The organism is Enterococcus sp. 22-H-5-01 (genome assembly GCF_050310005.1).
In the GTDB taxonomy this organism is placed as follows: domain Bacteria; phylum Bacillota; class Bacilli; order Lactobacillales; family Enterococcaceae; genus Enterococcus_A; species Enterococcus_A hailinensis.
Genome location: NZ_CP189993.1, coordinates 57672 through 115342, shown reverse-complemented (window position 1 = coordinate 115342; position 57671 = coordinate 57672). Strand labels below are relative to the sequence as shown.

The 57671-nt window shown below is 38.9% G+C and carries 59 protein-coding genes, 2 tRNA genes and 1 other annotated feature (2 of these 62 cut by a window edge); of the genes, 14 read left to right on the top strand and 47 right to left on the bottom strand.

The genetic code is table 11. From position 1 onward, the window contains the following. The 10 genes from sufC to ACQKTA_RS00540 form a co-directional block, all read right to left on the bottom strand. A protein-coding gene (gene sufC / locus ACQKTA_RS00585; protein WP_427813818.1) for a Fe-S cluster assembly ATPase SufC crosses the window boundary here: on the bottom strand, nt 1-561 show its 5' portion. 210 nt of this gene lie to the left of the window's left edge; 561 of the gene's 771 nt are visible here — the first part of the coding sequence; its start codon is at nt 559-561; the stop codon falls past the left edge of the window. A 244-nt stretch (nt 562-805) separates the two neighbouring features. Beyond that, nucleotides 806-1648: a MetQ/NlpA family ABC transporter substrate-binding protein gene (locus ACQKTA_RS00580; protein WP_332580782.1), complete on the bottom strand. Its 843-nt coding sequence runs from the start codon at nt 1646-1648 to the stop codon at nt 806-808. Nucleotides 1649-1722: 74 nt separating this feature from the next. Beyond that, nucleotides 1723-2409 (bottom strand): methionine ABC transporter permease, encoded by a 687-nt coding sequence (locus ACQKTA_RS00575; protein ID WP_332580781.1) that lies wholly within the window; start codon nt 2407-2409, stop codon nt 1723-1725. Then, nucleotides 2402-3436: a methionine ABC transporter ATP-binding protein gene (locus ACQKTA_RS00570; protein ID WP_427813817.1), complete on the bottom strand. Its 1035-nt coding sequence runs from the start codon at nt 3434-3436 to the stop codon at nt 2402-2404. The genes ACQKTA_RS00575 and ACQKTA_RS00570 overlap by 8 nt, the downstream gene beginning before the upstream one ends. A 169-nt stretch (nt 3437-3605) precedes the next feature. Then, nucleotides 3606-3858 (bottom strand) — a binding site (T-box leader). Between the two features lie 63 nt (nt 3859-3921). Further along, on the bottom strand, nt 3922-4254 hold the full coding sequence (locus tag ACQKTA_RS00565) for a glycine cleavage system protein H (protein ID WP_332580779.1): 333 nt from the start codon (nt 4252-4254) through the stop codon (nt 3922-3924). Beyond that, entirely contained in the window at nt 4255-4611 is a 357-nt protein-coding gene (locus ACQKTA_RS00560) for an arsenate reductase family protein (RefSeq protein ID WP_332580778.1), read from the bottom strand. It abuts the gene before it with no gap. Next, the gene (locus ACQKTA_RS00555) at nt 4604-5797 is read right to left on the bottom strand and encodes an FtsW/RodA/SpoVE family cell cycle protein (RefSeq protein ID WP_427813816.1); all 1194 of its coding nucleotides are present in this window, start codon (nt 5795-5797) and stop codon (nt 4604-4606) included. Before ACQKTA_RS00555 ends, ACQKTA_RS00560 begins: the two co-directional genes overlap by 8 nt. Before the next feature lie 88 nt (nt 5798-5885). Beyond that, on the bottom strand, nt 5886-6506 hold the full coding sequence (locus tag ACQKTA_RS00550; protein WP_427813815.1) for a DUF1361 domain-containing protein: 621 nt from the start codon (nt 6504-6506) through the stop codon (nt 5886-5888). A gap of 116 nt (nt 6507-6622) precedes the next feature. Next, on the bottom strand, nt 6623-7309 hold the full coding sequence (locus ACQKTA_RS00545; protein ID WP_427813814.1) for a DNA-directed RNA polymerase subunit omega: 687 nt from the start codon (nt 7307-7309) through the stop codon (nt 6623-6625). 346 nt (nt 7310-7655) lie between these two features. After that, nucleotides 7656-7728 (bottom strand) — tRNA-Thr (locus ACQKTA_RS00540). A 135-nt stretch (nt 7729-7863) separates the two neighbouring features. On the opposite strand from ACQKTA_RS00540, the gene ACQKTA_RS00535 reads away from it, so the two are divergent. Further along, complete coding sequence (locus tag ACQKTA_RS00535; RefSeq protein WP_332580774.1) at nt 7864-8100, top strand: hypothetical protein; 237 nt, start codon at nt 7864-7866, stop codon at nt 8098-8100. A gap of 44 nt (nt 8101-8144) precedes the next feature. Here ACQKTA_RS00535 and upp read toward each other — a convergent pair whose 3' ends face one another. From upp to ACQKTA_RS00505, 6 genes are all read right to left on the bottom strand, one after another. Next, nucleotides 8145-8774, bottom strand: a complete 630-nt coding sequence (gene upp / locus ACQKTA_RS00530; protein WP_332580773.1) for a uracil phosphoribosyltransferase — start codon at nt 8772-8774, stop codon at nt 8145-8147. A 127-nt stretch (nt 8775-8901) separates the two neighbouring features. After that, nucleotides 8902-10140: a serine hydroxymethyltransferase gene (gene glyA / locus ACQKTA_RS00525; RefSeq protein WP_427813813.1), complete on the bottom strand. Its 1239-nt coding sequence runs from the start codon at nt 10138-10140 to the stop codon at nt 8902-8904. 98 nt (nt 10141-10238) lie between these two features. Then, nucleotides 10239-11249, bottom strand: coding sequence for an L-threonylcarbamoyladenylate synthase (locus ACQKTA_RS00520; RefSeq protein ID WP_427813812.1), 1011 nt, complete (start codon nt 11247-11249; stop codon nt 10239-10241). Nucleotides 11250-11426: 177 nt separating this feature from the next. Continuing rightward, entirely contained in the window at nt 11427-12257 is an 831-nt protein-coding gene (gene prmC / locus ACQKTA_RS00515; RefSeq protein WP_427813811.1) for a peptide chain release factor N(5)-glutamine methyltransferase, read from the bottom strand. After that, nucleotides 12250-13323, bottom strand: a complete 1074-nt coding sequence (gene prfA, locus ACQKTA_RS00510) for a peptide chain release factor 1 (RefSeq protein ID WP_427813810.1) — start codon at nt 13321-13323, stop codon at nt 12250-12252. Before prfA ends, prmC begins: the two co-directional genes overlap by 8 nt. A 97-nt stretch (nt 13324-13420) precedes the next feature. Then, nucleotides 13421-13996, bottom strand: coding sequence for a thymidine kinase (locus ACQKTA_RS00505; protein ID WP_332580768.1), 576 nt, complete (start codon nt 13994-13996; stop codon nt 13421-13423). A gap of 298 nt (nt 13997-14294) precedes the next feature. Between ACQKTA_RS00505 and ACQKTA_RS00500 the strand changes: the two genes are divergently transcribed. Further along, nucleotides 14295-15827 carry a YfcC family protein gene (locus tag ACQKTA_RS00500; RefSeq protein ID WP_427813809.1) on the top strand — a complete coding sequence of 511 codons (1533 nt, stop codon included), beginning with the start codon at nt 14295-14297 and terminating at the stop codon, nt 15825-15827. A gap of 51 nt (nt 15828-15878) precedes the next feature. Here ACQKTA_RS00500 and ACQKTA_RS00495 read toward each other — a convergent pair whose 3' ends face one another. Next, a complete protein-coding gene (locus ACQKTA_RS00495) occupies nt 15879-16319 on the bottom strand; it encodes a MerR family transcriptional regulator (protein WP_427813808.1) in 441 nt (146 codons plus the stop codon). A gap of 83 nt (nt 16320-16402) precedes the next feature. On the opposite strand from ACQKTA_RS00495, the gene ACQKTA_RS00490 reads away from it, so the two are divergent. The 4 genes from ACQKTA_RS00490 to ACQKTA_RS00475 all read left to right on the top strand — a co-directional run bounded on the left by ACQKTA_RS00490 (nt 16403) and on the right by ACQKTA_RS00475 (nt 20871). After that, the gene (locus ACQKTA_RS00490; RefSeq protein ID WP_427813807.1) at nt 16403-17134 is read left to right on the top strand and encodes an SDR family oxidoreductase; all 732 of its coding nucleotides are present in this window, start codon (nt 16403-16405) and stop codon (nt 17132-17134) included. A 129-nt stretch (nt 17135-17263) separates the two neighbouring features. Continuing rightward, nucleotides 17264-18661 carry a TrkH family potassium uptake protein gene (locus ACQKTA_RS00485; RefSeq protein ID WP_427813806.1) on the top strand — a complete coding sequence of 466 codons (1398 nt, stop codon included), beginning with the start codon at nt 17264-17266 and terminating at the stop codon, nt 18659-18661. Nucleotides 18662-18839: 178 nt separating this feature from the next. Further along, nucleotides 18840-20192, top strand: a complete 1353-nt coding sequence (locus tag ACQKTA_RS00480; protein WP_407854831.1) for a MurT ligase domain-containing protein — start codon at nt 18840-18842, stop codon at nt 20190-20192. Then, nucleotides 20185-20871 carry a type 1 glutamine amidotransferase gene (locus ACQKTA_RS00475; RefSeq protein ID WP_407854832.1) on the top strand — a complete coding sequence of 229 codons (687 nt, stop codon included), beginning with the start codon at nt 20185-20187 and terminating at the stop codon, nt 20869-20871. Before ACQKTA_RS00480 ends, ACQKTA_RS00475 begins: the two co-directional genes overlap by 8 nt. A 49-nt stretch (nt 20872-20920) precedes the next feature. On the opposite strand, the gene manA is transcribed toward ACQKTA_RS00475, so the two are convergent. The 3 genes from manA to ACQKTA_RS00460 form a co-directional block, all read right to left on the bottom strand. Further along, nucleotides 20921-21871 carry a mannose-6-phosphate isomerase, class I gene (manA, locus tag ACQKTA_RS00470; protein ID WP_427813805.1) on the bottom strand — a complete coding sequence of 317 codons (951 nt, stop codon included), beginning with the start codon at nt 21869-21871 and terminating at the stop codon, nt 20921-20923. A gap of 15 nt (nt 21872-21886) precedes the next feature. Then, nucleotides 21887-22918 (bottom strand): serine hydrolase domain-containing protein, encoded by a 1032-nt coding sequence (locus tag ACQKTA_RS00465; protein WP_427814552.1) that lies wholly within the window; start codon nt 22916-22918, stop codon nt 21887-21889. Between the two features lie 150 nt (nt 22919-23068). Continuing rightward, the gene (locus ACQKTA_RS00460) at nt 23069-23890 is read right to left on the bottom strand and encodes a VOC family protein (protein ID WP_427813804.1); all 822 of its coding nucleotides are present in this window, start codon (nt 23888-23890) and stop codon (nt 23069-23071) included. 325 nt (nt 23891-24215) lie between these two features. Between ACQKTA_RS00460 and ACQKTA_RS00455 the strand changes: the two genes are divergently transcribed. Beyond that, nucleotides 24216-24524: a rhodanese-like domain-containing protein gene (locus tag ACQKTA_RS00455; RefSeq protein ID WP_407854834.1), complete on the top strand. Its 309-nt coding sequence runs from the start codon at nt 24216-24218 to the stop codon at nt 24522-24524. A gap of 89 nt (nt 24525-24613) precedes the next feature. Next, nucleotides 24614-25234 (top strand): NAD(P)H-dependent oxidoreductase, encoded by a 621-nt coding sequence (locus ACQKTA_RS00450; protein WP_427813803.1) that lies wholly within the window; start codon nt 24614-24616, stop codon nt 25232-25234. 19 nt (nt 25235-25253) lie between these two features. On the opposite strand, the gene ACQKTA_RS00445 is transcribed toward ACQKTA_RS00450, so the two are convergent. Together ACQKTA_RS00445 and ACQKTA_RS00440 are read right to left on the bottom strand one after the other, a co-directional pair. Next, nucleotides 25254-26417: an AI-2E family transporter gene (locus tag ACQKTA_RS00445; protein ID WP_427813802.1), complete on the bottom strand. Its 1164-nt coding sequence runs from the start codon at nt 26415-26417 to the stop codon at nt 25254-25256. Between the two features lie 11 nt (nt 26418-26428). Next, nucleotides 26429-26773 (bottom strand): PTS glucitol/sorbitol transporter subunit IIA, encoded by a 345-nt coding sequence (locus tag ACQKTA_RS00440; protein ID WP_332580756.1) that lies wholly within the window; start codon nt 26771-26773, stop codon nt 26429-26431. A 106-nt stretch (nt 26774-26879) separates the two neighbouring features. Here ACQKTA_RS00440 and ACQKTA_RS00435 point away from each other — a divergent pair, with 106 nt between their 5' ends. After that, a complete protein-coding gene (locus ACQKTA_RS00435; protein WP_427813801.1) occupies nt 26880-27899 on the top strand; it encodes a lactonase family protein in 1020 nt (339 codons plus the stop codon). 18 nt (nt 27900-27917) lie between these two features. After that, a complete protein-coding gene (locus ACQKTA_RS00430; protein WP_427813800.1) occupies nt 27918-28079 on the top strand; it encodes a hypothetical protein in 162 nt (53 codons plus the stop codon). A gap of 236 nt (nt 28080-28315) precedes the next feature. Here the strand turns inward: ACQKTA_RS00430 and ACQKTA_RS00425 are convergent, their stop codons facing one another. From ACQKTA_RS00425 to groES, 9 genes are all read right to left on the bottom strand, one after another. Continuing rightward, a complete protein-coding gene (locus tag ACQKTA_RS00425) occupies nt 28316-28741 on the bottom strand; it encodes a hypothetical protein (RefSeq protein ID WP_332580753.1) in 426 nt (141 codons plus the stop codon). A gap of 150 nt (nt 28742-28891) precedes the next feature. After that, nucleotides 28892-31573: a calcium-translocating P-type ATPase, SERCA-type gene (locus ACQKTA_RS00420; protein ID WP_427813799.1), complete on the bottom strand. Its 2682-nt coding sequence runs from the start codon at nt 31571-31573 to the stop codon at nt 28892-28894. 238 nt (nt 31574-31811) lie between these two features. Beyond that, the gene (locus tag ACQKTA_RS00415; protein WP_427813798.1) at nt 31812-32558 is read right to left on the bottom strand and encodes a tRNA 2-thiocytidine biosynthesis TtcA family protein; all 747 of its coding nucleotides are present in this window, start codon (nt 32556-32558) and stop codon (nt 31812-31814) included. Nucleotides 32559-32578: 20 nt separating this feature from the next. Next, nucleotides 32579-34384, bottom strand: coding sequence for an LTA synthase family protein (locus ACQKTA_RS00410; protein WP_427813797.1), 1806 nt, complete (start codon nt 34382-34384; stop codon nt 32579-32581). Nucleotides 34385-34496: 112 nt separating this feature from the next. Continuing rightward, complete coding sequence (nadE, locus tag ACQKTA_RS00405; protein ID WP_427813796.1) at nt 34497-35321, bottom strand: ammonia-dependent NAD(+) synthetase; 825 nt, start codon at nt 35319-35321, stop codon at nt 34497-34499. Nucleotides 35322-35335: 14 nt separating this feature from the next. Further along, nucleotides 35336-36808, bottom strand: a complete 1473-nt coding sequence (locus ACQKTA_RS00400; protein ID WP_427813795.1) for a nicotinate phosphoribosyltransferase — start codon at nt 36806-36808, stop codon at nt 35336-35338. A gap of 177 nt (nt 36809-36985) precedes the next feature. Further along, nucleotides 36986-37345, bottom strand: coding sequence for a DUF1827 family protein (locus tag ACQKTA_RS00395; protein WP_332580747.1), 360 nt, complete (start codon nt 37343-37345; stop codon nt 36986-36988). A 156-nt stretch (nt 37346-37501) separates the two neighbouring features. Beyond that, nucleotides 37502-39127 carry a chaperonin GroEL gene (groL, locus tag ACQKTA_RS00390; RefSeq protein ID WP_332580746.1) on the bottom strand — a complete coding sequence of 542 codons (1626 nt, stop codon included), beginning with the start codon at nt 39125-39127 and terminating at the stop codon, nt 37502-37504. Nucleotides 39128-39150: 23 nt separating this feature from the next. Continuing rightward, a complete protein-coding gene (gene groES / locus ACQKTA_RS00385; protein WP_071856556.1) occupies nt 39151-39435 on the bottom strand; it encodes a co-chaperone GroES in 285 nt (94 codons plus the stop codon). A gap of 196 nt (nt 39436-39631) precedes the next feature. On the opposite strand from groES, the gene ACQKTA_RS00380 reads away from it, so the two are divergent. Together ACQKTA_RS00380 and ACQKTA_RS00375 are read left to right on the top strand one after the other, a co-directional pair. Continuing rightward, entirely contained in the window at nt 39632-40276 is a 645-nt protein-coding gene (locus ACQKTA_RS00380) for a CPBP family intramembrane glutamic endopeptidase (RefSeq protein ID WP_407854842.1), read from the top strand. A 79-nt stretch (nt 40277-40355) separates the two neighbouring features. Further along, nucleotides 40356-40976 carry an NAD(P)-dependent oxidoreductase gene (locus ACQKTA_RS00375; protein WP_427813794.1) on the top strand — a complete coding sequence of 207 codons (621 nt, stop codon included), beginning with the start codon at nt 40356-40358 and terminating at the stop codon, nt 40974-40976. Nucleotides 40977-41018: 42 nt separating this feature from the next. Here the strand turns inward: ACQKTA_RS00375 and ACQKTA_RS00370 are convergent, their stop codons facing one another. The 7 genes from ACQKTA_RS00370 to ACQKTA_RS00340 form a co-directional block, all read right to left on the bottom strand. Further along, nucleotides 41019-41828 (bottom strand): MBL fold metallo-hydrolase, encoded by an 810-nt coding sequence (locus tag ACQKTA_RS00370; protein WP_332580743.1) that lies wholly within the window; start codon nt 41826-41828, stop codon nt 41019-41021. Nucleotides 41829-41876: 48 nt separating this feature from the next. Beyond that, on the bottom strand, nt 41877-42722 hold the full coding sequence (locus ACQKTA_RS00365) for a two-component system regulatory protein YycI (protein ID WP_427813793.1): 846 nt from the start codon (nt 42720-42722) through the stop codon (nt 41877-41879). Beyond that, nucleotides 42723-44036: a YycH family regulatory protein gene (locus ACQKTA_RS00360; RefSeq protein ID WP_427813792.1), complete on the bottom strand. Its 1314-nt coding sequence runs from the start codon at nt 44034-44036 to the stop codon at nt 42723-42725. Beyond that, a complete protein-coding gene (walK, locus tag ACQKTA_RS00355; protein WP_407854846.1) occupies nt 44033-45853 on the bottom strand; it encodes a cell wall metabolism sensor histidine kinase WalK in 1821 nt (606 codons plus the stop codon). The genes ACQKTA_RS00360 and walK overlap by 4 nt, the downstream gene beginning before the upstream one ends. Nucleotides 45854-45864: 11 nt before the next feature. Beyond that, nucleotides 45865-46569, bottom strand: a complete 705-nt coding sequence (gene yycF / locus ACQKTA_RS00350; RefSeq protein WP_332580739.1) for a response regulator YycF — start codon at nt 46567-46569, stop codon at nt 45865-45867. A gap of 215 nt (nt 46570-46784) precedes the next feature. Continuing rightward, nucleotides 46785-47639, bottom strand: a complete 855-nt coding sequence (locus ACQKTA_RS00345) for a DegV family protein (protein WP_427813791.1) — start codon at nt 47637-47639, stop codon at nt 46785-46787. After that, on the bottom strand, nt 47632-48180 hold the full coding sequence (locus ACQKTA_RS00340; protein ID WP_332580737.1) for a DUF1836 domain-containing protein: 549 nt from the start codon (nt 48178-48180) through the stop codon (nt 47632-47634). Before ACQKTA_RS00340 ends, ACQKTA_RS00345 begins: the two co-directional genes overlap by 8 nt. Nucleotides 48181-48478: 298 nt before the next feature. Here ACQKTA_RS00340 and ACQKTA_RS00335 point away from each other — a divergent pair. Then, nucleotides 48479-48551: transfer RNA gene (locus ACQKTA_RS00335), tRNA-Lys, on the top strand. 141 nt (nt 48552-48692) lie between these two features. On the opposite strand, the gene ACQKTA_RS00330 is transcribed toward ACQKTA_RS00335, so the two are convergent. The 8 genes from ACQKTA_RS00330 to opp3b all read right to left on the bottom strand — a co-directional run bounded on the left by ACQKTA_RS00330 (nt 48693) and on the right by opp3b (nt 56532). After that, complete coding sequence (locus tag ACQKTA_RS00330; RefSeq protein WP_427813790.1) at nt 48693-49892, bottom strand: ABC transporter permease; 1200 nt, start codon at nt 49890-49892, stop codon at nt 48693-48695. After that, nucleotides 49889-50575 (bottom strand): ABC transporter ATP-binding protein, encoded by a 687-nt coding sequence (locus tag ACQKTA_RS00325; RefSeq protein ID WP_332580735.1) that lies wholly within the window; start codon nt 50573-50575, stop codon nt 49889-49891. Before ACQKTA_RS00325 ends, ACQKTA_RS00330 begins: the two co-directional genes overlap by 4 nt. Continuing rightward, nucleotides 50576-51778: an efflux RND transporter periplasmic adaptor subunit gene (locus ACQKTA_RS00320; protein ID WP_427813789.1), complete on the bottom strand. Its 1203-nt coding sequence runs from the start codon at nt 51776-51778 to the stop codon at nt 50576-50578. Further along, nucleotides 51779-52258: a hypothetical protein gene (locus ACQKTA_RS00315; RefSeq protein WP_427813788.1), complete on the bottom strand. Its 480-nt coding sequence runs from the start codon at nt 52256-52258 to the stop codon at nt 51779-51781. It lies immediately after the preceding gene. A gap of 257 nt (nt 52259-52515) precedes the next feature. Beyond that, nucleotides 52516-53472 (bottom strand): ABC transporter ATP-binding protein, encoded by a 957-nt coding sequence (locus ACQKTA_RS00310; protein ID WP_427813787.1) that lies wholly within the window; start codon nt 53470-53472, stop codon nt 52516-52518. 30 nt (nt 53473-53502) lie between these two features. After that, nucleotides 53503-54549: an ABC transporter ATP-binding protein gene (locus ACQKTA_RS00305; protein WP_332580731.1), complete on the bottom strand. Its 1047-nt coding sequence runs from the start codon at nt 54547-54549 to the stop codon at nt 53503-53505. A gap of 7 nt (nt 54550-54556) precedes the next feature. Next, nucleotides 54557-55591, bottom strand: coding sequence for an oligopeptide ABC transporter permease (gene opp3C, locus ACQKTA_RS00300; RefSeq protein WP_332580730.1), 1035 nt, complete (start codon nt 55589-55591; stop codon nt 54557-54559). Then, on the bottom strand, nt 55591-56532 hold the full coding sequence (gene opp3b / locus ACQKTA_RS00295) for an oligopeptide ABC transporter permease (RefSeq protein ID WP_427813786.1): 942 nt from the start codon (nt 56530-56532) through the stop codon (nt 55591-55593). The genes opp3C and opp3b overlap by 1 nt, the downstream gene beginning before the upstream one ends. A gap of 161 nt (nt 56533-56693) precedes the next feature. Here opp3b and ACQKTA_RS00290 point away from each other — a divergent pair, with 161 nt between their 5' ends. Further along, complete coding sequence (locus ACQKTA_RS00290; protein ID WP_407854853.1) at nt 56694-57038, top strand: DUF3899 domain-containing protein; 345 nt, start codon at nt 56694-56696, stop codon at nt 57036-57038. 84 nt (nt 57039-57122) lie between these two features. Here ACQKTA_RS00290 and ACQKTA_RS00285 read toward each other — a convergent pair whose 3' ends face one another. After that, nucleotides 57123-57671, bottom strand: the end of a protein-coding gene (locus ACQKTA_RS00285) for a peptide ABC transporter substrate-binding protein (protein ID WP_427813785.1). It continues 1116 nt past the right edge of the window; only the last 549 of its 1665 coding nucleotides appear in the window; its start codon lies beyond the right edge, outside the window; it ends in the stop codon at nt 57123-57125.

Below are 57671 nucleotides of genomic sequence, written 5' to 3'. Positions count from 1 at the left end.
ACCGCGAGAAACAACTTTCAACGCATCGATATCTAGGCCTGAATCGATTTCATCTAAGATCGCAAATGTTGGTTCGACCATCAATAATTGTAAGATCTCATTACGTTTCTTTTCTCCACCTGAGAAGCCTTCATTTAAATAGCGTTCAGCCATTTCTTCTGGCATATTCAATAATTCCATTTTTTTATCTAATTTTTTCAAGAATTGCATCACTGAGATTTTATCGTCTTCATCGCGACGTGCATTCATTGCCGCACGCATGAATTCAGCATTACTGATTCCTGGGATTTCACTTGGGTATTGCATCGCTAAGAACAAGCCTAGACGCGCGCGTTCATCAACTTCTAAGTCTAAAATATTTTTACCGTCAAACAAGATTTCGCCTTGTGTGACTTCATAATTTGGGTTGCCCATGATAGCAGCAGATAATGTTGATTTCCCTGTACCGTTTGGTCCCATGATGGCGTGGATTTCGCCAGTCTTCATTACTAGGTTAACGCCTTTTAAAATTTCTTTATCGTCAATGGCTACGTGTAAGTCTTTGATTTCTAAAACTGACATGAAAGTACCTCCAAATATTTTTTCTCGTTCTCAAACATTTTAATCTAAATGAGAATGGAATACAAATTGATTCGCATAATTTCTTTTCAAAAACGACTATTTATTTAGAATTATTATAATTATGTTCGCTTGCAATTTAAAGCTTCTGTAAGCAGTAAATTCCTTCATTAGTATAACGCTTATTTATGAACCAATTGTGACAAAAAAACACCGAAAGGAAGTTTCCCTTCGGTGTCAGCGATTCTTATTGTTCCACTGGTTTTACAGAACCGTCCCATTTTTTCAAGATCCAGTCTTGAACGTCTTTTTCACGTAAAACTTTGATCAATTTTTTGATGCGTGCATCATTTTTGTCTTCGGTACGAACAGCGATGATGTTCGCATATGGTGAGTTATCTTTTTCAAGTAACAAAGCGTCGTTGACTGGATTTAGACCTGCACCGTAAGCAAAGTTAGCGTTGATAGCGACTAAGTCACCTTCGTCATTGTTGTAAGTCGTAGCAAGCAACGCTGGGTCGATTGAATGTTCAAATTTCAAGTTTTTAGGGTTTTCAGCAATGTCATCGAAAGTGGCTGTTTCTAGATCAACACCATCTTTAACTTTAACTAAATCAGCATCTTGTAAGATCGTGATGATACGGCCCCAGTCAGATTCAGAATTTGAAGTGATGATCGTTGCACCATCTTTCAAGTCTTTGATGTCTTTGATTTTTTTAGAATATAAGCCCATTGGTTCGATATGGATTGCACCAGCATCCGTAAATTTGTAGTCATTTTCTTTTACGGCTTTATCAAAGAATGGTTTGTGTTGGAAGTAGTTCGCATCGATGTCGCCATCAGCTAATGCTTTGTTTGGTAAAACATAGTCATCAAATTTTTTGATTTCTAGTTTTACGCCTTCTTTTTCAAGTAAAGGTTTGATGTGTTCCAAGATTTCAGCATGCGGTGTTGGTGAAGCGCCTACGACTAGAGTGTCGCTTTCTTTACTGCTGCTGCTATCAGAAGAGCTTGAGCTGCTGTTCCCACAAGCGGCTAAGCCGACTGTTAATAATGCTACTGCTGCAAAACCTAAAAATTTCTTTTTCATTGCTGGTTCCCCCTAAATTGACTGTTTTTTATTTTTAATAAGAAATAATTCTTACTGTTACCCCACGGTTAAAATTAACGTTTGTCGGTTCTCTTCGTTAAGAAGTCCCCGATCCCTTGAACGATGAATACGATCAATAGAATGATCACGGTAGCCACTAATGTTACCGTATAGTTTCCGCGTTGATAGCCTTCTTGCCAAGCCAACGCTCCTAGACCACCAGCACCGATCGCACCGGCCATAGCTGTGAATCCGATCATCGAAACCGATGTGACTGTCAACCCAGAAATCAATGCCGGCAGACTTTCAGGAATCAAGACTTTCCAAATCGTTTGGAAATAGCTAGCACCCATCGCATCTGCGGCTTCTAAAACACCCGAGTCGACTTCACGAAAGGCGATCTCAACTAAACGCGCATAAAATGGTGCTGCTGACAGAACTAATGCTGGGATCGCGGCTTTCGCGCCTAACATCGTACCGACCAGACTTTTGGTGAAAGGAATGATCAATACCATCAAAATCATAAATGGTGTTGATCGGAAAATATTACTGATGATTGAAACCAATCCGTATAATATGCTGCGGGCACTTGAATGTTTACGCCCTAATGAGTAAAGCAGCAAGCCTAATAGTAAGCCTAATACGAAAACAATGATCATTGAAATGATCGTCATGAACAACGTATCATTGATCGCTTCTTTTAATGTATCCCACGATACTTGTTGAAAATTTAAATATGTCTCTGTAAAACTTTTATCCACGGTGAAGCACCTCCACGCCAACTTGTTGACTTTCTATAAAGCGAATCGCTTGATCGACTTCTTTGGGTTCGCCCGTCAATTGGACGGTCAATGTGCCAAAAGAACTTCCGGTTGCTCGCTCGATATTCCCGTAAACGATGCTGATGTTGATTGGGAATTGACGGATTGCTTGTGAAACGACGGGTTCGTTCGCATTATTTTCCAAGAAATTCAAGGTAGCTAAGGTTCCCGTTGGATTTTCTTTGATAAATTCTTCTAATAACGCGGATGGATCTACTTTTGGTTCCAAATCTTGCTGAACAAAAATCTTTGTCACTTCCTGTTGTGGATGACGGAAGACTTCGCGAACCGAACCTTCTTCAACGATTTTTCCAAGTTCCATCACAGCGACTTTGTTACAGATTTTACGGATCACGTTCATTTCATGAGTGATCAATACGATTGTTAAACCTAATTTTTTATTGATGTTGGCTAATAATTCCAAAACTTCTTCCGTTGTTTGTGGATCCAACGCACTCGTCGCTTCGTCACAAAGCAGAATATCTGGATCATTGGCTAATGCTCGCGCAATCCCGACCCGTTGTTTTTGTCCCCCGGATAATTGGGAAGGGTAAGCATCTCCTCGTCCATCAAGTCCAACTAGACTCAATAGTTCTTCCGCTTTTTTCTGACGTTGATCTTTAGGTACACCTGCTAATTCTAAAGGTAGCTGGATGTTTTCGATCACTGTCCGTGACCATAAAAGATTGAAATGTTGGAAGATCATCCCAACTTTTTTACGAAAGCTTCTTAATGAAGCCCCTTGTAATTTTGCGACATCTTCACCATTGACGATCACTTGACCGTCTGTTGGTGTTTCTAGTCCATTCAATAAGCGAACCAATGTACTTTTTCCTGCTCCGGAATAACCGACGATGCCATAAACATCTTTTTCCTCGATTGTTAAATTGATTCCATTGACTGCGTGGATCGTTCCTTTTTTTCCGGCGAAACTTTTCCCCACTTGATTTAATTCAATCAATGCCATGTTTCTGACTTCCCTTCTAGATAAGCAGATAGCTTACAGCTAACTCTTAATTATGTAACTATTTTACCAAGTTGTCGGAAAATAGTCCGTTCATTTGCATAAACCGTTTGATACTTGTCTGCCTAAGGCGAACAAAAAAAGCCCTCGTCCACCCATGTACAGCTTGTACACTTAGGACGAAAGCTTTTGACTTCCGTGTTACCACCTAAAATTTATCCTGACCTTGAGATCATGACCTCTGCCAGTACTTGCAACTTGCGCATACTGAGGTGCTATAACGGGCACTCCCGTGATAGACTTAACAGTGTCTCGTCTATCCCGCTCAAAGACCATTTTCCATCTCATTTCCATAACTCCCTCTCAGCATACAGGAGCTCTCTTTGTACTTTAATCAGATGTACTTTTCTTTTCATCGCTTTCTCATGTGTATGAAAGGATTATATCAGGCAATTTTTAGCATGTCAAACACGAATTGAAAATTTTCTTTACAAATTTTCAAACTCTGATTCGTCTACTTCACGCAATGATACGATCCACGCATCTAGCTCTTCTTTCACATTCAATGCGGCAGGATCCGCTTGAACTTTTTCACTGACAGAAGATACGACGCCCGTTAATGGGCTTTTGAATTCTTGAACTGCTTTTTCTGCTTCGATTTCAATAAAAGGTTCGCCTGCTTTAACAGTTTGGCCGATTTTTGGCAAAGAGATGAACGTTACTTCACCTAATGTTTCTGACATTTCAGCTGTTAACCCCATGCAATAGTCTTTATCGTTATGTAAAATCCATAGTCCTTCTTGTTTCTTTAAGTAACTCATTTATTTAAACGCTCCTTCGTAAGTGTCTTCTTTGAATCCATTCATTAAAAATTGATCATTTTTAATCAGTAATGGACGCTTAACCAGCATCCCGTCACTTGCTAATAACTCACTTGCTTCGGCTATTGAAAGATCAGCGATTTTATCTTTCAGACCTAATTCACGGTACTTCATACCGCTAGTATTAAAGAAACGACGGATCGGCAACTCACTTTGACTGATCCATCGTTCAAAATCCGCTTTTGACGGCGTCGCCTCGATCAAATCGATGGTTTCATATGCGACTTCTTGTTGATCCAGCCATGTTTTGGCTTTACGACAAGTCGAACATTTTGGGTACCAATAAAATTTAAGCACGTCGTGTCCTCCTGATAGGTTGTTTGTCAGCGCTTTGGTAACGCATTGAAAGGATCAATCCGATTCCGATCATGTTTCCTAAAATCGAAGAACCCCCTTGACTGATAAATGGCAATGGAATCCCAGTCAATGGCAATAGACCGATGTTTGCCCCGATATTTTCAAATACGTGGAACAACATCATCATAACGATCCCAGATGCAATATAGGCATAAAACTCATTGTTCATATCAAAACATAAGCGAATCATACGATAAATCAAAATAAAATAAAGCAAAATCACAAATGCCCCACCGACAAATCCAAAGTTTTCACCGATTACGGTAAAAATCATATCTGATTCACGGACAGGAACATAGACATGGCTGACATTATAGCCTGTTCCCAACATTCCACCAGAACCAATCGCCATCAAAGAATGCGCCAATTGGAAACTTTTTCCTTGAGGATCGTGGAAGGGATCGATCCACGAATCGATTCGGGCAAATTGATAATTTTTAAAACCGACATGTGTCAACAATTCACGTCCAGCATCTGTTGTTACTAAGAAGATCACCGAACCTCCAAGAACCGCTGCTGCAACAATCACTGGAACAACGATCACCCATGAAATACCTGACATCAAAAACATTCCAGCAAAAATTGCGAGAAAGACTAACATTGTCCCAAAGTCTTTTTGTGCCAAAACTAAGCCAAAGACGGGAATCGATACCAAGATCATTTTTAAAATCAACCCAAAATCAGTTTTCAATGTCCGTAATTTATGAGCGACACTATGCTTGGTAATGATCAACGCCATCATCAAAATATAAGCGATCTTCATAAGTTCAGCTGGTTGAAAGGTCAATGAACCAACTTTGAACCAGTTTTTCGAACCGGTTGAAGCGGCTAATGTCGGATCATAATATTTCAATAACGCTAACATGACGGCTAAGCCAATCACATACAAAAAGGGCGTTATCCGCCATAAAAGCTTTGCATCAAAACGAATAATAATAACAACTGCTAAAGCTCCGACTACATACCATACACCTTGCATGACCATATTCCGAAAAATATTTGGATCTCTTGGGTCGTGGGACAACGCCACGTATAGGGAAAGCATCCCTATCAAACATAATATGAACACAGGTAAAATAACACCGTAATCAATACGGCTATCATTGTTTTTTCTTAAGCTATCCATTTGTCATCTCTTTTCCACAGTATACTCGCTTTATTATAGACACTTTTTCCAATAAAGAAAAGTCAGCATCGCTGACTTTGCAAAATCTTTATGCTTCTTTTGACATTTTTTGTAAAAAATAAATCAATCCCCAAATACTCACTTGAAGAAAGCTGTACATAAGCACAAATTGGATTTTCGCCTCGCTCCAATTTCCAACCAATAAAGACAGTATTTTTACAGGATGAATGAGTAATTCAATCGAATGGATCCGCTCGAAGCGTCCGATATAGATCGCCATTGCGGATAATACCGCGATAATCATCAAACTAATTACTTGTTTCTTAAAATCTTTGGTCACTGCTTTCAATAATAGGAAGACTTGACTCATCCCGATCAAGACCATGATCAAAATCGGCAACACTAATAATAGAAAAGACCACCAATCTGGAAAAGCCGTCGTGAACAAACCTTTCGGACGATAGATAGACAAACTAGTTAAATGAAAAAGATCGGTCAACAAATATGGGATATTCGGAAAAAATAATAGCCATAATAATCCGATTCCCCAACACCGCTTACCAGTCACGTAAATAAATAATTGACCGAAAACAATCGGCAACCAAGCTAAGAACACATTCAATCCCATAAAAGAAAACGTCACCTGAAAGAAAGTCATTCCTAGGATATAAAGGATGACTCCTAAATGAAATCCATAATTCTTTTGCATAACTCTCCTTCGCTCTATTTCTTTTTCTATCTAATACGATAGCATACATTATAAAATTAGGCGCTAAAAATCACTAACAAAAAAACTCCCTACTATTAAAGCAGAGAGTTGCTTGACTATTTATGCTGATCGACAATTTGTTGTGATTTATCAGCTGTAGTTTTAACGTCCGCTTTTGCTTTTTCAAGTTTTCCGATATAACTTCTTAAATCCGTATTTTCTTGAGTCGCTGTAGCTAATTGTTGTTGGGTTGTTTTTAATTCAGCTTCTACAGTATTTTTGTCACTTACTGCTTGATTCAATTGCGCAGTCAATGAATCATATTTTGCTTGCAGATCATTTACTTTTTGGTTTGCTTCCGCTACTTTTGCATTCATATCAGTATTCAAACGTTGGATTTCTTGATTTTTTTGATCAATCTCATTTAGTTTAGTTTGAATTTCACTTTGTTTAGCTATAATTTCTGAATCTTTCCCACTCAATTGAGCCGTCAAGCTAGTTTTGTCGCTGGCTAATTGATCCCGTTCACCTTTTAACGTATCTAATTGTTGTTTATATGTGTCGCGATCTTTGATAGCCTGATCCAATTGCGTTTGATTATTTGTTGTTCTAGTCGTCAATTGTGTAATTTGTTGTTCTTTTGTCGACAATGTCGTGCTTAGTTTATCTAAGTTTTCATTGATCTTCGTGATATTGTCTTCGCCGCCCCAGATGATTATGTTATCTGCATAATTTTTTCCAGCCATACCAATCAATACCATCAACATTACAGTAGCAATCAAGACATAATATTTCTTTTTCATTATTCAGTTTTCTCCTTACAAATATCAAAATATTTAATAGCAGAGATTATATTATAGATATAGTTAGGAATAGTCAACAAAAAATATAATTTTTTAAATTTTTAATCACTATAAAACATTGGGATAAGATTACTTTATGTTAATTTATACATAAATAAAACTAGACCATTTAAAAAAAGAGATTATTTATTAATTTATGAAAGTGATTTTTACTGCTAGTTTTCAAGAAAAGCTTTCTCATCTTAAATAAACAGCGTTTTTTATTCCTGGACACTTTCGATTCCATTATTAAATAAAAAAAATCGTTCGAATCAATAATTTATTGATTCGAGCGATTTTAAAAAGATGCCAGCTGCAGGATTTGAACCTGTGACCTACGCGTTACGAGTGCGTTGCTCTACCAACTGAGCTAAGCTGGCCTTACGTACAAGAAAATTATAAAAAACTTTTGCTCAAAAGTAAAGTGATTTTAATATCAAAAAGCGATTACATGAAAAATTCTTGAAAATATGCTAAAATATATTATGTGATACAAAAGGAGGCGGTTTAGACAGATGGCTACATTTGGCAAAATTGAAACACACGTTGATCCTTCCGAAGCTGGAAAAGATTTTCCAGTCAAGACACACGTCATGTTCACTTTACGTGGCAAATCCCAAACTGGGATCGTCACGAAGCAATTGAAAAACGCAGCAATCGTTGAGATTGATGAAAAACAAGACAATGAAGACTTGATTGTTCATTCCAATGGTGTTGTGGTGGTCAATTACAAACAAATGGAAAAGATTTAATTTTTAAATAAAAAGCGAACCGCTTAGCGGCTCGCTTTTTTTTATTATTTTGTTCCGAATAAACGGTCGCCAGCATCGCCCAAACCAGGAACGATATATCCTTGTTCATTCAAACGTTCGTCTAATGAAGCTGTATAGATATCTACATCTGGATGTGCTTCTTGTAAAGCTTTGACACCTTCTGGCGCGGCAACTAAACAAACAAATTTCATGTTTGAAGCACCACGTTTTTTCAATGAATCGATGGCCATAATTGCTGAACCACCAGTAGCTAACATTGGATCAACGATAAATAATTGACGACTGTCAATGTCTTCCGGCATTTTGAAGAAGTATTCATGCGGTTCAAACGTTTCTTCATCACGGAACATCCCGATGTGTCCTACTTTTGCAGCTGGGATCAATTCTAAGATGCCATCTACCATACCGATACCGGCACGTAAAATCGGCACGATCGCCACTTTTTTACCTGATAATGTTTTTTGTGTTGATGGTGTAATCGGTGTTTCGATCTCGATATCTTCTAATGGCATATCACGTGATACTTCATAAGCCATCAACATCGCGATTTCATCAACGACTTCACGGAAAACTTTTGTTCCACAATTTTTATCACGAATAATCGTTAATTTGTGTTGGATCAGTGGATGATCAATTACTTGAAACTTGCCCATAATTAATTGCTCCTTATTCATTTGATTAGTCAATTTTCTGAGCAGAACAAGCCACTCAGAAAGCTAACGTCCTTTATTCTGCATTTCTCCTATTATAAGACAATTATAGCAAGAAAACCAGTCTCTTTTATCCTTGAATTGGATGAGATTCTGTTAATGCTAAAACAGCTTGACGAATTTCCGCTAATTTTTCCTCGTCACCTTTTGAACGTAAAGTTTCGACGATCAATTCCGCCACTTGTTTCGCATCGGCTTCTTTAAACCCACGACTGGTAATAGCTGGTGTTCCGACACGGATCCCGCTTGTTTCTTTAAAACTCTTTGTTTCAAAAGGAATCGAATTTTTATTGACTGTGATATGAACCGTATCTAACAATTCTTCTGCCTCACGACCAGTGATATCAAACCCGCTGACTTCAACTAAGATCAAGTGGTTGTCACTAGCTCCTGAAATCACGCGTGTCTCTGGTGTTTGGTTAAATACTTTGACCATTGTTTGAGCATTTTTCAGCACTTGCTGACTATACTCTTTAAATGATGGTGTCAGAGCTTCTTTGAAAGCTACAGCTTTTGCGGCGATGACATGTTCTAATGGACCGCCTTGTAAACCAGGGAAAACAGCACTATTAATTTTTTTGGCTAACTCTGGATCATTTGTCAAAATCAATCCGCCTCGCGGACCACGTAATGTTTTATGAGTAGTTGATGTCACAATATCTGCATAAGGAACAGGATTTGGATGGAGACCCGTCGCAACTAAACCAGCAATATGCGCCATGTCGACCATCAATTTTGCCCCGATTTCGTCCGCGATTTCACGGAAACGTACAAAATCGATCGTCCGACTATAAGCACTAGCTCCAGCTACAATCAATTTTGGTTGATGTTTGCGCGCTAAAATACGCACGACTTCATAGTCGATCGTTTCTGTATGCGGGTCTACCCCATAACTAACAAAGTTATATAATTTTCCGCTGACATTGACTGGTGAACCGTGGGTCAAGTGACCGCCCGCAGAAAGATCCATCCCTAAAACTGTATCGCCTGGTTGGATCAATGCAAAGTAAGCCGCTTGATTGGCTTGAGAACCTGAATGTGCTTGAACATTGACATAATCAGCATCAAACAAATCTTTTGCTCGATCGATCGCTAGATTTTCTACCACATCCACAAACTCACATCCGCCGTAGTAGCGACGGCCAGGATAACCTTCTGCGTATTTATTTGTTAGCACACTGCCTTGTGCTGCTCGAACTGCTTCTGATACGATATTTTCTGAAGCAATCAACTCAATATTTTGCTCTTGCCGCTCTGCTTCTTTTTCAATTGCTCCCCATAGTTCGGGATCTAATGTTTTATAATCCATCCAAACGCCACCTTTTTCCTTTTTATGCTTTAAGTATACGAAAGATTGTTTTGATAATCGAATCTTTTGTCTGACTTTTGAACAAAATACTTGCCGATCTATTTTGTGAAATATTTTTGCCCTGCCGCTTTTTTCAAACGATTCATATAAGCCAAGCCTAAATGATCTTCAGGAAAAACTTGCGCAAAAATCAAATCGATTTTATCGGCCTCATCCAAAGCGCGTAGACCGCTGAATAGACCGCGTGTCGCAGCTTCGATCGTATCATCTTCAAAAACAAAACGATCTATTGAAGAATATTTATCCGCGATTTTTGGTGAAACCAACAAGCCAACTTTTTGATTATTTTCTTTTGCCCAGGCTATCGCTGCATCCCAATCCTTCGGTTGAACCATCAAAACATCGGTATCTGGAGAATAATGTTTATATTTCATCCCAGGTGCTTTGGGCGTTTCACTTTCTGATACTAAATGTTTATCCAGAGGGACTTCGATCCCTAAAACTTCTGATAATTTTTCTTGCGTCACCGCTCCTGGCCGCAAAATCGTCGGCAAATCGCCGCTTAGATCTAACACGGTCGATTCGACACCAATTGCCGTAGCACCATCATCTAAAATACCCGCAATTTTTCCTTTTAAGTCATGAAAGACGTGTAAAGCGGTGGTTGGACTTGGCTTGCCCGAGGTATTTGCACTCGGACCAACTAAAGGCGCTTGTGTTTTTTCAATTAACGCCAATGTTTTTTTATTATCTGGCATTCGAAAGGCAGCTGTGGATAACCCGCCTGTTACAATCGGGCTTAGACTGTCTTTTTTGATTTTAAAAATCAATGTCAACGGGCCTGGCCAAAAGTTTTTAATGATTGTTTCAGTTAATGGATGATAGCTTTCAACAAATTCTTGGGTCATTGCAAAATCTGAGACATGGACGATCAATGGATTGTCGCTCGGCCGTCCTTTGACCGCAAAAACTTGTTTTACCGCGGTTGGCAAAAGCGCGTTGGCTCCTAATCCATAGACGGTTTCCGTTGGAAAAGCCACCAATTCTCCTTGGTGTAATAATTCTGCCGCTTTATCTAGTTGATCTGATTGAAAAATTTTCGTTTCCACAGTTTCTCCACAGCTCCTTTTTTTATTTTGATTGGTTTAAAAACATCCGTCTTTTACTTACCCCCACATTGTGGATAGAACAAAAGTCAAGTGTGCATAACCGTATTGATAACTTTTTAGACTTTGTAAGCCTTTTAAATCAATGTTCTTTTATCATTTATTCTGCTAAAAATAATTTTAGCGAACAACGACCATCCGATCATTGCCCATCATATCAGGATATACGTTGACACTTTTTTCAGGAAATGCTTGTTGGAATAATTTTTTGACCGCTTTGCCTTGTTGAAAACCGATTTCGAGAAAAATCATGCCCTCAGGCTGTAACAATGCCTGACTTTCTTGCGCAATTTTTTGATAGATCGCTAAACCATCATTTTCAGCGAATAACGCGGTCTTGGGTTCGTAAGTCCGAACACTCTCATCCATCAAATGCCATTCTGTTTGACTGATATAGGGGGGATTACTAATAATGATATCTTGTTTTTCAACGATTGCTGATAGAACATCACTGGATTTAAATCTGACCTCTACACCTATCGTGTCAGCATTTTCTTTGGCGACAGCCAGAGCAGATTCTGAAATATCGACTGCTGTGACTTGCCACTCTGGTCGTGCGGCTTTCAAACTGATAGCGATCGCTCCAGTTCCAGTCCCGATATCAACGACTTTTTTAAAGTCATTGGGATTGCTTTTTAGGCATAGATCCACTAATTCTTCGGTTTCAGGACGGGGAATCAATGTTGCTTCAGTCACTTTAAATCGATGATCAAAAAAATATTCGTACCCTAATAAATATTGCGGCGGAATATTTTTCATCAATGCGGCCACATCCGCCTCGATCTGCTGTTCATCGGCTGAAGAGATTTCTTCTCGCATATGAATCAGCCATTGCGTTTTGTCCCAATGTTTACGTGCCAAAAATAAATATTCGATCGCGTAGCCTTCTTTACCCGCAGCTTCTAAAAAAGAAGAAGCCCATGACAGGACTTCTACATAAGTTTTAGCCATTTTGCATATCTTCCAATTTTTTGGTTTGATCATACATAATCAAGGCATCAATAATCTCATCTAGCTTACCTGCTAGGATTTGATCTAATTTTTGAATCGTTAAACCGATACGGTGATCAGTCACACGATTTTGCGGGAAGTTATACGTACGGATACGTTCAGAACGATCGCCAGTACCTACCGCTGATTTACGATTAGCATCGTATTCGCTTTGTGCTTCTTGTTGGATCTTATCATAAACCCGTGCACGCAAAATTTTCATTGCTTTCTCACGGTTTTTGATTTGTGAACGTTCATCTTGCATAGCTACAGCGATCCCAGTTGGCAAGTGAGTCAAACGAACAGCAGAAGCTGTTTTATTGACGTGCTGTCCGCCGGCACCAGATGCATGGTAGATATCTGTACGAATATCTTTGTCAGCCATTTCGATTTCGACTTCTTCAGCTTCCGGCATGATAACGACGGTCGCAGTAGATGTATGGATACGGCCTTGTGATTCTGTTGAAGGAACGCGTTGGACACGATGCGCGCCACTTTCGTATTTTAATTTTGAATAAACATTATCGCCAGAGATCATCATAATGACTTCTTTGTAGCCACCAATTCCTGTGACGTTGGCTTCCATCACTTCCGTTTTCCAACCTTGGTTTTCAGCATAACGTTGGTACATGTTGAATAGGTCACCCGCAAATAATGCAGCCTCGTCTCCGCCGGCAGCTCCACGGATTTCCATGATGATATTTTTATCATCGTTAGGATCTTTCGGTAATAAAAGAATTTTGATTTCTTCTTCTAAGACTTCTTTTTCTTTTTTCAAATCAGACAATTCTTCTTTGGCCATTTCAGCCATGTCTGCATCTAGATTTTCCCCTAACAATTCTTCAGTGTCGCTGATACCTTCGACAACTTTTTTATAACGACGATACGTTGCGACCGTATCACGCGTATTCGCTTCTTCTTTTGACAACTGCATGAAGCGTTTTGTATATGAGATGACTTCCGGGTCGCTTAACAATTCGCCAAGCTCTTCGTAGCGATCTTCGATTGATTGTAATTGATCATACATGGATAAATTTCCTCCTAATTCATTTTCATTTCGATTAAAGACTCTCTAAAAAACAAATGGACTTTCGCCATCAGTATCCTTCACGATCGATTATACGTTAATCAGTGATTTCAGGATGTGAATAATGTTTCCGACAAACAGGGTAATAGGCTTCATTACCACCGATTTGAACTTGGTCGCCTTCATAGACGGGACGGCCATCGATATAGTGAAGATTCATCGTTGCCTTCTTGTGGCAGAACCAACAAATCGTTTTTAATTCTTCTAATTTATCAGCATACAAGATTAGATACTTTGAACCTTCGAACATTTCATTACGAAAGTCATTTTTCAAACCAAATGCCATTACAGGGATATCTAACTCATCCACTACTTTAGCCAATTGTACGACATGTTCTTTCGATAAAAATTGCGATTCATCGATCAAAATACAATAAGGTTTGTAATCTAGACTTTTGATAAATGTAAAAATATCTGTTTCAGTAAAAATCGGGACAGCTGGACGGCTTAATCCGATTCGACTAGAAATCGTTCCTACACCATCGCGCGTATCTAAACCACTAGTCATTAGTACTACCGGTTTATTTTGTTCTTCATAGTTATGGGCGACTTTTAAGATCTCGATCGTCTTACCACTATTCATCGCACCGTATTTAAAAAAAAGCTGGGCCATTTCTTGTCACCTTTCCCTTTTGTTCCTATCGTATTATAGCGGAAAAGACCAATTATTTACAGTAATAATTTTCATAGAATCCATACTACTCAGAAAATTTCTAACAATTTAAATAGAAGCATCAGTTATCTTTTAAGTTAATAATCCATCAATGATATAATTTAATCGTAATTATTTTTTATTTGATCCCTATTTTTAGGAACTATTTTCATTTTTATCTTCCAAGACGCTGAAGATAAAGTTTTTAGTCTTTTTAATAAAAAATAATTGCCACAAACTAACTTAGGAGGTTTTTTTCATGGAACAAACGGCTAAAAAGAAACGCCGCAGTTTCCCTTCCGCGTATACGGTCATCATCATCGTACTGATTTTGGTCCAAGCACTTACATTTTTTATTCCATCCGGCAAGTACAGTACCCTGACTTATGATAGCGGAAAAGATCAGTTTGCGATTACGGATGCTCATGACAAAACAACTATGAAGCCCGCGACGCAACAAACACTAGACGATTACAAAATTCGGATCGACATCAGTAAATTTAGAGATGGTACGATTTATCGTCCAGCAGCGATCCCAAATTCTTATGAACAAATCAATAAACCAAAGCGTGGTGTGACAGGCACGATCGCTCAATTTTTACGTTCACAGGTTGAAGGGATCACCGAAAGTGTCGACATCATGATCTTCATCTTGATCCTAGGTGGTGTCATCGGGATCGTCAACGCTACCGGCGCAATGGATGCCGGAATGATGCGTTTATCTGAAAAGTTAAAAGGCAAGCAAAAATGGCTGATCGTGATCGTGACGACCTTGATCGCGATCGGTGGTACAACTTTTGGTTTAGCCGAAGAAACGATCGCTTTTTACCCGATCTTGATTCCGATTTTCTTACTGGCCGGCTATGATACCTTGACCGCCGTCGCCTCGATTTATTTAGGAACAGCGATTGGAACCATGAGTTCCACGATCAACCCCTTCTCTACGGTGATCGCCTCCAATGCTGCTGGGATCAATTTCACCGATGGTATGCCTTTACGTATCATTATGTGGGTCGCAGCAGTAGGTATCTCGATCATCTATACGATTCGTTATGCAGAAAAAGTGCGTTTGAATCCAGAAGCTTCATTAGTAGCGGACCAAGCTGAAAGTGATCGCAAGCATTTCTTAGGCGATCAAACAAAATTAGCTAAAGTAGATTTCACCGGCAGACAAAAATTCTCATTGCTTGTTTTTGCTTTAGGTTTTGTCGTTATGATCTATGGTGTACAACAATTGGGTTGGTACTTCACCGAGATCGCCGTTGTCTTCTTAGCAGTGACGTATATTTTAGCCTTTGTTTCTGGTCTTGGTGAAAAGAAATTCATCGATAGTTTTGTGACTGGGGCAGCGGATCTTCTAGGCGTTGCACTGATCGTTGGTCTCGCTCGTTCCGTTGGTATCGTCATGGAAAACAGCTTTATCAGTGACACGATCATGAACTTCTTCAGTAATGCGATCAGCGGGATGAATAACGTGATCTTTATCTGGTTCATGTTCTTAGTCTATATCGTATTAGGTTTCTTTATCCAATCTTCTTCTGGTTTAGCCGTTCTTTCGATGCCGATCATGGCACCATTGGCGGATGTCGTAGGAATCGATCGTGCTTTGATCGTCAATGCCTATAACTGGGGACAAGGATTGATTGGCTTAGTCGCTCCTACTGGTTTGATTTTAGTTTCATTATCCGTTGTGAATATCGGATTTGATAAATGGATCAAATTTGTCAGCAAACTGCTAGGAATCATCATCGTCTTGATTTTGGTTCTATTAGCGGTCGGCGTATTGATTTAAATGAAAGAAGCTGAGGCAAAAGTAAAAATTACTTTTGTTTCAGCTTCTTTTTTAGCGATTCAAATATTTTTCATGCCACTTGTCATCGACTTGATGTGTCCCTGGTTTGAAAAAGATACTTTCTGTCCCGGCTTCATTGGCTGTTTGGTAATACCATTTTTTCCAACGTAAAAAATCAAGCTGTGCTTGAAGTTCTTGGATTTTTTTCTCTAAGACTGCTTCTTGTTCGATCATAAAGGTATAACGTTGTGGTAAGGTTTGATCCCCTTCTACACACCAATCCATGAATTTAGCGATTTCCTTGACCGGAATACCTGAGCGTTTCAAACAATCGATCACCTCGATATAGCCTAGATCATCTTCTGTAAATTCTCTGCGCCCGGCAGCATTTTTTTTTACAAAGGGCAGTAATCCAGCTTTATCGTAATAGCGTAATGTATCTTGAGAGATACCATATTTCGCTGCAATTTCACCAATCAAATATTTTTTCATTTTTTTCGCTCTTCCTTCTTGACTTGGAGTCAACTCCAAGTAGTACAGTAAGTCTATCATAAATTTGAAAGAAGGCAATCTCTATGGAAAAATCATTAGTCGTAATCACAGGAGCAAGTTCTGGTTTTGGTGCCGAAATCGCCAAACTTTTTAATCAAGCAGGATTTCCGCTATTACTTTTAGGTCGTCGAGTGGAAAAAATTCAAGCATTACCATTAAACTTTGACAATGTGATGGTAGCAGCAGTCGACGTTACCGACTATCAAGCATTTGAAGCAAGTATTAAAAAAGCAGAAGCTGTTTACGGACCCGTTGATCTCTTAGTCAACAACGCTGGAGTGATGCTATTAGGAAACGTCTTGAACCAAGATCCAAAAGAATGGCAAACAATGATGAATACCAATGTTATGGGTGTGTTAAATGGGATGCAGATCGTTCTTCCTAGCATGAAAGATCGTAAACATGGTACAGTCATCAATATGTCTTCATTAGCTGGTAAGAAAACATTTACCAATCATGCTGCTTACGTTGCTTCAAAATTTGGTGTCCATGGTTTGAGTGAAACAATCCGTGAAGAAGTTTCAAAAGACAATGTCCGCATTTCTTTAGTTGCTCCGGGTGCTGCTGAAACAGAATTACTAACACATGTAACGGATCAAGGAGCGTTAACTGATTATGAAGCATGGAAACAAAGCATGGGCGGGATTACATTAAATCCTGTTCACGTCGCTGAAACAGTCAAATTCATCTATGATATGCCGCAAGAAGTAAACATTCGTGAAATCGATATTGCGGCCACTGCTCAAGATGCCTAAACGTTCAATCTTCTTTTCTACTCCTGCCGAAGCGGCGGGAGTTTTTTTTATGGAAGCGTGCTATACTGATTTTATCGATAAAAATCACCTGCAGCTTTGCAGATTTTCTAGATTGCATAAGGAGACGCTATGAATTTTGAACGACGTATCAGTTTTCTAAGAAAAAGTTGGCGCAAGCTCAACAACCGCTTTTCTTCCATTCAAATCATCGTGTTTTATTATTTTGCGATGACAGTCCTAGCAATGATTCTATTCAGTTTACCGGTCTTTCGTGAACCAGGATACCATGTATCTTTTTTAGATATGCTGTTTATGGCTATCTCTACGATCTCAGTGACCGGACTGACAACCTTTGATATCAATTCGGTGTTTAATGATGCCGGGGTCGTCATGCTCGAAGTCTTATTTCATATCGGTGGGCTCGGCATCATGATGATCACGACGTTTTTCTTTATTTTATCTAAGCGACGGATCACATTAAAACAGCGCCAACTAATCATGACCGATATGAACCAGCCTCGCTTGAGCGGGATCGTCAATTTGATCAAAATCACTTTTACGATGATTTTAGTAGTTGAAGTCTTATTCGGGACGATTTTTGCTTTTTACTTTTATCTGATGGGGTATTACCATAAACTCTCGCAAGCCTTTTTTTACGGTTTTTATCAGTCGATTTCAGCGGTCACCAACTCTGGTTTTGATGTGACCGGAGACTCGATCATCCCTTTTTCTCACGATGCCTTTTTTATTTTGACGATCATGCTATTGATCTTTATCGGCGGAATCGGCTTTCCAGTCTTGATGGATTTCCATGGCTGGCTATTGCATAAACGCTCTAAGGCGAAAATCCCTTTTCGTTTTAGTCTGTTCTCAAAGATCGCTCTTTTAGCATTCGTGATTCTATTTGTCGGCGGAACGATCATTATTTGGTTATTGGAAAAAGACCACAGCTTTATTGACATGAGCTTCTTTGATCAATGGTTAAACTCCGCTTTCTATTCGATGACGACCCGAAATGCCGGATTACAGATCCATGATTTGAATAATTTTCAAAATACGACTCTGATTATTTTCTCATTGCTGATGTTCATCGGGGCTTCCCCAAGTTCTGTCGGTGGCGGGATTCGAACGACAACGATCGCAATCATCGGCTTATACCTTTACTCTTTCTTGAAAAATGAGAATGACATCAATATCTTTGGCCGAAAAATCGCTCCCGAAGATGTCCGTAAATCGGTTGTCGTCTTCATGCTTTCAGCGGGCATGTGTTTATTCAGTATTTTGTTTTTGACTACGACCGAGGATCATTCCTTGATCTCGATCATTGTCGAAGTCACCTCCGCGTTTGGGACGACTGGTTTGTCCCTCGGAATCACTCCAGATCTTTCAAATACGGGAAAAATCATGATCGCTATCTTGATGTTCATCGGACGAGTCGGCATGTTGTATACATTGATGCTGTTCGTTCCTAAAGAAACCCGTGACTTAGGCTATGAATTCCCAGAAGAAAAGATTATTATTGGCTAGGAGCTTTTGCTCCAGCCTTTTTTTGTTGGTTCATTGATATCCTTCAATGAATTTTGGTATCATTAGAGAGTTCCCACTGAAATACAGTTGAAACATTAAGAAAAAGGAAAGCTATTTAAACTTTTTTTTCAAATATGATAAGATAAATTAAATTTGTAACAGACATGGAGGATGTGTAATGGGGTTAAGAAGTCAACTGGCGATATCCGCCGGCAAGACCGCCCAATGGGTATTAAAAACTTTCTTTAAAGGTGGTTCTAGCTACCCAGGACAACTGGCGTTGAAATTAGATCCAAATATTTTAGATACTTTAGTCAAAGACTATCAAGTCGTCGTCGTCACCGGAACCAACGGCAAGACCTTAACGACTGCTTTGACTGTAAATATTTTAAAACAAGAATACGATTACGTGTTGACCAACCCGACTGGGGCCAATATGGCTCAAGGGATCGTCTCAACGTTTCTAAATGCTAAAGCTAAAAAAGGCGACAAAAAAATCGCCGTTTTAGAAATCGACGAAGCTAGTTTAAGCAAAGTCACGGAATATGTGAAACCAGAACTCTTTTTATTCACCAACATTTTCCGCGATCAAATGGATCGTTACGGCGAAATCTATACGACCTATAAATTGATCGTTGATGGAGCTGCCAAATCACCGAATGCGCCGATTCTTTGCAATGGAGATTCTCCGATCTTTAACTCATTAGAAACCGTCAATCCAAGAAAATATTATGGTTTTGACCACCTACCCGATCAAGAACAAGATGCTCATTACAATACGGACGGATTACTGTGCCCTAATTGTCAGCACATCTTAAAATACAAAATGATTACCTATGCAAACTTAGGGAAATATTATTGTCCAAACTGCGGCTTCCATCGTCCAGCGTTGGATTACAAATTAACTGAGATGAAAGCAATGGATAATAAGTCTTCTGAATTTGTGATCGACGGCCAAGACTACAAGATCGAAGTCGGTGGGATGTACAATGTTTACAATGCCTTAGCTGCAACAGCGGTAGCCGAGTATTACGGCATTTCAAAAGAAAATATCAAACGCGGTCTTGGTTACGATGAAAAAGTTTTTGGTCGCCAAGAAGAATTCGAGATTGATGGAAAAAAATGTACATTAGTCTTAGTCAAAAATCCGGTTGGTTTGAATCAAGTCATCGATATGATCGGTCTTGCTCCTTATCCCTTCTCTCTTGTTTCATTATTGAATGCCAACTATGCCGATGGGATTGATATCAGCTGGATCTGGGATGGTAATCATGAAGCCTTTGCTGAAATGGATGTCCCTGCAGTGATTGCTGGCGGCGATCGTCACACGGATATGGCTTTGCGTTTGCGTGTAGCAGGTATTCCTGATGAAAAACTAACTGAAGTTGAAGGTTTAACTGGCGTAATCGATGAAATCAAAAAATTACCGACCGAACATGTCTATATTTTAGCAACCTACACGGCAGTCTTACAATTACGAAAAGAATTAGCTCAAAAAGGCTATATCAATGGAGGGATGGATCGTGGCTAAATATGAATTGAACTTGGCACATTTATACGGAAATCTACTAAACACTTACGGTGATAACGGAAATTTGCTGACATTGAATTATTATGCCAAGCAAATGGGCATTGAGATCCATTCAGAAATCGTCAGCATCTATCAAGAATTTGATCCTGACAAATATGACTTTGTCTTTATCGGCGGTGGTCAAGATTATGAACAAGTGATCGTTTCAAAAGATATCCAAGACAAAAAAGAAGCGTTGACACAATACATTGAGAACGATGGTGTGATTTTGTCGATCTGCGGCGGCTATCAATTACTTGGCCACTATTATATCGGTGCAAATGGCGAAAAAATCGAAGGCATCGGTGCCTTGGATCACTACACATTAAGCCAAGATAATAATCGCTTTATTGGCGATATCGAAATCTACAATGAAGAATTCAACGAAACTTATTATGGATTTGAAAATCATAATGGCCGGACATTTCTAGGTAAGGGTGAACGTCCGTTAGGGACTTTAGTAAAAGGCAATGGGAACAACGGTGAGGACCAAGGTGAAGGTGTGATCTACAAAAACACTTACGGTTCGTATTTTCATGGACCGATCTTAGCTCGTAACAAAAGCTTGGCTGTTCGCTTGCTACATACAGCTTTGCAAAACAAATATGGTAAAGAGATCGAATTACCACAATTACCTTAAATAAAAAAGCGCTCAGCCTGACAACAGACTGAGCGCTTTTTCTTTCACTTTATTTTGTGCCTGGTGTTGAGGCAATGATTTTCATTTCGCCTTCAACTTTCCAATCATTGATTTGGGCTGGCAAGATACAACTTGTCCCAGGTTTCATTTCATAACTTTGACCATCAACGATCAAATGACCATAACCTTCTACAACCGTTACTAAGGTGTAATCCCCATCTTTTTTCAATGATAATTCACCAACAACGTCCCATTCATACACATTGAAGAAATCCGTTTTCAAGTACGTGATCACTGATGACGAACCTTTTTTCGTTTCAGTCATTTCAAGTGCTGGACTGATAGCTGGAACAGTCGTCACATCGATTGATTGTTGGATATGCAATTCACGGGTATTGCCTTGATCATCTTTACGATCATAATCATACACTCGGTAAGTCGTATCCGAACTTTGTTGAGTTTCTAAAATCATGATTCCTTTTCCGATCGCATGGATCGTACCACTTGGCACATAGAAGAAGTCCCCTTTTTTTACTGGCACACGACGTAATAAATCATCCCAACGTTCATCTTTGATCATTTCAGCTAACTCTTCACGTGAATTAGCATTGTGACCGTAGACGATTTCTGAACCTGGTTTTGCATTGATGATATACCAGCATTCTGTTTTTCCTAATTCACCCTCGTGTTTTAAACCATAACTGTCATCTGGATGGACTTGAACTGACAAATCATCTTCTGCATCCAAAATTTTTGTTAGCAATGGGAAAACATCTCCCTGAGAATCACCAAACAATTCACGGTGTTCACTCCAAAGGTCGCTGACTTTCCAACCTTTGTATGGTCCGTTTTCAACGGTACTGACACCGTGGGGATGACCGCTGATCGCCCAATCTTCTCCGATTTTATCGTTAGGGATATCAAAACCAAAAACCGTATGTAATTGGTTGCCTCCCCAAATTTTTTCTTGAAAAACTGGTTTTAGAAATAGTGGTTCCATAAAAGTATTGCTCCTTTATTTTTGATAGATTTTTGTTCGCTCATTCAAATAACATGCTAAAATCTCATCGCGCTGTTTTACATAGCTTGCTCGATGATCATTTGGATGGACACGATTCGACAGAAAAATGAAGGCCGATTTTTTTTCGACATCCAATAAAAGAAAGGTTCCAGTGTAGCCAGTATGAAAAAGGAGTGGACTTTGATCTAACGGACTATGCTTTAAATCCCAGCCGATAGACCGCTTTCCTTTTTTAGTCGGCGTTTGATCATGGAGCAATTCTTTGATCGTCTTGTCATGCAAGTAAATCATATCGCTAACGCTTCCAAGATTCAAATACATTTTTACAAATTTACTCAAATCATTCAAATTTGTAAACAGTCCAGCATTGCCGGCATGGCTTGCTAAAACACGAGCTTTCGGATCATGAGTGATCCCCTTTAAGATCGTTCCATCTGCCTGCTTTTCAGTCGGAACAATCTGATCATAGGGTGGTTGCGGTAAAAATTGACTATCCGTCATGCCGAGCGGTATTAAGATTTCGGTTTGAAAAATTTCTACTGCTGGTTTTTGATAGATTTTTTCAAGTAAAAAAGCTAATAAGATCGTGCCTGCATCCGTATATTTAACAACTTTCCCCAAGTCATCACCCGGTTGTAATTTCAGATAAGCTGCTCGCAAGGCTTGCGCATCTAATTGATCACGATTCGGGAGATACGTTTGGATATCAGACGTATGAGTCAATAAATGCCGTAGCGTGATCGTCTCATTTTCAAACTCTGGCAACAACTCATGTAAAGATTGATCCCAATCTAATTTTCCCGCTTCAGACAATTTCAATAAAACGCTCGTCGTACAAACGACTTTTGTCAATGAAGCGACATCGAATAAATAGTTTTCTTGCATTGATACCGTAAACGGATCTACTTGTGCTTGACCAAATGTATAGGTCTGCTCTTGGGGCCCTTCGACCAATTGGAAAACGACTCCGGGAAAGACACCTGCTTGCATTTTTGTTTGGATCAATTGGACGGTTTCAGGATACATCCGCTCACCCTTTCTCTCAATCATGGATTGATTTTCATCAAAAAGTATAGCATAGATTCGACTGCCGCTTCACGCCTTTTCTATTCGATCAACGACACAAAAAAAGCTGAAACAAAAGTCATTTCAACTTTCATCTCAGCCTCTTTTCATTTATTTTACGACAAACCACCATTCGATCCCGGCAGCATCGTAGATCGTGATCAAACTTTGTTTTTTATCACAGAAAAACTCACTCTTTTCTGCTTGCAGATGTTCCGATAACTCCAATAAGTTTTCTTTGGATACGCTGAATTGTAAAAAGTCTAATCCTAAAACCTTATCGGTTGGCAAATCGATCGTGCCACCCGTTGCAGTAGTCAAACCAACATTGAACTCGCCACGATTCAGTAATAATTCTTCGTCATTTTCGTTATGGACTTGTAGACCTAAGATATCTGCTAAAAATGCTTCTTGTTTCTTCAGATCACTAACATTCAAATGGATCTTATCGAAAAATGCACCATGGATTTTTTCTTCTTCAGTCGCTAATTCACTAAGTTTTTTGGCATCCAAATCAAAAGGTGTCGATGTTGAACGTTGTTTACTTGGTCCATAGAAAATCTCGATCTCGTTTCCTTCCGGATCTTCAAAAAGCAGTCCTTTTTCTTCTTCTGCTGAGAGCGCAGACTTTACAGGATAGTTTTCTTTTTCTGCCCGATAATAAACATTCGCTAATTCCTTCTCATTTGGAACAACCAATGAAAAACGCTGCATTTTTTTGATTTCACCTCGGTGTTCATCTGCCCGAGGACTCTCTTCCAACCATAATAGTTCACTGGCTGGATCTTTATACCCTAGAATCGCTAGTTCATTTTCTTCGCGCAATAAATGCAATCCGATGATATCCCTATAAAAATGGATCATTCCGTCTCGATCACGTACTCGAATGGCGATCGTTTTTAAATCAAGTTTCCCTAAATGAAAATTTCCCATTGTCCTCTTCCCTTCTTCTTCTTCATTCTAACGATGGCGACCCTTTCACGCAAGCAATATCCTTTGATTGGGCGAAAAAATGTGAATTTTCTGACAAATAACGGTGCTCTTTAGCCGTTTTGGATGTGGATTTTTTATCATTTCGATTCATTATAGCGAATAAAGAAGAGGTTACCTATGACATTCCTGATCAATCTTTTTCTTTTTTGAAAACATTTTAGTAATTTTCAATGAATTAATTAAAAAATTCTCAAGAGCGGTTGTAATTCCAAAACAAATAGATTAAATTGGAGTCAATCTTAATAAAGAAGAGGTCATAAGAAAGATGAATAACTCGTTAACTGCAAAAGAATTTGTTGCCCTTGCTGCCAAAGAAAATGTGAATGTATTGGATTTAAGAGATGCTGAAGTTTTTGACACTAGCGACACGATCGAACATGCGAATGTTTTGCACCTGTCTTTGACTCAACTGCCGAACTGTTTGCATAAGTTAGATAAAGATAAAACCTATTATCTATTCACGCAATTTGGCCAACGAGCAAAAACGATGGCACAACATTTAAGAAATGAAGGTTTTGACGTCATTCGTGTCACAGGCGGTACTTCAGCCTATCAACAATACCTTGCAAGCTAAATTTCTTTAGCTCTTATGAGCAAATAAATTGTTTGTTGCAACTATTTTATGTACGATTCGATAGTATGAAAAAATAAGGAGGACTAACAGTGGCAAATGTCTTAGTAGTAAACGCACACCCACTCGCTGCAGAAGATTCGCAAACAGTAACTGTTTTAGAAGCTTTTTTAAATGAACACGAAGCAACTCATCCGGAAGATGTTATTACGATGTTGGATTTGTATTATACCGATATCCCTGAGATTGACGGAGAATTATTATCCGCTTGGAAATCATTGCAAAAAGGAACAGAATTTACTGCATTAAGTAACTCACAACAAGAAAAAGTTCGTTTATTCAATGAATTTACGGATCAATTTCTAGCAGCTGAAAAAATCGTTATCGCGAATGCTTTATGGAACTTGAATATTCCAACAAAATTAAAAGCATGGTTCGATACAATCAATGTTGCCGGTAAAACTTTCCGTTACACAGCTGAAGGGCCCGTTGGATTGATCACAGATAAAAAAGCGATCCACATCCAATCTAGCGGCGGTACTTACAATGGTCAAGATTTCGCTTCACAATATGTTAAAGGCATCATGAACTTTATCGGTATTACTGATTTTGATGCAGTTTACATTGAAGGCGCTGATTATGATCCAAGTAAAGCACCTGAAATCATTGATGCAGCCAAAGAAAAAGCAAAAAAATTAGCGGCACAATTTTAATTAAAAAAAGACCGAGCGACTATTCGTCGACCGGTCTTTTTTCTTCGTCTTCATAGAGATTAGAAACACCTTTATACCATTCGAAAACGTGGATGATAATCACTTTAGCTACCGCATAGAATGGAATCCCTAAAATCACACCGACGATCCCAAAGATTTTTCCAGCAGTCAATAAGACAAACATGATCGTGACTGGATGAATCTCCAGCTGATTACCTAAAACTAATGGTGAAACGATCCGTCCTTCGATCGTTTGCTCAATCGCAAAGACAATAATCACCTTGACTAGCATGATCGGTCCAGTCACTGCAGCGATAAAAATCACTGGTACCATCGCTAAGAAGGAACCCAAATACGGAACTAAATTCAACACACCGGCTAAGATTCCCAAAGTGATCGCATAGTTCATCCCGACGATTGAAAAACCGATGATAAACATTACCGCGACCGCGAAAGCGACCGTCAGCTGGCCTCTAATATAAGAAGCTAACTGTGAATTCATCTCTGTCATCACCCGCAGCGTCGGTTTACGAGTCTTTGTTGGTAAAAATTGTAAAATATAAGGCGCTAACTTATCGCCATCTTTTAGTAAGAAAAACAAAATAATCGGTGCTGTGATCAAAGCAATCAATACTGTAGCCAAAGTTGATACCACATTTCCTAATCCTTGAATCGTCACTCGTGAAATATTTTGTGCGGTCTCAGTCAATGACTCTAATAACTTTTGTAAGCTATTGTCCAAATGCTGCTGCACCGGTTTAAACGATGGATCTTTAAAAATTTCACTGACCTTGTCGCTGACTGTATCAAAATACGCCGGCAAACTTTGGATCATCGTCGCTACTTGCTGACGAATCTGCGGAATGATCACCACGATACCCCAAATAATCAAGGCTACAACGACGATGAATAGTAAAATGATCCCAATCGTTCGATTCAATCCTTTTCGCTCCAAAAAATTAACGACTGGATTCATCAAATAATACAAAATCCCAGCAATGACGACCGGCAATCCAACGATAGCAAAAAATTGGCCAACAGGTTCAAATATATAGGAAACTTTTGTGAAGACCAAAGTGATCAGCAATAACAATAATACGATGATCAAAGCAACAACCACTTGACTATTCAAAAACCATTTCCAAAACCAAGACGTTTTTTGCGTAAATTTCTTTTTATCCAAACACTCACATCCTATTTATAAGTAATTTTCATCCCTACTTCTAGTTCAGGTAATTTTTCTGGTGTTACATAGATACCATTTGGAATCATACCGACTTCTTTTTGGAAAAATACAGTAGCATGTCCAATTTCATTTAAATTTTGATTGGCTAAGTGCCCAATACCCTGCACTTGATACACTTGATTGCCAAAAAATAGCTGACTTCCTTCTTTAAGCGTGATTGGTTCATCTCCGCTCTTTTTTTGAACGATCGATACATCTAATAGGTCCGACGGAATTGCTTCGCCAAAAAGCACTAAAAGATTTTCATCGTTGATTGCATCTTTGCCAATTTGAGTAATTTCAGTCACTGTCATAATTCACGCTCTTTTCCTGTTTATTTTTCAATTATATCATAAAGTTAGCGCTATCCAAGAGCCAATAAAATTGCTAGAATATAGATACAATGAAGGAGGTTTTTCCATGATCCACAAAATACTTTTAGGCACCTATACCCGACGCATTAGTCAAGGGATCTATCAAATCGAGTTAGATACGACGAATGAAACGTTGGAAAATTTAGCATTAGTTCTGGCAGAAACAAGCCCTACCTACTTAGCAAAAAGTAAATTGAATCGTTTATACGCTGTGACCAGCCGCAATGATCAAGGAGGCGTTTCTAGCTATGATAATGAAAACAACTTTTTGAATGCGGTAACAGAAGCAGGCGCACCTCCTTGTTACGTGGCCGTCGACGATGAGCGTCAACTTGTTTATGCAGCTAACTACCATAAAGGTGCTTTAAACACTTATAAAATTCAAACAGATGGTTCGCTTGAAGCAAAATCTGCTGTAGAGCATAAAGAACCGACTGGCCCTCATAAAAACCAAGATCATGCCCATACACATTATACTGATCTAACACCAGACCAACGTTTAGCCGTCTGTGATCTAGGAACTGATCGTCTTTATACTTATAATGTCAGTACCGATGGCGCAGTTGAAGAAACCGCCGTTTATGTAGCTGAAGTAGGAACTGGTCCACGTCACCTGGTCTTTCATCCAAATGAAACAACGGCGTATTTATTCGGTGAGTTAGACAGCAGTGTCACTGTACTTGCCTACGATGCTGCAGATGGCAGCTTTATGCAAAAGCAAAAACTTTCTACATTACCGGCAGATTTTGACGGTGAAAACGGAGGTGCAGCGATTCGCATTTCTAAAGATGGTCATTTCTTATACGCTTCAAATCGCGGTCATAACTCAATCGCAGTCTTTGCGATCACAGAAAATGGATCAAAACTTGAATTGATTCAAATTATTTCAAGTGAAGGTGATTTCCCACGCGATTTTGCTTTGAGTCCTGATGATGCTTACATTGTCTGTGCAAACCAAAATACCGATAATCTAACACTTTATCGCAGAGATCAAACAACGGGTCTCTTACAAATGATCCAAAAAGATATTTATGCCCCAGAAACCGTTTGTGTTTATTTCGAATAAAAGGAAGCGATTTGTTAAATGGATAAAGAAGCTGTGATCGAACGTCTAAAAACAGAGTTGGGATTGCCGAACTTCAAAGGACGTTTAGAAGAAAAAGAATACACAGAAGCAGAATATCAAAAAATCAAGGATGATTTGAATGATTATTTCGAAAACTATGTACGAAACATAGAAAATTAATAAAAAAACTCTTTAAGCAAATTGCTTAAAGAGTTTTTTCATTGTATGAATCCATGACTTAAAAAAAGAGCACCGATCGGCAAATCGGTGCAAAGGAGTATTACCTAAATGCAATGAAAAAGAAAAGGTTGTTATTGGTTATGAATTAATCATACCTGATTCTCTATTCACTGTACTTAAAATAACGTTATAATAAAATTAGAAAAACTTTGTTCTTTTAGAATTTGTATTGTTCACTATTTCAATAACAAATTAGTAATTTTTTGGATCGTTTTGTAAATTGTATCTGTTGCAGCATCTTGTTTTTTTTCAGCGGCATCGAACGCTTCTTCATTAACTTGCGGCAATAGACTATCAGTCATTTCTTGGCAACCAGCTACATAGTCAACATATGCTTTTTGGAAACTTTTATGGTTTCCCATTACTTTTGCTGGCGGTTTAAGCAAACTGATTTTTTCTAGATTCAATTTATAGAATTGTGTTCCTTCTTTGAATAGTTCATGGATTTCTGATAAATGACTTGGATCAAAATCAGCCATTGTTTTTTCATCTAACGCTGTCCGAATTTCTTCGTAACTTGGGTGTAAACGTTCGCCCATTTGCTCTGTTGCTTGAACGATTTCGTTGATTTCTCTTGCATAAAATCCTGTATTAGGTCGCATTCATTTATTCCTACTTTCTATTTTAGATACTTTCATTTTACCCATTTTTACTGATTAAGCAAAGTTGTAGTAAAAATGAACACTAAATTTAATTGTTTTTAAAAATGAAAAGCGTCATTATCTTACTTCAAGATAATAACGCTTTTCTAATTAATTCTTATTCTTCATACTTGTACGTTGGAAGAATTTTACGATTTCAACGATTGGAATGATCGCAAAAGATGAACCAATTACGATGCCCCATTGATATAAATCTAAGTGAGCAACTCGGAAAATATCATTCAATCCCGGAACAATGATGATGACCATCATCAAAGCAAAGGATAAAAGAATCGCCCAGTTGAAAGCTTTGTTTCTAAATGCTCCCACAGTAAACAGTGATTGATGAATCGATTTCACATTGAAAGCATGGAACAATTGCATCAAGCCTAAAGTTGCAAAAGCCATTGTCAAAGCATCCGAATGAATTTCTGCATAAACGGTATGGACTGGCCATTGAATCGCTGACCAATATACGAACAAGACTGTTGCTGCTTCTAAGATCCCTTGATAGATGATACTTGAGAAGACACCGCCTGAGAATAAGTTCGAACTACGACCACGAGGTTTGTGGCTCATCAGATCTTTTTCTGCCGGCTCCATTCCAAGGGCAATTGCTGGGAATGTATCTGTTACTAAGTTGATCCATAACAGGTGGATCGGTAATAAAGTATCCCAACCAAGAAGGGTCGCGATAAATAATGTCAATACTTCGCCTAAATTAGCAGCCAATAGATATTGAACAGATTTTTGGATATTTGAGAACACTTTTCGGCCTTCTTCAACAGCCACGACGATTGTTGCGAAGTTATCATCCGCTAAGACCATATCTGATGCGCCTTTTGAAACTTCTGTACCAGTGATCCCCATTCCGATCCCGATATCGGCTTGCTTCAAGGCCGGTGCATCATTGACACCGTCACCAGTCATCGCCACCACTTTGCCTTCTTTTTGCCAAGCTTTAACGATACGGACTTTATGTTCTGGCGAAACACGCGCATAAACTGAATAGTGTTCCACTTTTTGAGCAAACTCTTCATCAGTCATTTCATTTAATTGTGCCCCTGTCAGTACAGCATCATCGTCGCCTTTAGCGATGATACCTAAACGAGCTGCGATTGCTTCGGCAGTGTCCTTGTGATCTCCAGTGATCATGATCGGACGAACACCCGCTTCTTTAGCAATCCGAACTGCTTCTGCTGCTTCGGCACGCTCTGGATCGATCATACCAACTAAACCAGCAAAAATCAGATCCGTTTCGATGACTTCTGATTCTAACTCAGCAGGTATGTGATCCACATACTTATAAGCCATCCCTAAAACACGTAATGCTTGTTGCGCCATATCTTTATTATTAGTTAAAATATCTTGTTTTTCTTTTTCAGTCATAGGAACGACTTGGCCATTCAATAAAATGTGCGTTGCACGATTCAATAAAACATCTGGCGCACCTTTAACTGCAACTAAAATTTTTCCATCTTGTTCTTCATGTAATGTACTCATCAATTTACGGTCAGAATCAAAAGGTAATTCTGCGACTCGAGGTTCTTTTGCTACTTTTTCTCTCACATCAAACTGATTGTCTAACCCAAATTGGACTAGGGCTGTTTCTGTTGGATCACCAATCAAATCGCCTTCTTGAGAAATTTTTGTATCATTAGCATAATTCATGACTTTCATCGCCATGCTGTCTACAGGCAATTCCCCATTGGCAGCAAATTGTTGATTATCGACATATAATTTTTCAACTGTCATTTGATTCAATGTCAATGTCCCCGTTTTATCAGAGGCAATAATATCGGTTGAACCCAATGTTTCGACTGCCGGTAATTTACGGATCACTGAATTTCGCTTAGCCATCACTTGTGTGCCTAAAGCCAAGATTATCGTAACGATTGCCGGCAAGCCTTCTGGTATCGCTGCAACAGCTAACGAGATTGAAGTCAATAACATATCGACCCAAGAAGTACCATTGAAGACAATTCCAACTACGAACATTACAACGGCAATCACAATGATTGCTAACGTTAAAAATTTTCCTAATTGATTCAAATTGGTTTTCAATGGTGTTTCTGTTTCATCGGCTTGGGCTAACATTCCAGCGATTTTACCGACTTCAGTATTCATACCAGTATTAACGACGATCCCTTTTCCGCGACCATATGTGACATTACTATTTGAATAAGCCATATTCACACGATCACCGATACCAACATCCGTTCCCTCGATCACAACCATTTCTTTTTCGACGGGAACAGATTCTCCCGTCAAAGCAGCTTCCTCGATTTTTAGTGAGGCGATTTCAATCAAACGTAGATCAGCTGGTACCACATCGCCTGCTTCTAACATGACAATATCTCCAGGTACTAGTTCAGTTGATTTGATTGAGCTGATGTGACCGTCGCGTAACACATTAGCATTAGGTGTCGACATTTCCCGCAATGCCTCGATAGCTTGTTCCGCTTTTGATTCTTGCACCACACCCATTACTGCATTGATGATCACAACAGCTAGAATAATGATCGAATCAACAACTTCATGAGAGACGACTGCCGAGATCACTGCTGCTGCTAGCAAAACAATGATCATCAAATCTTTGAATTGTTCAAAGAAGCGCACTATCATACTCTTCTTTTCGCCCTCTTCTAATTCATTCGGGCCATAAGCTGCTAAACGTGTTTGTGCTTCCGACTTTGTTAACCCATCCTCAGTCGTTTGCACTTCTGCTAAAACCTGTTCTGTCTCTTCAGCATAAAAAGGCTTTATTAGTTGTTGCTTTTTCTCTTCTGACATTTTTATCCTCCTTAAAATAAGTGCTGTTGGGAGTAAAAAAAATAGACTCGTGTATGCAAAAAAACACATACATAAGTCTCACTATTTAAGACAACACCAGAAATTTCTTTTCTTGTTGGTGGCGTTGCCACAGCTTATGCTGCCAGTTACTCCCCTATGAATACTAGCTGAATTATAGCATGAGAAATCATAAAAAGACAAACAATAGTTATAGGAAAAATCTTTTGTAAAGGCTTTCTTAATCGACTTTTGACCAAAAATCTGCTGCCGTTCCTTGCTCCATTCCGACGATGAATCGTTTCCGAATATCTGGATGTTCGATAGAAAGAGTCGTGACTAACTTTTTTATCTCTTCCCGTTTAGTCTTTTTATCCACAGGACAAGGATTGAAAACAACTGGTAACTCAGAGCGTTTCACAAATTGAATGATTTGTTTTTCCTCTAAATAGATCATCGGACGAATTAAAGTCACGTTTGTCTTCGATAAATAGCTAGTTGGCTCAAAACTGTTTAACCGGCCGTGAAACAAAAAGTTCATAAAATAAGTTTCGATTGCATCATCAACATGATGGCCTAAAGCAACTTTCTGACAGCCTAATTCCTGCGCTCGCGTATACAAAATTCCCCGTCGCAACTTAGCACATAGCGAACAGGGAGATCGTTCTTCCCGAATATCAAATACGATTTTTGCAATCTTAGTGGGAACGATTTCTAGCGTATAGCCTAATTCCTCCACCAATTGTTTCATCGGTGTAATATCGCAATCTTCAAATCCGATATCCAAACAGATCGGAACGATTTCAAAATCAAAACCCAGCCGTTTTTGTCTGCGCAATTGATCTAATATTACCAATAGAGTCGTACTATCTTTCCCGCCACTCATCCCAATGGCGACCCGATCGCCGGCTTGGATCATTTGATGATTCAAAATCGCTCGGCGAACAGGATTAAAATAAGTCTGATTGTCTTTCTTTTTAAATTCCATAAAGCCTCCCACACGTCTTTTTAGTCAAAAAAATTCTCTTTTAAGCTGTATTGTTCACCAGTGGTAATATCATATTGGATCAATTGATATTCTTGATAAAGTTCTTCTTGGGATTGATTGAGGCGAGCTTCCTTAAACCACTGACCATCTTGATAATACATTCCCTTTTCAAAAGCCGGCAGCTCTTCTTGAAGGGCTAATAATAACTTCTGAAAGCCGGTTTGTTGAATACCGGTTTGCTGGAAAAGATCCGCTGCAAAATAAAATGGACTGGTAACCGTCTTTTCATTCGTCAATTGATGTTGATTATCATAAAACAAGAATTCTGTTTCGTGTAGTTGATGTCCCTCATTTGCTTCTTGTGTCGTATTAGAATAAATTCCTGGCAAATGATCACCCCAGAAAACAACTAACGTCCGTTCAGGTAGTTTATCGATATCAGCTAAAAAGTCTTTCAATGCTTCACTGCTGTAAGCCACATCTTGAAGATAACTTCGAACCGAAGACGTATCGTCGCCTTTCACCAGATAAGGTACCTCGTCATATTTATTTTCATACGGCATATGTGTCTGCATCGTCACTAAATGTAAAAATTGTGGTTGTTGATTTTTCTCCAGCTGATCCATCACTTCTTGATAAGCGGACGCATCAGAGATATACGGATTGTTCTCGATTTTATCCGTGTGGGTCATCGTATCTTCATTTAAAAATTGATCAAAACCAAACGTTTGATAGACATCCTTGCGTTTATACATCGATGTATTATATGGATGGATCGCCGTTGTCTGATAGCCGCGATTTTTTAATGTTGAAACGAGTGAAGGAAAAGTCTTGAATCCTGGTACTAACATCGTATAAGGTGTGGTCATTTGACTGTTGAATAATTCCATTGAAAAACCGGTCAATGCTTCAAATTCAATATTCGCCGTACCGCCGCCATAGTTTTGTGACAACATCTGACCACTATAAGTTTTATCTGCTACAGTTCGATAATCTTTTAACGGATCTCCGCCGATAACATCCAACCCTTTCAAACGGCTTGTATCAGAAAAACTTTCACTCATGACATAGACGATATTTGGTTTTTCCTCAGATGCCGCCTGCTTTTTCACTTGATACTTTTCGGTGATTTTTTTGATCGTCGCTTCAGAATAGTTATCCGGCTTATCCATTGCATCGACTGAAAGATTATATAAAAAGCCGCCCATAAATCCCGTATTGTAATAATTCATTTTTTGACTATAAGGAATCCACAAAGCGGTTTTATTATAGGCTTTACGCAAAAGATTATTTGGTTGATTGAATCCACCAACATAAAACAGCAATCCGCTCGTCACCAACAATAATCCAAAACGAATCCATTGTTGCCGCTTGGTCAATTTTAAGCTTTGCTTCAAACTAAAAATGATCAAAAATATTCCGACTACTAATAATAGAAGAAATAGGATAAATAGTGGCAAGCCAATAATGTCTTTGATCATATTAAATTCTGTCACCATTTTCAGATCACTAGGATAAATTGGCTCCATCCGATACTTCATTTTCATAAAATTCGCACTACCGATACCGATGATCACTAGCGAATAAAAAATGCTTCCTATTTTTAACGAACCTAAAAGGCTAGTAAGCCACCCATAAAAAAGAAGTAAGACAAAACACCCTAAGAAAAATTTCTCGGTATGCCAAGAAAAAGCGAACTTAAAGGCTAATTCAAATGAAAAATTATTTTGGGTCAATTGAAAAAAAAGATTCGAAACTATGATTAGAGTTGCCACGCCTAGAACGATCAGAATCTTGCTCCAAGGGAGGCGTTTTATTTTTTGCATACGTCGCTCCTATTCCATGAATTACTAAATATTTTAGCGATAATCCGAAAAAAAGTAAAGATAACAAAAAAGCTCAGCAGCTAGATCAGCTGCTGAGCCGTTTGGCATCTGCTTATTTCCAAAAATCATCAAAGACCGTGATCGGTAAATGACGTTTATGCTGTGTTTTGTTCCACCAGTTTTCGATCGTTGCTTGAGCGTTTGAATCAATTGTTTTACCTTCTAGATAATCATCGATATCATCATATGTGACGCCTAATGCGACTTCATCCGCAACCAATGGTTTGCCGTCTTCAAGATCGGCAGTCGGCACTTTTAAGTAAATAGCTTCTTCAGCACCTAATTCTTTCAATAACATTTTACCTTGTCGTTTATTCAAACGGAACAATGGTAAAATATCTGCACCGCCGTCACCGAATTTAGTGAAGAAACCGGTGATATTTTCGGCTGCATGATCCGTTCCGATGACTGCGCCAGAATTGCCGCCAGCGATTCCATATTGGGTGATCATCCGTTGCCGCGCTTTGATATTGCCTTTATTGAAATCAGTGATCGTCACGCCGGCTTCTTCCAACGCTGCTACTTGTGCATCAACCGCTGGTTTGATATTGACACTCAAACTAACGTCTGGTTGAATAAAATCCAATGCTCGTTTGGCATCTGCTTCATCTGCTTGCGTACCGTAAGGCAATCGGACAGCAATAAAACGATAGCTGTCATCACCAGTTTCATCACGCATCTCAGTCATTGCTAACTGAGCTAAACGCCCTGCTAATGAAGAATCTTGCCCGCCGCTGATCCCTAAGACCAAGGTTTTTAAAAACGGATATTTTTTTAGATAGTCTTTAAGAAAGTCGACACTTTTGCGGATTTCTGCTTTTGGATCGATTTCTGGTTTTGTTCCTAATTCTTTGATAATTTCTGTTTGCAATGTCATCAGACATCCACTCCCTAATCTTCTTGGTCTATTTTTACCACTGAATTACGTACTTTTTCCATAATTCTATTTTTGTGGTTCCAACATTCCGTAGACAAATCTACTGGATATTTTTGCGGGTTCAAATCCCGTTTGTATTCTTCCCATAAAGAGTCCAAACTATTTTTGGCTGTTTGTTTGACTTCTTCCAAATCAGGAAGTTCATAAATCAATTTCCCATCGACAAAAATCTCTTGCAGAATCGGACGGGCTTCAAAATTTTTCACCGTCTTATTGATATATGGATAGACTGGATGGAACATGAAGATCTCATCTTCTTTTCGAGGATCTTCATTCCACAAAGTCACGTAATCTCCTTCAGATTTCCCATCTGATTTACGTGTGATACGCCATACTTGTTTTTTACCCGGTGTCGTCACTTTTTCAGCATTACTTGAAAGTTTAATCGTATCGATCATTTCACCGTTCTCATTTTCGATTGAAACCAATTTGAAGACTGCTCCTAACGCTGGTTGGTCATAGGCCGTGATCAATTTTGTTCCGACACCCCAAACATCGATTTTTGCATGCTGCATCTTCAAGTTTAAAATCGTGCTCTCATCTAAATCGTTGGAAGCATAGATTTTTGCATCTGGAAAACCTGCTTCGTCTAATTGTTGACGTACTCGTTTGGAAATATAAGCCATATCTCCGCTATCGATTCGGACGCCTAAGAAATTGATTTTATCACCCCTTTCCCGCGCGACTTTGATGGCATTCGGCACACCCGATCTGATCGTATCGTAAGTATCAACTAAAAAGACACAATCGCGATGTGTTTGAGCATAAGCTTTAAAACCGTCGTAGTCATTTCCGTATGATTGGATCAAGGAATGCGCATGTGTTCCGCTGTCAGGAATTCCAAAAATTTTCCCTGCACGAACATTACTCGTTGCATCCGCACCGCCAATATAAGCTGCTCGCGTACCCCATAGTGCCGCATCCATTTCTTGCGCTCGACGTGTCCCAAATTCTAATAATGGATCCTCGCCGATCACTGATTTGATCCGTGCTGCTTTTGTAGCAATCAAAGTTTGGAAATTAACGATATTCAAAAGTGCTGTTTCGACTAATTGACAATGTAACAACGGTCCTTCCACTTGGATCAAAGGCTCATTGCTGAATACCAGCTCTCCTTCGATCACTGAACGGACAGTACAAGAAAATTTAAACTCGCGTAAATAGTCGATAAAATCAGCTGGATAATGTTCGACCTCTGATAAATAAGCAAGATCGCTCTCGCTGAAAGTCAGATTTTCTAAATATTTTACAAGCCGTTCCAATCCGGCAAAAATCACATATCCATTGTCGAATGGCATATTACGAAAATAGCATTCAAATACCGCATGAAGATCTGCTCGACCCGTCTCCCAATAAGTTTTCATCATATTGATCTGATACAGGTCCGTATGAAGGGTCAAACTGTCATCTTCGTACAACTTTTTCATAGTCCATGCTCCTCATTTGTTTTTAGTGAATTAAACTAATTTGTCTTATTATATCATAAGAGCTTAGCACGAGTAGTATTAGCTCCCTTAGCTACGAAGAAATTTCATTTTAAATTTGAAACAAAAAAAAGAGAGCAAGACAAAAGTTTTTTCCACTTTTGTCTCGACCTCTATGAATCAATCTTTAGGCACAGTGTACTTGATAGAAATGATATCTTTATAGGAATTTTTGGGTCTGATTCCTGCTTCATCGATTTGTTTTTTATATCCTACATTGATCGATACATCTTTACGATCCACTTTCAATAAACGATGGATGATCGTATCGACTTCTTTATGGTTGATTTTACGTTGACGATTTAGTAGCAATAATTCGATCGTATCAAAACGATCTGCATAGATGATCTTCGTCCGATCATACGCATACAATTTAAAATATTTTACTGCTTGACGATTATCAAAGGCATACTTCGTCAAATTTGGGTAAAGTGTTTCGATATTTAGGTTGCTATTTAATGGTGTTTCGATTAATTTCATCCAATCAGCTCCTCTACGCTCACAATTGTTTAGTTAAAAAATAACTAACTCTCACTAATTATTTTACCATAATTATTCTGTGATTTTTCTTCATAATCGAAATTTTTTTGAAAAAAATGACTATTAAAATGCTTTAAATGCCTTTTTAAGTTGTTTTTACATCATACCGCCCATCATTGATGGATCCATTGCTGGAGCAGCTGCGCCACCTTCGACAGGTTTGTCAGCAACAACAGCTTCAGTCGTTAACAATAATGCAGAAACAGACGCTGCATTTTGTAAGGCTGAACGAGTTACTTTAGTTGGGTCGACGATTCCGGCATCGATCATATTCACATATTCACCAGAAGCGGCATTGAAACCAGTTCCGTGTTCAGCATTTTTTAATTTATCGATCACAACTGATCCTTCAAATCCAGCATTTTCTGCGATTTGACGAACAGGTTCTTCTAACGCACGAACCACGATCTTGATCCCAGTCGCAACATCGCCTTCAGCTGCTAATTCAGAAACTTTCTTGATGACGTTGACTAAAGCAGTTCCCCCACCAGATACGATTCCTTCTTCAACTGCTGCACGCGTTGAATTCAATGCGTCTTCGATTCGTAATTTCAATTCTTTTAATTCTGTTTCAGTTGCTGCACCGACTTTAACGACCGCCACTCCGCCAGCAAGTTTTGCTAAACGTTCTTGTAATTTTTCACGGTCAAAATCAGAAGTTGTTTCGCCGATTTGACGTTTGATCATTTCTACTCGGTCAGCTAAGGCCGCTTTGTCGCCAGCACCTTCAACGATTGTTGTATTGTCTTTATCAACGACTACTTTACCAGCAGTACCTAAGTTTTCGATCGTTGCATCTTTTAATTCTAAACCTAGATCTTCAGTGATCACAGTTGCACCAGTTAAAACAGCGATATCTTCAAGCATTGCTTTACGACGGTCACCAAATCCTGGAGCTTTAACAGCTACAACATTGAACGTTCCACGAATTTTATTCAAGACTAATGTTGGTAGAGCTTCACCGTCTACATCATCAGCAATGATCAATAATGAACGAGATTGTTGTAAGACTTGTTCTAACAACGGCAAGATATCTTGGATGTTAGAGATTTTTTTGTCAGTGATTAAGATATATGGATTTTCTAGAGCGGCTTCCATTTTATCGTTGTCTGTTACCATGTATTGAGACAAGTAACCACGATCAAATTGCATTCCTTCAACTACATCTAATTCTGTATCGATCCCTTTTGATTCTTCGATCGTGATAACACCGTCGTTACCGACTTTTTCCATTGCTTCAGCGATCAATTTACCAACTTCTTCGCTGCCAGAAGATACAGCTGCTACTTGTGCAATGGCATCTTTTGAATCAACTACTTTAGAGATACTGTGTAATTCTTCTACAGCAGCTTTTGTTGCCAATTCGATCCCACGACGAATGCCCATTGGGTTTGCACCGGCAGTGACGTTTTTCAAACCTTCGCGAACGATAGCTTGAGTTAAAACAGTCGCTGTTGTCGTACCGTCACCCGCGATATCATTTGTTTTTGAAGCAACTTCAGAAACAAGTTTTGCACCCATATTTTCAAAATGATCTTCTAATTCAATATCTTTTGCGATAGTTACACCGTCATTTGTAATCAATGGTGAACCATAAGATTTTTCTAAAACAACATTACGTCCTTTAGGTCCTAATGTTACTTTTACTGTATCTGCTAATTTGTCTACACCGCGTAGCATTGCTGCACGTGCATCTTCAGAAAATTTAATATCTTTTGCCATGATTTCTTCACCTCATTAATTTTTTATTCAACGATTGCCATGATATCTTTTGCAGCGATGATCAAGTATTCGCTGCCTTCATATTTCACTTCAGTACCAGAATATTTTTCAAACATTACCATATCGCCAACTGCTACTGGCATTGGACTTTTTTCACCGTTTTCCAGTACATTGCCTTCACCCACAGCCACAACTTTTGCTGTTTGTGGTTTTTCTTTGGCAGCAGATGCCAATACTAGGCCTCCAACTGTTTTTTCTTCTTCTTGAGCAACTTCAAGAATGACACGATCACCTAATGGTTTTAACACGATAAATCCCTCCAACTAGTAATGATTTTCAAATGTTAGCACTCTTTGCTTCTAAGTGCTAACTCACAGTTATTATCATACTCATTTTTACTTCTTTTTGCAAGTCCTTGGTTTATCTTTTTCGATTTTTCTGCTGCAAAGCTTTTATCCAACTTATGGTATACTTGAAAACAACACGGTTTAGAAAGGAAGAAAGATGGACGCAAAAAAATATAGTTTTATTACCATTGCTACTTACGGATTTGTCTTATTTTCGCCATTGCTTTTTCAGCGCTTTTTTAATGCCGGTCAATCTCAAATTATTCAGCTGACTACCTTGGCTTATTTTTTAGGAGCTGTATTAATGATAGTTTATCGTTACAAGTCACAGCCTTTCAAAATTGAAAACAAACAAAAACCATGGATCTTAGCTGGACTGATCGGGTTGATCGGTATCCCGGTCTCACTTTTGTTACAAGTAGCGATCCTACAAATCGAACAACACCTTTTAGGCCAAACGGCAGCTTCTCAAAATACTGAGAATATCGTTCAATTGATCATGAACAATATGGTCTTTATCTTGGCCACTACGATTGCTGGTCCAATTATGGAAGAATTTGTTTTCCGTCGCGCGATTTTTGGAGCGCTAGAAATAAAATTCGGTTTTTTCATTCCTGCACTGATTAGTTCTTTACTATTTGCTTTTGCTCACAATGATGGTCATTATCTTTTATATGCAGGTCTAGGTTTCTTGTTCTGCGGAATGTATCGTTATAGTGGTCGCATCTGGACATCGATGATCACCCATGTTGGTATGAATTTATTAGTGGTGATCACACAACTAGCTTTACAATCAAAATAAGCACAAACCTAATCTTTTGCCTTTTACGTAAAACCTCCTTAGACTGAAAGTATCATAATGTCTAGGGAGGTTTTAGTTTATGAAAATAGGAATTATCGGTGCAACCGGAAATGCTGGCTCATTGATTTTAAAAGAAGCATTAGCTCGTGACCTATCCGTCACCGCCATTGTCCGGCATCCAGAAAAGCTCCAAGTAAAAGTCCCCATCTTAGTTAAAGATTTATTCGAACTTACACCAAAAGATGTCGCTTTTTTTGATGTCATTGTCGATGCCTTTCGACCACCGATCGGACAAGAAGAAATGCACCAGACATCGCTTAAACATTTAGCCGATATTTTACGTAATAGTACTACTCGATTGATCGTAGTCGGCGGTGCTTCTTCTTTATTTATCAATGACAATGAACGAATGATCGATGTTTCTGATCCAAAAGCGGATTATTATCCAACTGCCTATAATATGTATCAAGCCTTTTTGAACTTAAAAATAGAGGAACAAGTCAATTGGACGTATTTAAGTCCAGCAGCAAATTTCATTCCTGCTGGTGAACGGACTGGCCATTACTTTACTAGCGATGATCACTTAAAGAAAAATGAAGCTGGTAAAAGTGAGATCAGTATGGCTGATTATGCGATTGCAGTAATCGACGAAGCCATCGAACCGCGTCATCTAAAACAACAATTCAGCGTTTATAATTAATCACAAAAAACAGCGAACCTAAAAAATAGGCTCGCTGTTTTTTTAGATTGCGAATAAATCCGTCGCACTGTCGGGATCTGTATCAAAAATCTGGAACTGATGATTGACACCTAGATCATAACGTGTCAATGTTTCTTCCATCGTCATATGTGCCAATTCTTTCATATTATTTTCTCGGCTCAAATGGCCTAGATAGATTCGTTTTGTTCGATCACCTAGGATATCTGTCATTACTAATGCACCATCGTCATTAGATAAATGGCCGCGATCGCCCAAGATCCGTTGTTTTAAACTCCACGGATACGCACCCATTCGCAGCATCTCTAAATCATGATTGCTTTCAACTAGATAGGCATCTGCATCGCGGATCGTTCCTCTCACATGTTCGCTCGCATAGCCCGTATCCGTCAGCATCACAAATGAATGGCCGTCTTTATAAAAACGATAAAACTGCGGTGCCGCAGCATCATGCGACACGCCGAAACTTTCGATATCTAAGTCCCCAAACGTCAAGACTTTTCCCATATCAAAAATTTGTTTTTGTTCTAGATCGACTTTTCCGATCAACGGAGCCATCGCTTCCCACGTTTTTTCGTTGGCATAGACTGGTAATTTATATTTTCTTGCTAGAACACCTACACCATGGATATGATCGCGGTGTTCATGCGTGACTAAAATCGCATCAAGATCTTCAGGTTTTCGATCGACCTCTGCCAATAATGAAGTAATTTTTTTTCCACTCAATCCAGCATCGACTAAAATTCTTTTTTGCGGCGTTTCTAAGTACAAAGAATTCCCTGAACTTCCGCTCGCTAAGATGCTGACTTTGAAGGCGTGATCCATTTCTAACATGAGCAATTGGTCCTCTCTTTCAAAACTGTTCCCAGTATACAACCCTTTTTATGGATTTTCCACCTTTGGAACCAAATTGTTCGTAATCACTTGGTTGTTCAATGCATTGACTTTTTCAATTTGTGTCGTTTTATCTGATGTTCTGATATTGACGAACCAGACCGGTACGTAGACATTTTTTTCTTGCACTTCCAACGTCCGGAAGTACCCTAGATAAACATTTGTGATCGTTGATTTGGCTGGAATATTATTATTGATATACAATGTGTTCAAAATTTCTTTTTCTGAATATAGGGTCATCTTTTCTCGTAAAGGTTCAATCTCCTTGAGATGTGTCTGAGTGTATTTCATGACTTGCTCAGTGCCATCCTCTTTTTCGATATCCATCGTCACACGAGACGTCTCATCGATAAAAGGAATCCCTTCATACGATTGTGCGCCAATGATTTTTCCAAGATCTTCATCTTTTTTAGAAAGATATGAAAGGTACGTGTATTCATCACCTTTTAAAATAAACTCATTATCGGCCATCAAACGTTTGAAGCTGCTTGCTGATTTCTTTAAATCAAACTTGGTTCCAGCACTAGGATAACTCGTCAATACTTTGTCTAACGCATTCGATGTACGTGCGACCGCTTGTCCAGAAGACTCGCTAAGCAAAGAAACAAAATTGTCTTGTTCTGCACTTAAATAATAGCCCTCACGATGCTCATCTGAAATATTGCCTTCGACTTCGATGTTATCATTTTCTAAACGCCGCAAGATATCTTCTCGTTGATTCGAGGTCGTGACCAGCCGCTGTTCATGCTGATTGCTCCAATAGATACTAAAAAGAAAAATATTCAATCCAATAAATACGAGAAAAAAGATCTGTTCAATTTTTCTAAAGTCCAATTAGTTTGCCCCCGTCTCTAGATTTCCTTGCATCAGCTGATCAGCTGAATACCAGTTATCATCGTATTTGACAAACCATTCTGGCATCAGTGAAACCAGTTTGTTGACGCCGTCGACATCCTGCCAAGTATAACCAATGATAAAACTTTTGATACGAGTCAAATCAATCCCCGCAGCTGCTAAATTATTTTCCACTTCTAAAGTGCTCGGTAATTCGACTTCTTCATCTGAAGGAATCGGCACTTGGACAGTATCCATACTGGTCTCGATACTGACTTTGGCATCTGCATTATTAGGTTGTGGCTCTACCGAGATACTCATCTTGCCTTTTGAAGACGTACTGAATATCGGATAGCCTTCAACAAAAATACGGTAATTAATCATTTTATCTTTCTGATCAAAATAACGCAGATTTCCAACGGCGGTACCTAAACGACTAATATAATGAAACGTTTGACTATAAATACTGTCATTCTTCAAACTTTCCGGTAATTCACCGTTGAAGGTAACCAAACGTTTTTGCTCATCCATCATTAGTTCTTCGTGTCCGCTGATAAATGAACGTGTCCCGCTGGCCTCCTCTTCGCCTTTTGCTTGGTCAGGATTTTGGAAAAAGGCATTTCTAAATAGAGAATACGATTGCGTCGTTAAAATATAACTATATTTTTTCAACCGAACCCGTTCTTGCGTTTCTAACAATCGAGGAAACGTTGGATTGTCACTCGACATACTCAAGTAGCGTCCTTGATTCTTCTCATAAATCTCTTTGATATTTGAGACATCTACAGAAGCCGTTGCTTCATAGACGATGTTTTCTTTGTAGTTCAAAAAGCGAATCTTTTTTCTAGCAAAATCAACTTGGATTTTAGAAAATGTGATCGTATCTGAATTTTTCAGTGCCTTCAAACTAATTGGCATATCGAATACTTTTACGTATTCTGCTAGTGAAAAATCACCTTCATAATTAAACTCGACCCCATCAGATAAGCTGTAATAGTTCTGGATTTCTGTTTCACCGCTGGCCACTTGCTGCAATTGGCCATAGGTGCTTTCGGTCAAACGAGCTTGGGTAGTAGCCAATAAATTTTCACTGCTAGTTTGATATTTTCCACCATGGATATCCCAAATGCCTCGTAAAGGCAAAAAGGCATCCGTTGCTTTGGCATAATTTTGAGCATTTTTCACGGTTTGTTTCGTTGTATTGACTTCAGTTGTCTTAACCGTTGGGCTGAGCCAAATGGCATACGTCAATACCAAACTTAACAAAATCAAAGCTAAAAGCGCGATTCGGATAATTTTTTCTGATAATCTCATTCCCAAATATCCTCCTCATACGGCTCGTAAGGTAAAGAAATATAAAATGTCGATCCCTTGCCTTCAACACTTTCCACCCAAATTTGACCATTGTGAGCTTTCATAACTTCTTTTGAAATGGCTAGTCCCAGACCGGTACCGCCTTGTTGACGTGCCCGAGCCTTATCTACTCGATAGAAACGTTCAAAGACTTTATCCAGATCTTTTTTAGGAATTCCTAGACCTTCATCCGAGATACCTAAAACGACATTGTTATGAGTCTCCATCAACTGAGCCGTAATTTTTCCACCATCTGGTGAATACTTGATCGCATTGTTCATGATATTATCGAGCACTTGCATGATTTTATCAGTATCGATCTCTACCCACAGATCACGTTCAGTAAATTCACGTACGATCCGATAATTTTTTTCTTGCCCCGTTACCATCATATCGAAGCGATCTAGAATATAATCGACTAATTCGTTGAAATTGACCAATTCAAGATCCATTTGCTGTGCACCGGAGTCCATCCGCGAAAGATTCAATAGATCATTGATCATACGGATCATTCGATCGGTTTCGCCTAAAGTTACTTGAATAAAATTTGGTGCGATATTCTCATCTTGCCAAGCGCCTTCTTCTAACGCTTCTAGATAGCTGCGCACACTAGTCAATGGTGTCCGCAATTCATGAGAAACATTCGATACGAATTGACGACGTTCTTCATCGGTTTTTTCTTGTTCGGTTACGTCATGTAACACGACGACCAACCCACTGATAAAACCAGATTCACGACGAATCATCGCAAAGTCTGAACGTAAAGTGATCTGTTCTTCTTCTTTTGAACGGTCGATCAAAATTTCTCCCGGTGCTTCTAATAATTTACGTAAAGTATATTCTTCTTCCAAATCTAATAACGTCAAGATCGATTGTCCGATTGCTTCTTCATTATCCATATCTAATAATGATAACGCCATCTCGTTGATCGTGATGACTTTTCCGCGTCGATCGGTGGCAATAACGCCATCGGTCATATGAGTCAGAACGCTGTCTAAACGATTTCGTTCTGCTTCCATCGTATCTTGTGCATCTTCTACTCGGTCAGATAATTTATTGAAGGTCTCGGCTAGTTGACTTAATTCATCGTGCCCATGGATTTCAACTTTTTCTGAATAATCTCCTTGGGCGATCCGCATAGCTTGTTTTTGCATTTCTTTGATTGGTTTAGTGATCGAACGGGCGACCAATAAAGCCACGATGATCGATATCAGCCCGGCAATAACGGAGGCCGTAAAGAAGATCAAAGCGGTATTGCTTATTTCGGTATATTTTTGTTCAATATCACTCTTAACATAAAGAGCCCCGATCACAGCCGAATCGCCGGTCGGGGACTGAATAGGTTGAACATTAATATATACCCGTTGATTATTGTCATCGAGTGTCACATATTGTTTCAATGAAAAATCATCGATCTCGCTAGAATCATTTTTCTTTCCGACGATCGAATCCTTTTGACCGACATCATTAGTCGCCAAAACAATTCCCTTATCATCTACGACCCACATTTCTTTGATGTCCGATGCCGTATTATTTTCTAAGATCCGTTGCAACTGATCGGCTTCATTTTCGCTATTTTCAGCCATCGTCGAAGCAATCGTCGTGCTTAATAAAGCGACCCGTTGATTCATGTCTTTTGTAAAACTATTGATCGTTGATTTTTCAAGGCCACGAATAAAGTACGCACCGATAAGTTCGATTGAAATCAGTAAAATTAAAATAAATGAGAATGCAACTTTAAAATTTACTGATCGATAAAAACGGACTTTCTTTTCCATGTTCCCTTCCTTTAATCCTGTTCAGGATTGCGTAGGTAATAGCCTACGCCACGTCTGGTTACTAAATAAGTCGGATGACTTGGGTTGTCTTCAATTTTTTCGCGTAAACGACGAACGGTCACATCAACTGTCCGAACATCCCCAAAATAATCATAGCCCCAAACCGTTTGCAATAAATGTTCACGTGTCATGACTTGGCCAATGTGTTTGGCTAAATAATGCAATAATTCAAATTCACGATGCGTCAATTCGATCGTACCGCCATGTTTTGTGACCATATACGCATCTGGATGAATCGTTAAATCACCGATTGTCAGATCCGTTTGGGTCGTTGTTTCTTCTTCTTTTGGAGCTTGTCCGCCACGACGTAAATTGGCTTTTACTCGTGCGACTAATTCACGATTAGAAAAAGGTTTCGTTACATAATCATCGGCGCCTAATTCTAACCCTAAAACTTTATCGATCTCAGAATCTTTTGCCGTCACCATAATGATCGGCATCTCATGTGTTTTGCGTACTTCACGAGCTACTTCTAAACCATCTTTTTTTGGTAACATCAAATCCAAAATAATCAAATCTGGATTCACTTCTTCTACTTTCTCTAAAGCTTCCTCACCATCATAAGCGGTAAAGACTTCATAGCCTTCTTTCGTCAGATTGAACTTAACAATATCGGAAATCGGTTTTTCATCATCAACAACTAGAATTTTTTTCACTAAGGGTCACCTCATACCTTTTTTAAGATTGTATGTACGCCTTACCATTATACAATAATTTCAATAGTGTTTCATCTTTTCAATAATACTACCGTTCTTTTACAATAATTACTTAAGAAAAAAAGCAAAAAAATTGACGATTATCCGGTCAGCTAAGAAAAGTCCCACCTTATATAGGAAATAAAAAAAGACGAGCAACAGCTCGTCTCTCATTATTAATCAAGTACTTGACACACCACACCTAGCGAACCTGGACCCGTATGGACGGCTAGTGCTGGTGAGACTTTACCAAAATAAATATTCTCAGCAGTAGGAAATAATTCGTGTAAACGCGCACGCATCTTTTCTGCGGTTTCTAACGCATCTGCTTGTGTGATTGCTAGATTAAAACGCTTATGTGTACCGATTTGGTCTTTCACCAATTGGATCGTTTTATCGATACTTTTGTTCAAGCCTCGTACTTTAGCAACAGTATAATAAATACCTTCTGGATTACATGAAATAATCGGCTTTAATTTTAGGGCGCTACCTAATAATGACGCCACTAACCCAATTCGACCACCTTTTTGTAAATATTCAAGGGTATCAACATTAAAGAAGATTTTAGTATGGGGAATTTTACTTTCAACTTCAGCGATCACATCGTTGAAATTTTTTCCTTGTTTGATCAAATCGCCTGCATAAATTGCTAGAATACCTGCGCCGATCCCGACATTTTTGGTATCGATCGAATGGAAAGTCAGGCCTTCATAATGCTCACCCAATACACGTAAAGCATTATACGTTCCGCTTAATCCGCTTGAGATCGTCACCATGATCACATGGGTATAACCTTGAGCTTTGATTTGATCAAAAACTTGATGGATCAATTCTCCATCTGGTAATGATGTTTTAGGTAATTCTTTTTTTATCAAGGGGAAAATCGTATCAGAACTGATATCGATCCCATCTCGGTATTCTTTATCACTAAAGATGATTCTAAGCGGAACCATAAAAAATGGTCCATTATCAATCACTTCTTGTGGGACATCGGTCCCTGAATCAACTAAAACTGCAATTTTCTCAGTCATTACTTTCGCCTTCTTTCTCTTTTTCCAATTGAATGATCTTTTCCGCTAACATTTTTTGCGTCAGCGAAGCGACCGCACTTTCCATTGCTAAATAATACACGTCCTTATTGGTCCGCGTCGTAGTGATCGTTTCACCTGCGATCATTTTTGCACTATCGCTCAACGCCGCTTCTTGTACGATACAAAAATTGTTATAGGCTTCTTGCGGTTCATTGACCGATAACTGCATCCGGATCAACTCGTTGATATCTGGAATCGCAAATACTTGTTTCAACGAAGTGATCGCGATCAAGTAAGCCAAGTGATTGCGATTGTAACGCTTCTTCACTGGTGGTGGTACCAATTTGTGTTTAACGTAATTATTCACCATCGCACTCGATAGGACAGTTTGCTTTTCATTTTGAATCAATGGAGACAAGTAACGATCGACTAGCGTAATGACTTGATCCATATACAATTCTAATTCTGGTAATTCTTCCCAACGAGGCAGGCGAACACTTTGAATCGTTTCGGCCCATTCTTTGAGTGCATTCTCTTCCAAATCTCATAGCTCCTCTTGTGATACTGAAAATTTCGTTTATCTATTGGTTCAAAGATATTTTTTATTTTTCAATCATTTTATTGAAACGCCAGTCAATTGATTTTATCGTTAAAAATAGTTAGACTACGATAAAGTGACAAATGAAACCGGCATCTTTGAATTCTTATTTTAGCAAAATTACCATGATTCTACAATATAGTTTCGGAAACTAGATAAATAAAATATTTTCTTTAATTAAATCTTTATTTATTCTTGCATTTTTATTTTCTCAGTGCTAACATATGTAAGTAATTTGTTTGGGCTGTTAGCTCAGTTGGTAGAGCAGCTGACTCTTAATCAGCGGGTCGTGGGTTCGAACCCCTCACAGCCCATTGGGTGCCAAACCCACGTCACCGGCACAATCTTGGCGTCTTCGGACGTTTCGAAAAGAATGTGTGCGGTGGCATTTTTTATTTATCTGAAAAGCAAAAAAGTTGAAACAAAAGTATTTTTACTTTTGTTCCAACTTTTTTTTATCTTAAAATATCGATCAAATCTTTTTTTGCTGCTTCGGATGCTGGCATAACAGAAAAGAGTAAACCAATTCCGCTGGAGACACCAACCGCTAAACAAACGGTAAATAAATCTACCGAAACATGGATATCCATCACACTGCCAATAGCATAAGCGACTAGCATTCCTAATAGATAACCAATGATTCCGCCGACTAAGGTCAGCGTCATCCCCTCTAATAAAAACTGGAGACGAATCGCTCCTCGTGTCGCTCCTAAAGCTCGTCGAATCCCGATCTCTTTCGTACGTTCTGAAACAGAGATATACATCATATTCATTACACCAACTCCTGCAATAAATAAAGAGATTCCTGCTACAGCACTAATAAAGAGTGTAATACTACTCAAGACATTACTGATGCCATCTGTCATCATCGCCATATTAGAGACTTGGTATTCTCCCTGTTGACGCATCGCACCACTTGCTTTCAATTTATTAATAGCTTTTTCAGCAGTTTTATTTATCTTGCTGCCGTTGGCCAAAGTCAATACCACAGATCCAGTATTTTTTTCATTACCGAAAAAGTGCGTATAGGTCTTTCGCGGGATTTGGACTTTTGTAGCGCCGACTGAAAACATGGATTCCTCCGCGCCAGCCGGAAAAACACCTACGATCGTAAAGACTTCTTGATCGATTTCGAAACCACGTCCCACGGCTTCACTTGCTGTCCCAAAAAGTTCTTTTGCTAACGAGGCATCCAATGTCACAACTTTATTTTGTGTTTGATTGTCAAAAGCCGTTAGCGCCCGACCGTGACTAACTGCTTTACCTTTTTTGGTAACTACCCCAATACGAGTGCTTTTAGTTTTTTCTTTTACAGGGATGTCTTTATAGATGTAAGTCAAATCCGTTTTAGGATATGAGACTTCTTCTACTCCGTCAATTGTTTTCAACAAACTAAAATCAGAACTTTGGATCAGATCAAGATTTGATTCATACAAATTATTATTATTAGGAACAAAATCGATATTAACTTCTAACTTATCTGATTCCTCTGAAGTAAGACTTTTGATCGTATCGCGTTCAAATCCACGACCGATCGATAAAATCGCAATCACAGCCGCGATGCCAATGATAATTCCAAACATTGTTAAGGCACTTCTTTTTTTATTCTTGAAAATCGATCTTAATGAAGAACGCCAATTCACATAAAATTTCATGCTTCAATCACCGCCCGATCTTCAATAATTGCGCCGTCTCTGATTTGAACAAGTCGCGTACAGTAAGGAACGACTTCTGGATCATGGGTCACTAAAAAGATCGTGACTTGATCTTGGCGGTTCAATTCCTTGAACAATTCCATGATGTCGTTGGAGGTGTGTGTATCCAGTGCCCCTGTTGGTTCATCTGCAATGATAAACTTTGGTTGGTTGATCAATGCTCGGGCAATCGCGACACGTTGTTGCTGCCCGCCAGAAAGTTGACGAGGATGTTTTTCTGCTTTGTCTGCTAAACCAACTTTGGCTAACACTGCCATAACTTTTTCTTTGGTTTGATGGAAACTGTAGCCATTATATAGCAAAGGCAGCTCAACATTTTCGTAGACGGTATAATTTTCGATCAAACTGAAGTTTTGAAAAACAAATCCAACTGTTTGATTTCGAATTTTTGATAACCGATCATCTGTTGTCGTAATAAGATTTTCTCCTTCAAAGAGATATTCACCTTCAAATTTCGTATCGATAAAACCTAAAGTATTGATCAAAGTCGATTTCCCACTACCTGAAGGGCCCATGATCGCAATCATCTCACCAGCATCGGCGTAAAGATTGATGTCTTTCAATACATGCAAGACTTCCTCATCATTCCGATAATATTTATTGATCTGTTTTAATTCGATCATTTAATCCACCGCCAATTCCTGACCATCATGTAACGTCTTATCAGGATTTGAGATTATCTTGTCTCCTTCTTTAAGACCTTCTTTTAAAATCACGTAACTTCCTTGATTTTCAGTTTTGATCGTCGCTTCATGGACTTTGCCTTTACGATAAACAAAAACATATTCTGTATCGCCAGTAGTCCGAATCGCTTTTTTAGGAATACGAATCTCATCGAGTGGCAGAACTACTTGGACATTGTAGCCATAATGCAACGTTTCCGTTGGTTTAACACTAAAACTATAATTTGAGATCGAAGAAGCAGCCGTTGTTGTTGCATTTCCAGTGGTCTGACTAGCTTGATCAGGTAATTGGTTAACATGCGTGATCGTTCCTGCAATTTCTTGATTCGTCGTCACTGGTTTGATCGTTACCGAAGCATCTTGTTTTACTTGAGGATAATCATATTCAGAAGCGGTTGCTTCAACAGTGACTTCATTGCTGACTACTTTTACAACTGGAACGGTCGCGTCATTTTTGCCTTTTTGATCGACATAAGCAATTCCTTTTGACGTACTAGTTACGACGGAACTTACTTTATTTCGGACGGTATCGACACTTTGATTGGCCGAATTTAATTCTACATTCGCACTTTCTAATCCTTGTCGCGCTTGAACGACCGCATCTTTTGCACTATCTAATGCTGTTTCATACTGATCTTTTTCTTGTTTGTACTGCTCTTTTTTAGCTGCGCCTTCCTCCGTGTTTTCATTCGTATTATTATAATTATTGATAGCGGTATTCAATTGTTGCTGAACTTTTGCCTGTTTATCTTGAGCAATCGCCAGCATCTCTTGTGCGTTCGTCACCGCGAGATTCAATTTATCTAAATTACTACTTTGTTCCTCAGCTTGAGTTTCATATTCTGTATTGGTATAGCTCAACAAAGTTGTTCCTTCAGCTACTTCTTGACCATCCTCCACATTGATTGTTGAAATTTTCCCCAACGTTTGATCTAAATAATAATCCTGCGTATGTGTCGCTTGGACGATTCCGTTGAATGTCAGCGGATCCGTTTTCTTTAACGTAACCGTTTGAAATTTATTTTCGCTCGTCTTACTTGGCTTCATTTGTTGGAAGACAATAATTCCGATCACTAACACCAATGCAATGATTCCGCCAATGATACTCCAACGAATTTTTTGTTTTCTCGTCATTTTTTTCATTTAAGCTACCTCTACTGGTTCTGCTTTGAATAAATGGACGATTACGATTACTGCTGGAATCAAGAAAATCAATTGAAAAATCAGCGTAACGATCATCATGATCAATGAAACATTCGCACCTTCAACTTGCATCGTCGGTTGCATCAATTGATTGATCAATAGCCCGACCAAACTCCATATGATATAGACATAATAAGGAACCTTTGTTGGAAGCGATTCATCTGCTAATTTTTTATTGGCTTTAAAATAAAAGACCAGTAAGCCAATCGTGACGATCAGTGAAACGATCGAGAAAATTTTTGTGAAGGGACTATTCAGATAATCAAACATTTCTTGACCATAGTCGCCTAACATTTTGTAGTCACTAAGTTTTGGATTCAATGATTTGGGTAAGCCAATAATCCCAGTAATCGTTGAAAGTATTCCTAAAATAATCAAAATCATATTCCATGTCTTTGCTTTTTTCAAATGCTTTTCCATTTACTCACTCCTAAATAATTTTATTTAATGAAAACAAACTCCAACCCTAAAGTGATCTCATTAAATTAGTCCAAGTATACTCAAATTTGATTATCTTTTAAAGTAAAATTGGAAAATAAAATTTTTTTGGTCATTGTTATTTTTTAAATTGTTTATAAACAAAAGAAATAACAAATATCTATTTATTTAAATAAACATTTTAAGTTATTTAAAATAAAAAAAGCTATGACTCAGGCGTCATAGCTTTTCTCTCAAATTTAACTTTTAACCAACAATTTTTCACTTTTTAAGTGTTCTAATTTTTTCTTATAGTAGGCCACTTCATCTTCTGAAGAATAAATATAATGTCCAGGACCAATCTCTCGCAATGTTCGAGTCTTGCCATCATGTGGTTCTGTTTGATATTTGATCCGGCGGCGTTGACGTTCATGGTCTGGATCGGGCATCGGGATCGCCGACAACAAACTCTCCGTATAAGGATGGACACCAAAATGATAAATTTCTTCACTATCGCCAACTTCTAATAAGTGCCCATTGTTCATAACACCGATTCGATCACTGATATGTTTTACCATCGACAAATCATGAGCGATAAACAGATACGTCAAGTTTTGTTCTTTTTGCAAATCTTGCAGCAAATTCACGACCTGTGCTTGGATCGATACATCCAAGGCTGAGATCGGCTCATCACAAACAATAAAGCGTGGACGAACAGCTAGTGCACGCGCGATACCGATCCGTTGGCGTTGTCCACCTGAAAATTCATGAGGATAACGCGTACCGTGGCTTGGATTCAACCCGACCGTCTCTAATAATTCATTGACGATCTTGTCCCGCTCTTTCGGCGTACTAGCTAATTTATTGACATCAATACCTTCAGCAATGATATCTTTTACTTTCATCCGCGGATTCAATGAAGCATACGGATCTTGAAAAATCATTTGAACATCGCGGCGGAATTTGGTCAATCCAGCTTTCCCGTGGATTTTCGTGACATCTTCCCCGTCAAATAAGATTTCCCCCGCTGTTGGTTGATTTAAACGAATGATCGAACGACCTGTCGTTGATTTTCCGCTACCTGATTCACCAACTAATCCAAAAGTTTCGCCTTCATTGATGTAAAAGCTGACATCGTTAACTGCTCGAACCTCATTTTTTGTACCAGTATTAAAATACTGTTTTAAATGATTGACTTCTAATAATCGTTTCTCCATGTATAGTCCCCCGTTTTTTTCTCACTTTGTTTAAGCAGAATATTGATTTTGCTTTTTGCGGAAAATATCCCAACGTCTTTGGATCTCAGCCGGAGGTGTTACTTTCGGAGCTTGTGGCGCTAACAACCAAGTTGCTGCTTTATGCGTCTCTGAAAGCTCAAAGAACGGCGGTTCCATCTCTGCATCAATTTTCAAAGCAAATTCATTCCGAGGATAAAAGGCATCCCCTTTTGGAGGATCTAATAGATCCGGCGGTGAACCTGGGATCGCATAAAGACGATCATTTTCACTATCTAATGTCGGCATCGAACCTAATAATCCCCACGTATACGGATGTTGCGGATTATAAAAAATTTCTTCTGCTGTACCGACTTCAATAATTCTACCCGCATACATAACTGCTACCCGATCCGCTACGTTCGCCACAACACCAAGGTCATGGGTAATGAAGATGATCGATGTTTCAATTTTTTCTTGGATTTCTTTTAGTAATTCTAAAATTTGAGCTTGGATCGTTACATCTAAAGCCGTTGTCGGTTCATCTGCAATCAAGATTTCAGGATTACAGATCAAAGCGATCGCGATGACGATCCGCTGACGTTGCCCCCCCGAAAACTGATGAGGATAATTTTTAAGTCGTTTTTCAGCATCGGGAATCCCGACCAGATTCAGTAGATCCAGTGCAGCTTGCATGCCTTCCTTTTTTGAAACCTTTTTGTGTTTACGCAATGACTCCGCTACTTGTTTTCCGATCGTCATAGTAGGATCCAATGACGTCATCGGATCTTGGAAAATCATGGCGATTTCGCGACCACGAATTTTTTGCATTTCTTTTTCAGTTTTATCAACGATATTTTCACCTTTGAATAAGATATCTCCTTCATCGATGTTGGCGTTACTAGACAACAATCGCATGATCGTTCGAGTAGTAACAGATTTTCCGCTACCTGACTCGCCAACGATTGCCAATGTTTCACCCTTATTCAAATCGAAATCCACACCACGAATTGCTCGCACTTTTCCGGCATAGGTATCGAATGAAATATTTAAATTTTTCACTTCTAAAATTTTTTCCATAAATTCTTCACTCTTTCATTTTCGGATCGAATGCGTCACGTAGACCATCGGCTAACAAGTTAAAGCAGATCATGATCAATGAGATCGTCACGGCTGGTATCCATAATAAGTATGGCAAGTACAAGAACGTTTTGTATCCGTCGTTCAGCAATGTACCTAGTGACGCAGCCGGCGGTGTCAAACCTAAACCAATGAAACTCAAGAATGCTTCGAAGAAAATTGCTGTCGGAATACTAAACATCATTTGGATGATGATAACACTGGAGATATTTGGAATAATGTGTTTCAGTGAGATTTTCCATTTCGATTCACCCAGAGTCATACCTGCTAAAACATATTCTTGATCTTTTAGCTTGAGGGTCTGGGCTCGGACAATTCGGGCCATTGGTATCCAGTTCGTAATAGCCATTGCAGCAACGATCGAGAAGATCCCTGGTTCAAAGACGACCAACATCAAAATCATTACTACTAAGTTGGGAATCCCAGAAAGAATTTCCAAGAAACGTTGCATTGCGTTATCGACTCTGCCGCCTAACATACCGGAAATTAATCCGTAGGCAACGCCGATCGTGATATCAAACAATGCGGCAATAAAAGCAATCAATAATGAAATACGTGTTCCCATGAATAGGCGACTCAATACGTCACGGCCTAATCCGTCTGTTCCTAACAAGTAATTCACGCTGCTAGGCACATCTGCTTGCGCATATTTATCAACTAATTCACCAGCGACCATTGTTTTTCCGTTTAAACCATTGATGTTCAAGCCCGGAACTCGAGGGGGTAAATTGATATAATCAACGTTTTGTTTCGTTGGATCTTGTGGAGAGACAAAGATCGTTGCGATAGATATTACGATAATAATCGCCAAAACGACCATTGATATAACTGCCGCTTTATTCTTTTTCAAACGACGCCAAGAATCTTGTAAGAAATTCAGGGAAGGTGCGGCGATCTCCTCGCGTTCTGCTTCCGTATTTTTTTGTAAGGGTTGAAATTCATCAGCGGGAATATCAACGATTGAAGGATATTTTATTTCCATTAACTCTTACTCCCTTCTGACAGACGGATCCGAGGATCCACAAAACCATAAAGTAAATCGACGACCAAAATCACGAAGACCAACATGAATGAATACAAAATCGTAACAGCCATGATTGTTGGATAATCATTAGTCATGATTGATTTAACAAATTGTTCCCCGATACCAGGGATAGCAAAAATATTTTCGACAACTAATGAACCCGTCATCAACGCAACGGCTAGTGGCCCTAACAAAGTCATTAAAGGAATCAAACTATTACGCAAGCCATGTTTAAAGGCGATTTCCCAACGGCTTAATCCTTTCGCACGTGCTAACTCCACGTAATCACTGTGCAAGACTTCTACCATTTCCGTTCGAATGAAACGCGCGGAATCGGCTAACGGCGACATCGCCAATGCGAGAGTTGGTAAAATCGTATAGGCAAACCCTTCCCATTTAGCAATCGGTAAAATACGCAATTTCATTGCAAAGATATATTGTAATAACACAGCGAAAACGAAGTTAGGAATTGAACGACCTAAGATCGCTACTAATGTTGCCAATGTGTCTGCCCATGAATTTTGTTTCATTGCAGAAATCGTACCTAAGACAATACCGACAAACGTTCCGAAGATAATTGCTTGCAAGCCTAATTGTAATGATGGTCCGATACGGCCAGCCAATAAAGAAGCAACTTCTTGGTTTTTGAATTGGAACGAAATTCCAAAGTTTCCTTGGACCAGGTTCGTTAGATAGACCCAATACTGAACAATGATCGGTTTATCTAGACCAACTTGTTTATTCAACATTGCAATCGTTTCAGGACTTAATCGTTCTTGGTTGGTATACGGTGTTCCTGGTAGTAATTGCATTAAGAAAAAGGTGATCGTTGCAATCAACCATAATGTCACTAGCATGAAAAAGACACGCTTTAAAAAATATTTAAAATAACTGCCCATGAGGTGCCTCCTAATTCGTTTCAACGAATCCATCAAGCGACTCGTTGTTGCGTTCTTAAATTTTGACTTCTACTTTTGTTATGGTTTACAGTAGAAGAAAGTTCTAGGTAAATCGTTTTATTTAAAAAGCTTTTAAAGCCCTTAATTATTGGAGTGTATGTATGAAAAGTAAATTATTTCCCACTGGGATCGGTGGTGGACTACTTTTGATCACGATCATCTTTTCGATCATTCAAAAGCCGTTTTCACTACTCGCCTTATCAAATCGTTTATTTCTTATTGGACTACCTTTTTTGATCATTGGAATCTTGTTTTGGATTTTTTCTTCAGGCTTCTTTGATCACTTTCAACGTTCAATGCATCATGCGTTTAGCAGAAGACAAAAGAAAAAACCAGAATTTCAGTCCTTCTCTACCGTTGGACAAGGACGCTATTCTTTTTGGTTGATCATTGCAGCCATTTTGATTGGTTCTTCGATACTTTGTATTTTACTAACAATGATTTAAAAGGAAGTTGGAACGAGATTCGTTCCAACTTCTTTTTATTTGTCATTGTTTTTCTTTTAATTGATTGAACTAGCTGAAAAATACTTATTTTTCAACGTATGTCCATTTGTAATCCCATGAAGCGCCGGCAGGATGGTGAACGATGCCTTTGACTTTTTCATTGATCAAATGTGCTTCAGATAATTGATACAATGGTGCCACACCTGATTCGTCTGAGATAATTTTATTTGCTTCTTGTAGGTCTTTCCAACGAGCATTTTCATCACTTGCATCTTTATTCGCTGAATCTTCTACCGCTGTATCGTAATCTTTATTACTCCAACGACCACGGTTATAAGAATTGCCTGTTACGAATAAATCAGTAAAGCTTGAAGGGTCTGCATAGTCAGCGCCCCAGCCGCCAAGTAAGACATCAAAGTCACCTGCATTTGAACGGTCTAGACGAACAGAGAATGGTACTGGTGTTGGTTTCACTGTTACTCCTGGTAACGCTTCTTCCAACGCACTTTGCATATATTCAATCACTTTCTTCGATGAATCTGTATCAGAGGCCATCAATTCAAATGATAGTGAGTCGATATTCAATTCTTTTTTAGCTTTTTCCCAATACTCTTTGGCTTTCTTCTTATCGTA

What these genes read in the sequence shown, in the direction of transcription:
- ACQKTA_RS00580 (WP_332580782.1), bottom strand. Translation starts at nt 1,648, where the DNA reads ATGAAAAAGAAATTTTTAGGTTTTGCAGCAGTAGCATTATTAACAGTC.
- ACQKTA_RS00570 (WP_427813817.1), bottom strand. Translation starts at nt 3,436, where the DNA reads ATGGCATTGATTGAATTAAATCAAGTGGGGAAAAGTTTCGCCGGAAAA.
- ACQKTA_RS00565 (WP_332580779.1), bottom strand. Translation starts at nt 4,254, where the DNA reads ATGAGTTACTTAAAGAAACAAGAAGGACTATGGATTTTACATAACGAT.
- ACQKTA_RS00555 (WP_427813816.1), bottom strand. Translation starts at nt 5,797, where the DNA reads ATGGATAGCTTAAGAAAAAACAATGATAGCCGTATTGATTACGGTGTT.
- ACQKTA_RS00550 (WP_427813815.1), bottom strand. Translation starts at nt 6,506, where the DNA reads ATGCAAAAGAATTATGGATTTCATTTAGGAGTCATCCTTTATATCCTA.
- ACQKTA_RS00545 (WP_427813814.1), bottom strand. Translation starts at nt 7,309, where the DNA reads ATGAAAAAGAAATATTATGTCTTGATTGCTACTGTAATGTTGATGGTA.
- ACQKTA_RS00535 (WP_332580774.1), top strand. Translation starts at nt 7,864, where the DNA reads ATGGCTACATTTGGCAAAATTGAAACACACGTTGATCCTTCCGAAGCT.
- upp (WP_332580773.1), bottom strand. Translation starts at nt 8,774, where the DNA reads ATGGGCAAGTTTCAAGTAATTGATCATCCACTGATCCAACACAAATTA.
- glyA (WP_427813813.1), bottom strand. Translation starts at nt 10,140, where the DNA reads ATGGATTATAAAACATTAGATCCCGAACTATGGGGAGCAATTGAAAAA.
- prmC (WP_427813811.1), bottom strand. Translation starts at nt 12,257, where the DNA reads ATGGCTAAAACTTATGTAGAAGTCCTGTCATGGGCTTCTTCTTTTTTA.
- prfA (WP_427813810.1), bottom strand. Translation starts at nt 13,323, where the DNA reads ATGTATGATCAATTACAATCAATCGAAGATCGCTACGAAGAGCTTGGC.
- ACQKTA_RS00505 (WP_332580768.1), bottom strand. Translation starts at nt 13,996, where the DNA reads ATGGCCCAGCTTTTTTTTAAATACGGTGCGATGAATAGTGGTAAGACG.
- ACQKTA_RS00500 (WP_427813809.1), top strand. Translation starts at nt 14,295, where the DNA reads ATGGAACAAACGGCTAAAAAGAAACGCCGCAGTTTCCCTTCCGCGTAT.
- ACQKTA_RS00495 (WP_427813808.1), bottom strand. Translation starts at nt 16,319, where the DNA reads ATGAAAAAATATTTGATTGGTGAAATTGCAGCGAAATATGGTATCTCT.
- ACQKTA_RS00490 (WP_427813807.1), top strand. Translation starts at nt 16,403, where the DNA reads ATGGAAAAATCATTAGTCGTAATCACAGGAGCAAGTTCTGGTTTTGGT.
- ACQKTA_RS00485 (WP_427813806.1), top strand. Translation starts at nt 17,264, where the DNA reads ATGAATTTTGAACGACGTATCAGTTTTCTAAGAAAAAGTTGGCGCAAG.
- ACQKTA_RS00480 (WP_407854831.1), top strand. Translation starts at nt 18,840, where the DNA reads ATGGGGTTAAGAAGTCAACTGGCGATATCCGCCGGCAAGACCGCCCAA.
- manA (WP_427813805.1), bottom strand. Translation starts at nt 21,871, where the DNA reads ATGGAACCACTATTTCTAAAACCAGTTTTTCAAGAAAAAATTTGGGGA.
- ACQKTA_RS00465 (WP_427814552.1), bottom strand. Translation starts at nt 22,918, where the DNA reads ATGTATCCTGAAACCGTCCAATTGATCCAAACAAAAATGCAAGCAGGT.
- ACQKTA_RS00460 (WP_427813804.1), bottom strand. Translation starts at nt 23,890, where the DNA reads ATGGGAAATTTTCATTTAGGGAAACTTGATTTAAAAACGATCGCCATT.
- ACQKTA_RS00455 (WP_407854834.1), top strand. Translation starts at nt 24,216, where the DNA reads ATGAATAACTCGTTAACTGCAAAAGAATTTGTTGCCCTTGCTGCCAAA.
- ACQKTA_RS00440 (WP_332580756.1), bottom strand. Translation starts at nt 26,773, where the DNA reads ATGACAGTGACTGAAATTACTCAAATTGGCAAAGATGCAATCAACGAT.
- ACQKTA_RS00435 (WP_427813801.1), top strand. Translation starts at nt 26,880, where the DNA reads ATGATCCACAAAATACTTTTAGGCACCTATACCCGACGCATTAGTCAA.
- ACQKTA_RS00430 (WP_427813800.1), top strand. Translation starts at nt 27,918, where the DNA reads ATGGATAAAGAAGCTGTGATCGAACGTCTAAAAACAGAGTTGGGATTG.
- ACQKTA_RS00425 (WP_332580753.1), bottom strand. Translation starts at nt 28,741, where the DNA reads ATGCGACCTAATACAGGATTTTATGCAAGAGAAATCAACGAAATCGTT.
- ACQKTA_RS00420 (WP_427813799.1), bottom strand. Translation starts at nt 31,573, where the DNA reads ATGTCAGAAGAGAAAAAGCAACAACTAATAAAGCCTTTTTATGCTGAA.
- ACQKTA_RS00415 (WP_427813798.1), bottom strand. Translation starts at nt 32,558, where the DNA reads ATGGAATTTAAAAAGAAAGACAATCAGACTTATTTTAATCCTGTTCGC.
- ACQKTA_RS00410 (WP_427813797.1), bottom strand. Translation starts at nt 34,384, where the DNA reads ATGCAAAAAATAAAACGCCTCCCTTGGAGCAAGATTCTGATCGTTCTA.
- nadE (WP_427813796.1), bottom strand. Translation starts at nt 35,321, where the DNA reads ATGACATTGCAAACAGAAATTATCAAAGAATTAGGAACAAAACCAGAA.
- ACQKTA_RS00400 (WP_427813795.1), bottom strand. Translation starts at nt 36,808, where the DNA reads ATGAAAAAGTTGTACGAAGATGACAGTTTGACCCTTCATACGGACCTG.
- ACQKTA_RS00395 (WP_332580747.1), bottom strand. Translation starts at nt 37,345, where the DNA reads ATGAAATTAATCGAAACACCATTAAATAGCAACCTAAATATCGAAACA.
- groL (WP_332580746.1), bottom strand. Translation starts at nt 39,127, where the DNA reads ATGGCAAAAGATATTAAATTTTCTGAAGATGCACGTGCAGCAATGCTA.
- ACQKTA_RS00380 (WP_407854842.1), top strand. Translation starts at nt 39,632, where the DNA reads ATGGACGCAAAAAAATATAGTTTTATTACCATTGCTACTTACGGATTT.
- ACQKTA_RS00375 (WP_427813794.1), top strand. Translation starts at nt 40,356, where the DNA reads ATGAAAATAGGAATTATCGGTGCAACCGGAAATGCTGGCTCATTGATT.
- ACQKTA_RS00370 (WP_332580743.1), bottom strand. Translation starts at nt 41,828, where the DNA reads ATGTTAGAAATGGATCACGCCTTCAAAGTCAGCATCTTAGCGAGCGGA.
- ACQKTA_RS00360 (WP_427813792.1), bottom strand. Translation starts at nt 44,036, where the DNA reads ATGAGATTATCAGAAAAAATTATCCGAATCGCGCTTTTAGCTTTGATT.
- walK (WP_407854846.1), bottom strand. Translation starts at nt 45,853, where the DNA reads ATGGAAAAGAAAGTCCGTTTTTATCGATCAGTAAATTTTAAAGTTGCA.
- ACQKTA_RS00345 (WP_427813791.1), bottom strand. Translation starts at nt 47,639, where the DNA reads ATGACTGAGAAAATTGCAGTTTTAGTTGATTCAGGGACCGATGTCCCA.
- ACQKTA_RS00330 (WP_427813790.1), bottom strand. Translation starts at nt 49,892, where the DNA reads ATGAAATTTTATGTGAATTGGCGTTCTTCATTAAGATCGATTTTCAAG.
- ACQKTA_RS00325 (WP_332580735.1), bottom strand. Translation starts at nt 50,575, where the DNA reads ATGATCGAATTAAAACAGATCAATAAATATTATCGGAATGATGAGGAA.
- ACQKTA_RS00320 (WP_427813789.1), bottom strand. Translation starts at nt 51,778, where the DNA reads ATGAAAAAAATGACGAGAAAACAAAAAATTCGTTGGAGTATCATTGGC.
- ACQKTA_RS00315 (WP_427813788.1), bottom strand. Translation starts at nt 52,258, where the DNA reads ATGGAAAAGCATTTGAAAAAAGCAAAGACATGGAATATGATTTTGATT.
- ACQKTA_RS00310 (WP_427813787.1), bottom strand. Translation starts at nt 53,472, where the DNA reads ATGGAGAAACGATTATTAGAAGTCAATCATTTAAAACAGTATTTTAAT.
- ACQKTA_RS00305 (WP_332580731.1), bottom strand. Translation starts at nt 54,549, where the DNA reads ATGGAAAAAATTTTAGAAGTGAAAAATTTAAATATTTCATTCGATACC.
- opp3C (WP_332580730.1), bottom strand. Translation starts at nt 55,591, where the DNA reads ATGGAAATAAAATATCCTTCAATCGTTGATATTCCCGCTGATGAATTT.
- opp3b (WP_427813786.1), bottom strand. Translation starts at nt 56,532, where the DNA reads ATGGGCAGTTATTTTAAATATTTTTTAAAGCGTGTCTTTTTCATGCTA.
- ACQKTA_RS00290 (WP_407854853.1), top strand. Translation starts at nt 56,694, where the DNA reads ATGAAAAGTAAATTATTTCCCACTGGGATCGGTGGTGGACTACTTTTG.